Raw genomic sequence first — 45,703 nt, forward strand, 5'->3', positions numbered from 1 at the left:
TGGCCATCAGCGTGTTCGACCTGTTCAAGATCGGTATCGGCCCTTCCAGCTCGCACACCGTGGGCCCGATGCGGGCGGCGGCGCTGTTCGCCACGGCACTGCGCGAGCGCGGCCTGCTGGCCCAGGTGACGCGCGTCGAGGTGCGCCTGTACGGCTCGCTGTCGGCCACCGGTGTCGGCCACGGCACCGACCGCGCGACCCTGATCGGGCTGATGGGCGAGTGGCCGGACCGCGTCGACCCGAAGCAGATCGCCCCGCGCATCGAGGCGCTGCGGGAAAGCCGCGAACTGCGGCTCGATGGCAGTCACCCGGTGGCCTTCGACTGGAACCGCGACCTGCTGTTGCTGGACGAGAACCTGCCGTACCACCCCAACGCCATGACCCTGATCGTCGAAGGCGCGGCGGGTGAACTGCACCGCGACACCTACTACTCCATCGGCGGCGGCTTCGTCGTCGACGAGGCCCAGGCGAAGTCCGGCCAGCTGGACCAGGACGCCACCGCACTGCCCTACGACTTCTCCAGCGCCGAAGAGCTGCTGGAGCTTTGCCAGCGCCACAACCTGCGCATCTCCGAGCTGATGCTGGCCAACGAGAAGGCCTGGCGCAGCGAGGCGGAGATTCGTAGCGGGCTGCTGAAACTGTGGGACGCCATGCAGGAATGCGTGACCAACGGCCTCGGTCACGAAGGCATCCTCCCCGGCGGGCTCAATGTGCGCCGGCGCGCGGCGAAGCTGCACCGCAGCCTGCAGGAGCTGGGCAAGCCCAACGTGATCGGCAGCACCATGAGCGCCATGGAATGGGTCAACCTCTACGCCCTGGCGGTGAACGAGGAAAACGCCGCCGGCGGGCGCATGGTCACCGCACCCACCAACGGCGCGGCCGGAATCATCCCGGCGGTGCTGCACTACTACATGCGCTTCAACCCCGAGGCCACCGACGACGACGTGGTGCACTTCTTCCTCGGCGCAGCCGCCGTCGGCATCCTCTGCAAGAAAAACGCCTCGATCTCCGGCGCCGAAGTCGGCTGCCAGGGCGAAGTCGGCTCGGCCTGCGCGATGGCGGCCGCGGGGTTGGCGGAAGTGCTGGGGGCGACCCCGGCGCAGCTGGAGAACGCCGCCGAGATCGGCCTGGAACACAACCTCGGGCTGACCTGCGATCCGGTGGGCGGGCTGGTGCAGGTGCCCTGCATCGAGCGCAACGCGATTGCCGCGGTGAAGGCGATCAACGCGGCGCAGATGGCCCTGCGCGGCGACGGCGAGCACTTCATCTCGCTGGACCAGGTGATCCGCACCATGCGCGACACCGGCGCCGACATGCACGACAAGTACAAGGAAACCTCGCGCGGTGGCCTGGCGGTCAGCGCCATCGAGTGCTGACCTCGACCATGGGCGGCCGCCGCCGCCCAATGCTGGTGCATGATGCGGCGGGGGCGGTTATGACCGGTTGGTCTGGTTATGAATATTCCGTCTGTTACTGAAGGTGTTGCCCTACGGCACGGGGTGACATTCGCTGACTCCGCCAGTGCTACCTAAGTCCCCAGGGCCCGCCGGACGCGGGCTCTCCCGGTCGTAAACAGAATGATTCTGTCGCTGACGCCTAGGCCGGATGGCACGGGCCTTGGAGGAATCTGCTGTTTTTAATTGAACGATCAATAAATTTAGGCACGACCTTTGCCTAGATTTGGTATCACCTGGTTTAGCCGTACCAGGCCATAACAAAAAAGCCCCGAAAAGGGGCTCCCCCGTGCCTAGTCTGAGGGTTTCGCGAATGTCACAGTTCAACCAAGGGGCTCAACCCCAGAACCGTGTTCCCCAGTCCATCGGTTTCCTGCTGCTGGACAACTTCACCCTGATTTCCCTGGCCTCCGCGGTCGAACCGCTGCGTATGGCCAACCACCTCTCCGGTCGCGAGCTCTACCGTTGGTACACCCTCAGCCAGGGTGCCCGCCCGGTCAGCGCCAGCGACGGCCTGCAGATCACCCCCGACAGCGGCCTGGACAATGCGCCGGCGCTGGATGCAGTGATCGTCTGCGGCGGTGTCGATATCCAGCACAGCGTCAGCCGCGAACACGTGCAATGGCTTCAGTCCCAGGCTCGCCAGGGCCGCCAGCTGGGCGCCGTGTGCACCGGCAGTTGGGCGCTGGCCAAGGCCGGCCTGCTCGACGGCTTCGAGTGCAGCGTGCACTGGGAGTGTCTGGCGGCGATGCAGGAAGCCTTCCCGCGTGCCGGCATCACCACCCGCCTGTTCTCCATCGACCGCAATCGCAACACCTCGTCCGGCGGCACCGCGCCCATGGACATGATGCTGCACCTGATCGCCCGCGAGCATGGTCGCGAACTGGCGGCGGCGATCTCCGAGATGTTCATCTACGAGCGCATCCGTAACGAACAGGATCACCAGCGCGTGCCGCTCAAGCACATGCTCGGCACCAACCAGCCGAAGTTGCAGGAAATCGTCGCGCTGATGGAAGCCAACCTGGAAGAGCCCATCGACCTCGACGAACTGGCTACCTACGTCGACGTCTCGCGCCGCCAGCTTGAGCGCCTGTTCCAGAAGTACCTGCACTGCTCGCCATCGCGCTATTACCTGAAGTTGCGCCTGATCCGTGCGCGCCAACTGCTCAAGCAAACCGCCATGTCGATCATCGAAGTGGCTTCGGTGTGCGGCTTCGTTTCCACACCGCACTTCTCCAAGTGCTACCGCGAGTACTTCGGCATTCCTCCGCGCGACGAACGCGCCGGCCAGAACGCCAACGTCGTGGCCCTGATGCCGGTGCCGGACGAACTGGTACGCAACGCACCCTCCACCGCCGGCGTAGCGCTGAGCCGCGCCCAGGGCGAGTCCACTTTCGCCAGTGTGCGGGTGGTGTAGCAGGGAACTACTGGCCAGGCAGGATCTGCCCCCTCTCCCTCTGGGAGAGGGTTGGGGTGAGGGTAGGTGGGCCGTGCAGGGATTTGAAGGACGGGAATCGCGAATGAATTCGCTCCCACAAAGCTGCATCGATATCGTTGGGCTTCGCTTCGCTCAGCCTCAACCTACAGACATAGAAAAGGGCGCCCATGGCGCCCTTTTTCATTCATGGGTTTCAGCTGTCAGCGCGGTACCAGCGCCGGCAGCAGCGTGCGCGAAATGGCTTCACGCACGTTCGGCAGCAGGGTCGCGCTGCCACCCAGCAACTCTTCCACCAGGCGGCGCAGCGCCAGTGCGCGCTCCGGGCTGAGACCGCTAACAGCCTGCTCACACGCCTGTTCGGCGCTCACCCCTGGCGGGATGCTGATTCCCAGCGCCACCAGGCGCTCGCGGAAGTCTTCCTGGTCGATCAGATCGGCATGCATCATCGCGCTATTCCTCCGCGTCAGGTGCTGCGCGATCAGCGCAGCACGCCCTCTTCCAGCAACAGTTTGAAGATAGCTTCGGCGCCCGCTTGCGGCGAGACATCCTTGAGCACCTGGCCGCCACCGCCGGATGCCTTGGCGGTCGCCGCCTTCATCCGCTCGGCGCCGGTCTTGGCCTTGATCACCTTGAGCCGCTTGGGTCGCGGACGGGCCGGCTGCAGCTGGGCCTCGGCGAACATTACATCCTCCACGAGCTCGACGTCTTCCGCTTCGATGCGGCCGCGACGGGCCGGCCCGAAGGCGCTCTGGCGAGCAGTGGGCGCGGCGTTGTCGACGCTGGCGACGAAGGGCAGACGCACCTTCAGGCGGCGACGTTGGCCCCGGGGCAGGGCTTGCAGTACCTGGGCCACGCCGTTGTCGACTTTCTCCACCTCGGCCAGGCCCACCACCAGCGGCCAGCCCAGGCGTTCGGCCAGCAGGTAGGGCAACAGCCCCGAGCCTTCGCCGGTTTCCGCCTGACTGCCGGTGAGGACGAGTTGCGCACCGCTCTCGCGGAGGAAGTCCCCCAGCGGATGCAGCGCGTCGTCCTGCGGTCCCTGTTCCAGGACGATCAACTCATCCAGCCCCATGCCCAGATAGGCGCGCAGGGCTTCTTCCTGCGGATTGCCGGCATGCACCACGCGCAGGCGCGGGCCCGCCAGGCGCAGGCCGAGTTCGACGGCGCGGGCGTCCTGGTCGGCGCGGCGCGCGCGGCCCGAAGTGGGGTGTGCGCCGATGGAGACCAGGCTGACGATCTTGAGTGCGTCATGCGGCATCGCGTGCCCCTCCCTGACGGTATTCGGTGGCCAGCTGGATCAGCGCGGCGAGGATGGCGCCCGAGTCGCCGATCACCGAGAGGTCAGCGCGTTTGATCATGTCGCAGCCCGGGTCCATGTTCACCGCCACCACCTTGTCGCAGGCGCCGATGCCCTGCAGGTGCTGGATGGCACCGGAGATACCCACGGCCAGATAGACCCGTGCGGTGACCCAGGTACCGGTGGCACCCACCTGGCGATTACGCGGCATGAAGCCGTCGTCCACCGCCACGCGGGAAGCGCCTTCGGTGGCGCCGAGGGCGCCGGCCGCTTCGTGGAATTGTGCCCAGTTCTTCACCCCGTTACCGCCGGAGAGGATGAACTCTGCCTCGGCCATGGGGATCTGCGCCGGATCGACGGCCACCGGGCCGAGGTCCTCGATGCGGGGCAGGCTGTGGGCAATGTTCGCCGTCAGTTCCAGAGAGCGGGCTTCATGACGGGTTTCGCTGACCGGTTCCGCACATTCGGCAGCGGCGAGGATCAGGCGCGGCACGGCGCGCACCAAGTCCTCGCGACCAGCGCCAGCACGTCCGGTGGCTTGTTCATTGGCGACCTGCCAGACGCGCGTGGCCGGGCGCTCGCCCAGCTTCGCGGCCAGCCGGCGACCCAGTTCACCGCCACCGGTGCGGCTATCGGGCAGCAGCCAGTGGCGCGGCGCCAACTGGCTTTCCACGGCACTCAGGGCGAGCACGCGGGCTTCCGGCGAGTAACCGTCGAAATCGCCACCGGCGATACGCAGGATGCGGTCGACGCCGGCGGTGTCGAAGGCGGATTCCTTGTCCTCGCCGAAGAGCACGGCAACCACCGCTCCTTCGTTGCCGGCCAGCTTGTTGGCCAGGCCCAAGAGGTCCTTGTCATGGCTGGAAAGACGGCCGCCGACCATGTCCGGCACCACGCAGATGTGGAAGGTCGGTTGTTCGATCACGTGCAGCGGCAGCTGTACCACTTCGCTGGCCGCGCCGCGCTTGCCGGCGGTGCCCTGCTGGGCGCCGCTGCGGTCGATGCGCTTGATGCCGTTCGGGCCGATGAACCCGGCGGCAGCGGCGTGGGGATTCTTGCGAAGCAGGCCGTTAGGGCCCATCCAGCTCGTCTGCCCCTGGGTCTGCATGGCGGCATGCAGCGGGTGCAGGCGGTTGCGGGCGATCCACTCGGCACGCGGGTCGCGGCGGATGATGTCGCTCATGGGCGGGCCTCCAGCATGCTTTTGGTAGGAGCGAGCTTGCTCGCGAAGGAGATGACGTCGGCGCGGTGCCGGTTCGCGAGCAAGCTCGCTCCTACACCTGCTGGTTCTGTGCGTACCATCACGCCACCTCCACAGCAGCTTTAGCCGCCGACGGCTTTTTTGCTTCCACCGGCGCCTCGATCAGCACATCCGCCACCAGTTCGGCGATGTCCTTGATCTCCGGGCGCGGGGCGACCACGCCTTCGAGCATTGCGGTGCACTGCGGGCAGCCGACGGCCACGAGCTCGGCGCCGGTTTCCTTGATGTCCACCATGCGCATGTCCGGGATCCGCTGCTTGCCGGGAATGTCGGTAATCGGTGCGCCACCGCCACCGCCGCAGCAACGGGAACGGAAGCCGGAGCGTTCCATTTCCTTCACCTCGATGCCGATGGCCTTGAGCACGGCACGCGGCGCTTCGTACTCGCCGTTGTAACGGCCGAGGTAGCACGGGTCGTGGTAGGTCACGCTGCCGCCCTTGTGCTGCCCGAGGCTGAGGCTGCCGCCTTGCATCAGTTCGTTGATGTAGGTGCTGTGGTGCAGGACTTCGTAGCTGCCACCCAGGGCGCCGTACTCGTTCTTCAGCACATGGAAGCTGTGCGGATCGCAGGAAACGATCTTCTTGAAGCGGTACTGGTTGAGGGTGGCGATGTTGCGTTTGGCCAGGGTCTGGAAGGTGGCCTCGTCACCCAGGCGTCGGGCCACGTCACCGCTGTCGCGTTCTTCCAGGCCGAGCACGGCGAAGTCGACGTTGGCGGCTTTCAGGACCTTCACGAAGGCGCGCAGGGTGCGCTGGTTGCGCATGTCGAAGGCACCGTCGCCGACCCAGAACAGCACGTCGGCCTGTTTCTTCTCGCTCATCAGCGGCAGGTTCAGGTCCGCGGCCCAGTTCAGGCGGCCGCCGGGGGCGAAGCCGCCGGGGTTGTCGGTGGCGATCAGGTTTTCCAGTACCTCGGCACCCTTGTTCGGGGTGGCGCCCTTCTCCAGGGTGAGATGACGGCGCATGTCGACGATGGCATCGACGTGCTCGATCATCATCGGGCATTCCTCGACGCAGGCACGGCAGGTGGTGCAGGACCACAGGGTGTCCGCTTCCACCAGGCCCTTGCCGCCCTGGACCACGATCGGCTGATGCGGGCCGCCAGCGTGTTCGCCCAGCGGGATGCCCGGATAGGGACTGCCGGCGAACTTGGCGTCATTGCCGCCAGCCAGGCCGATGACCATGTCCTGGATCAGCTTCTTCGGGTTCAGCGGCTGGCCGGCAGCGAAGGCGGGGCACACGGCCTCGCACTTGCCGCACTGCACGCAGGCGTCGAAGCCGAGCAGCTGGTTCCAGGTGAAGTCGGTGGGCTTCTCGACGCCGAGCGGTGCCTCGGGATCGTTCAGGTTCAGCGCCTTGAGACCGGTGGAGCGGCCGCCGCCGAAGCGCTCGGCGCGACGGTGCCAGGCCAGGTGCAGGGCACCGGCGAAGGCGTGCTTCATCGGGCCGCCCCAGGTCATGCCGAGGAACAGTTCGGACACGCCCCAGGCCACGCCAATGGCGAGGATGCCGGCGAGGAACCAGCCGCCGAAGCCTTCCGGCAGGATGCCGGCGACTGGCAGCGTCGCGATGAAGAAGCTCGCCGCGAACATCAGCAGGCTCTTCGGCAGACGCATCCACGGACCCTTGGACAGGCGGGACGGCGGGTCCAGACGGCGTTTGGCGACGAAGAGGGCGCCAACGAACATCAGCACGGTGGCGGCCAGCAGGGCGAAGCCGAGGATCCGGCTGTGCAGGCCGAAGCCGTGCACCGCGATTGCCAGCACGGCCGACAGCACGAAACCACCGGCGGTGGCCACGTGGGTCTTGGACATGTACTTGTCGCGCTCGACCACATGGTGCAGATCCACCAGGTAGCGGCGCGGCATCTTCATCAGGCCACCGATCCAGTCGACCTTGGAGGGTCGGCCGCGGCGCCACATGAAGAAGCGCTTCGCGGCGCCCAGCACGGCAAGGCCGAGGGCGACGAAGAGCAGGATGGGAAGAAGGGTGTTCAGCATTGTTGGTCTCCTACCGGGACCTGAAAGCGGCACGGATGGCTCCCTCTCCCTCCGGGAGAGGGCTGGGGTGAGGGGAGCGTGGCGTCACTGGAAATCCGTGCCGGCCCGCGCCATCCCTCACCCCCGGCCCCTCTCCCAGAGGGAGAGGGGAGCGTCCATCAGAAGTCCTTGCACAGACGCAGAGCGTCGTAGATCGCCGCGTGGGTGTTGCGCTGGGCCACGCAGTCGCCGATACGGAACAGCAGGTAACCGTCGCCGGGCTGGCTCAGGCAGGGCTGCGGCTTGATGGCGAACAGTGCCTCGACGTCGATCTGCCCCTTGTTGCGCGAACCGTCCTTGAGCGCGTAGTACAGGCTCTCGTCCGGGCGCACGCCGTTCTCGATGACGATCTGATCCACCACACGCTCTTCGCGAGCGCCGGTGTACTCGTTCTCCAGCACCGCCACGACCTTGTCACCCTCGCGGTAGACCTTCTCCAGCATCAGGTCGCCGGTCATGATCACTTCTTTCGGATACATGCTGCGGTAGTAGGTCGGGAAGGTGGTGCCACCCATGGCGATGCCCGGCTTGATGTCGTCGGTGACGATTTCCACCTGGGCGCCTTTGTCGGCCAGGAAGTCCGCCGCCGACATGCCGCCGAACTCGCAGATGGTGTCGTAGACCAGCACGTTCTTGCCCGGTGCCACGGTGCCGTTGAGCACGTCCCAGCTGCTCACCACCAGGCCTTCTGCCGCGCCCCAGTGCTCGTTCTGCTCCAGGAACGGATGACCGCCGTTGGCCAGGACGACGATGTCCGGCTTGAGGTCGAGGATGGCTTCCGGGTTGGCCGCGGTGCCCAGGCGCAGGTCGACGCCGAGACGTGCGATCTCCAGTTGGTACCAGCGGGTGATGCCGGCGATCTGGTCACGCTGCGGCGCCTTGGAGGCGATGGTGATCTGGCCGCCGAGCTGATCCTTCTTCTCGAACAGGGTCACGTCGTGGCCGCGTTCGGCCGCTACGCGGGCCGCTTCCATGCCAGCCGGGCCGCCGCCGACGACGACTACCTTGCGTTTCACGCCGGTGGTCTTCTCGATGATGTGCGGTACGCCCAGGTATTCACGGGAAGTGGCAGCGTTCTGGATGCAGAGCACGTCCAGGCCCTGGTACTGGCGGTCGATGCAGTAGTTGGCGCCGACGCACTGCTTGATCTGGTCGATCTGGCCCATCTTGATCTTGGCGATCAGGTGCGGGTCGGCCATGTGGGCGCGGGTCATGCCGACCATGTCCACGTAGCCGCCTTCCAGGATGCGGGTGGCCTGGTTCGGGTCCTTGATGTTCTGCGCATGCAGGACCGGGACGTTGACCACTTCCTTGATGCCGGCTGCCAGGTGCAGGAAAGGCTCCGGCGGGAAGCTCATGTTCGGGATCACGTTGGCCAGGGTGTTGTGGGTGTCGCAGCCCGAGCCGACCACGCCGAGGAAGTCGAGCATGCCGGTGTCGCTGTAGTACTTGGCGATCTGCTTCATGTCCTCGTGGGACAGGCCGTCCGGGTGGAACTCGTCACCGCAGATACGCATGCCGACGCAGAAATCGTCGCCGACTTCGGCGCGCACGGCCTTGAGCACTTCCAGGCCGAACTTCATGCGGCCCTCGAAGGTGCCACCCCACTCGTCGGTACGCTTGTTGACGCGCGGGCTCCAGAACTGGTCGATCATGTGCTGGTGCACGGCGGACAGCTCGACGCCGTCCAGGCCGCCTTCCTTCGCCCGGCGCGCAGCCTGAGCGTAGTTGCCGATCACACGCCAGATCTCTTCCACCTCGATGGTCTTGCAGGTGGCGCGGTGCACGGGCTCGCGGATGCCGGACGGCGACATCAGGGTCGGCCAGTTGAAGCCGTCCCAACGGGAGCGACGGCCCATATGGGTAATCTGGATCATGATCTTGGCGCCGTGCTTGTGCATGGCGTCGGCCAGATTCTGGAAGTGCGGAATGATGCGGTCGGTGGACAGGTTCACCGAGCTCCACCATTCCTGCGGGCTGTCGATGGCGACCACGGAGGAACCACCGCAGATGGCCAGGCCGATACCGCCCTTGGCCTTCTCTTCGTAGTACTTCACGTAGCGCTCGGTGGTCATGCCGCCGTCGGTGGCGTAGACCTCTGCGTGGGCGGTGGACAGCACACGGTTGCGGATGGTGAGTTTGCCGATCTGGATCGGCTGGAACATTGCTTCGAATGCCATTGCCCTTGCCTCGCCTTACAGAGGTTTGACGATGAACAGGCCGTCGTCGTGGCCTTCTTCGGAGCCGCCGTACACCTGCTCGGCGACGGTGCGGACGCTGCTGCCACGGGCCTGGAGGATCTGGTCCATGGCGCCGGCGAACCAGCCGGTGAACATGTAGTCGACCTTGCGACCAACCTTGCCGTACACGTACACGAATGCGGAGTGCTTCAGGCGCACCTGGGCGGTGCCCTTGTCGAGGTCGATGGACTCGATCTGGAACAGGCCCCAACCGCGCTGTGACAAACGCTTCATGTAGTGCTCGAACACCGCCACGCCTTCCAGGCCATGGCATTCGGCTTCCTTCTCGCACCAGTGCCAGGCGGATTTGTAGCCAGCCTTGTAGAGGATTTCGGCGTAGCGCTCCGGGCCCAGTTCGGCTTCGATGCCCATGTGGTTGTTCACGAAGAAGTGACGGGGCACGTACAGCATAGGCAGGGCGTCGGTGGTCCAGACACCGGTTTCGCTGTCGACTTCGATGGGCAGTTCGGGGGCGTGTTTGGCCATGTTGTTTTAGCTCCGGAATTCGATTTGGGCCCGGCTGCGGGCTGACTTAACCCCCTCTCCCTCTGGGAGAGGGTTGGGGTGAGGGTTTGGCCCCTCTCCGGAGGGGAGAGGGGAAAAGGGCGGTTACTCGCCCCAGACGTCCTTCAGTACGCGAACCCAGTTCTCGCCCATGACCTTGCGCACCACGCGCTCGGGCATGCCGCGCTTGAGCAGGGTTTCGGTGAGGTTGGGGAATTCGCCCACGGTGCGAATGCCCAGCGGGTTGACGATCTTCCCGAAGTTGGTCAGGCGGCGGGCGTAACCCTTGTCGTGGGTCAGCCACTCGAAGAATTCCTTGCCATGGCCCTGGGTGAAGTCGGTACCGATGCCGATGGCGTCTTCGCCCACGATGTTCATCACGTACTCGATGGCTTCGGCGTAGTCGTCGATGGTCGAGTCGATGCCCTTGGCGAGGAAGGGCGCGAACATGGTCACGCCGACGAAACCGCCGTGATCGGCGATGAACTTCAGCTCTTCGTCGGACTTGTTGCGCGGATGTTCTTTCAGGCCGGACGGCAGGCAGTGGGAGTAGCAGACCGGCTTCTTGGATTCGAGGATGACTTCTTCGGAAGTCTTGGAGCCCACGTGGGACAGGTCGCACATGACGCCGACGCGGTTCATCTCGGCGACGATCTCGCGACCGAAGCCGGACAGGCCGCCGTCGCGCTCGTAGCAGCCGGTGCCGACCAGGTTCTGGGTGTTGTAGCACATCTGCACGATGCCCACGCCCAGCTGCTTGAACACCTCGACGTAGCCGATCTGGTCTTCGAACGCATGGGCGTTCTGGAAACCGTAGAGGATGCCGGTCTTGCCCAGTTCCTTGGCCTTGCGGATGTCGGCGGTGGTGCGCACCGGGATCACCAGGTCGCTGTTTTCGCGGATCAGCTTGTTGCTCGCGGTGATGTTGTTCACCGTCGCCTGGAAGCCCTCCCAGACCGACACGGTGCAGTTGGCTGCGGTCAGGCCGCCCTTGCGCATGTCTTCGAAGAGTTCACGGTTCCACTTGGCGATGATCAGACCGTCGATGACGATGCTGTCGGCGTGCAGTTCGGCTGGGCTCATCAGGCTGTCCCCTGTTATCCATGCGCCGAATCTTCTGCCGGCGCTTTGAGGGGAGCATATCCCCGGGGAATTCGACGCTATCGCGCAAAAGCGACCGGGGTATTGCCGAAAGCGTCAAGCCGGTCGCTAATGGGCAAGCGGGGTTCGGAACTACCCATCTGGCGATGCCGATCGTTGCTCTTGTGGGGGCGAATTCATTCGCGATGGGCAGCGCAGCTGCCCCATTTCGCACCAGGCGGGCAGGCCTGCGGCCTGCATAGCGATTGAAATCGCCCCCACAGCGGTTTCATTGCGACAAACCACAGGTCCGCCCGTCGCCAAGTGCCTCCGCCCACCGCCTATAAAGGAAGGTACGGAGCGCTCCGTCGGCCTGCGTCGGTTTCAGAATGCGCAGGGTCGCTGGGGTGAAATTTCCGAATGACGGGGATGGCAAGCTCCCCGAATGTCCCGACGAGCGCGCGTAGATGCGCTTCGGGACGCTAGGACGGCCACCACAGGCCACGCTCCGTGACGTGGTGAGTGAGCCGCAGCCGAGACCTCCGGACGATGAACGGCACTGCCCTGTCGTCCGCGAAGCAGAGGAACGCTGTATGCCTGATGAGACGCTTCACCTGCCTCTGATCCATAGCGTGCTGGAGCGCGAGAAGGACACCCCCGGTGCCCTGCTGCCGATCCTTCACGCCATCCAGGAAGGCGCGGGTTACATCCCTGACGTCGCCATTCCCGAAATCGCCCACGCCCTGAACCTCAGCCTGGCTGAGGTGCGTGGGGTGATCAGCTTCTACCACGATTTCCGTACCACACCGCCGGCGCGCCATACCCTGCGCCTGTGCCGTGCCGAGTCCTGCCAGAGCATGGGCGCCGAGCGCCTCGCCGCGCAGTTGCGCGAACAGCTGGAGCTGGATGACCACGGCACCAGTGCCGACGGCCAGATCAGCCTGCGGCCGGTCTACTGCCTGGGCGCCTGCGCTTGTTCGCCCGCTCTGGAGCTGGACGGCCGCCTGCACGCGCGCCTCACCCCCGAGCGCCTGCGTTCCCTGGTGAACGGTTGCCTGGAGGACGGCTCATGCTGACGCTGTACGTCTCCTGTGATTCCGTCGCCCGTGCCGTCGGCGCGGACGATGTGGCAACGGCGCTCGCCCGTGAAGCCGAACAGCGCAAGCTGTTACTGGACATCCGGCGCACCAGTTCCCGTGGCCTCTACTGGCTGGAGCCACTGGTGGAGCTGGACACCGCCGAAGGGCGCCTGGGTTTCGGTCCGGTTGCAGCCGAGGATGTGCCCTCGCTGCTGGAAGCCCTGCAGGGCGAGGCCAGCGGCCATCCGCTAGCCCTTGGGCCGGTGGAGGAGCTGCCCTACCTGAAGAGCCAGCAGCGCCTGCTCTTCGCCCGCGCCGGCATCACCCGGCCGCTGTCCCTGGACGACTACCGCGCTAACGGCGGTTTCGAAGGGCTGACCCGCGCCATAGGCCTGAGCGGCGATGACGTCGTTACCGCCGTGCTGGATTCCGGCCTGCGTGGTCGGGGCGGTGCGGCCTTCCCGGCAGGCATCAAGTGGCGCACTGTGCGTGGCGCCGCCGCCGCGCAGAAGTACGTGGTCTGCAACGCCGACGAAGGCGACTCCGGCACCTTCGCTGACCGCATGCTGATGGAGGGCGACCCCTTCCTGCTGATCGAGGGCATGGCCATCGCCGGCCTCGCCGTCGGTGCCACCATGGGCTACATCTACGTGCGCTCCGAGTACCCGCAGTCGGTGGATAACCTGCGCGCGGCCATCGAGATCGCCCGCGAGGCCGGCTACCTCGGCGCCAACGTCGGTGGCAGCGGCCGGGCCTTCGACCTCGACGTGCGCGTAGGCGCTGGTGCCTATATCTGCGGTGAGGAAACCGCCCTGCTGGATTCGCTGGAAGGCAAGCGCGGCGTGGTCCGTGCCAAGCCACCGCTGCCCGCGCTGCAGGGCCTGTTCGGCCTGCCGACGCTGGTCCACAACGTGCTCACCTTGGCCTCGGTGCCGGTGATTCTCGCCCGTGGCGCGCAGTTCTACCGGGACTTCGGCATGGGTCGCTCGCTGGGCACCATGCCCTTCCAGCTGGCTGGCAACATCCGCCACGGCGGTCTGGTGGAACGTGCCTTCGGCCTGACCCTGCGTGAGCTGGTGGAAGGCTATGGCGCCGGCACTGCCAGTGGCCGCCCGCTGAAGGCCGCGCAGGTGGGCGGCCCGCTGGGTGCCTGGGTGCCGCCGTCGCAATTCGATACGCCGCTGGACTACGAGGCCTTCGCCGCCATGGGCGCGATGCTCGGTCACGGTGGCGTAGTGGTCGCCGACGACACGCTGGACATGGCCCATATGGCCCGTTTCGCCCTGGAGTTCTGCGCCGAGGAGTCCTGCGGCAAGTGCACGCCATGCCGCATCGGTTCGACGCGCGGCGTGGAAGTGGTGGACCGACTGATCGCCGCCACCGATGTCACCGCCCGCGAAGAGCAGGCCCTGCTCCTCAGGGACCTCTGCGACACCATGACGTACGGCTCGCTCTGCGCCCTGGGTGGCATGACCGCCTTCCCGGTGACCAGCGCGCTCAAGCACTTCCCTGCCGACTTCGGTCTTGAGCCCGTGGAGGCCGACCAATGATCAACATCTTCGATCCCTCCAGCGATGTCGACCTGGGCACCCCGGCCCGCGAAAGCGAGGTGCAGGTCAGCCTGAGCATCGACGGTCGTGAGATCAGTGTGCCGGCCGGCACCTCGGTCATGCGTGCCGCCGCACTGCTCGGCACCACCATTCCCAAGCTGTGCGCCACCGACAGCCTGGAAGCCTTCGGTTCCTGCCGCATGTGCCTGGTCGAGATCGATGGCATGCGTGGCTATCCGGCCTCCTGCACCACTCCGGTGACCGAAGGCATGGTGGTCCACACCCAGACTCCCAAGCTCGCCACCCTGCGTCGCAATGTGATGGAGCTGTACATCTCGGACCACCCGTTGGATTGCCTGACCTGCTCGGCCAACGGCAACTGCGAGCTGCAGACCGTCGCCGGCCAGGTGGGCCTGCGCGAGGTGCGTTACGGCTACGACGGCGCCAATCACCTGGATGAGCAGAAGGACGTCTCCAACCCCTATTTCGACTACGACCCGAGCAAGTGCATCGTCTGCAACCGCTGCGTGCGCGCCTGCGAGGAGACCCAGGGCACCTTCGCCCTGACCATCAGCGGGCGTGGCTTCGAGTCCCGCGTGGCGGCGGCCGGTGGCGAGAACTTCCTCGACTCCGAATGCGTGTCCTGTGGCGCCTGTGTACAGGCCTGCCCGACCGCCACCCTGATGGAAAAGAGCGTGGTCGAACTCGGCCAGCCCGAACGCAGCGTCATCACCACCTGTGCCTACTGCGGCGTGGGTTGCTCGTTCAAAGCCGAAATGAAGGGCGACCAGCTGGTGCGCATGGTTCCGGACAAGAACGGCCAGGCCAACCACGGCCATTCCTGCGTCAAGGGCCGCTTCGCCTGGGGTTATGCGACCCACCCGGACCGCATCACCAAACCGATGATCCGCAAGCACATCGAAGACCCCTGGCAGGAAGTCAGCTGGGAAGAGGCGGTAAACTACGCGGCCAGTGAATTCCGCCGCATCCAGCTCAAGTACGGGCGCGACTCCATCGGTGGCATTACCTCCAGCCGCTGCACCAACGAAGAAACCTACCTGGTGCAGAAGCTGGTGCGCGCCGGCTTCGGCAATAACAACGTCGACACTTGCGCCCGTGTCTGCCACTCGCCCACCGGCTACGGTCTCAAGCAGACCCTCGGGGAGTCCGCTGGCACCCAGAGCTTCGACTCGGTGATGCAGGCCGACGTGGTGCTGGTGATCGGCGCCAATCCCACCGACGCCCACCCGGTGTTCGGCTCCCAGCTCAAACGCCGCCTGCGCGAGGGTGCGCGGCTGATCGTCATCGACCCGCGCCGCATCGATCTGGTGGATTCGCCCCACGCCCGCGCTGAGCTGCACCTGGCGCTGCGTCCGGGGACCAACGTGGCCATGCTCAATGCCCTGGCCCACGTGATCGTCACCGAAGGCCTGGTCAAACAGGACTTCGTCGACGCTCGCTGCGAAGCGACTGACTTCGCCCGCTGGCGCGATTTCGTCAGCCTGCCGGAAAACTCCCCCGAGGCCATGGGGCCGATTTGCGGGGTGTCGCCTGACGACATCCGCGCCGCTGCGCGGCTCTACGCCACCGGCGGCAACGCGGCCATCTACTACGGCCTGGGCGTGACCGAACACAGCCAGGGCAGCACCTCGGTCATGGGTATCGCCAACCTCGCCATGGCCACCGGCAACATCGGCCGCGAGGGCGTCGGCGTGAACCCGTTGCGTGGACAGAACAACGTGCAGGGCTCCTGCGACATGGGTTCCTTCCCCCATGAATTGCCCGGCTATCGCCACGTTTCCAACGACACCGTGCGTGCCCAGTTCGAGCAGGCCTGGGGTGTGACCCTGCAGCCCGATCCGGGCCTGCGCATTCCCAACATGTTCGAGGCGGCGCTTGGCGGCACCTTCAAGGCGCTGTACTGCCAGGGCGAGGACATCGCCCAGAGCGACCCCAATACCCAGCACGTCACTGCCGCCCTGTCGGCAATGGAATGCGTGGTGGTGCAGGACATCTTCCTCAACGAAACCGCGAAGTTCGCCCATGTCTTCCTGCCGGGCAGTTCCTTCCTGGAGAAGGACGGCACTTTCACCAACGCCGAACGGCGCATCTCCCGCGTACGCAAGGTGATGGACCCGCTGGGCGGCAAGGCCGACTGGGAGGCGACGCAGCTGCTGGCCAACGCCCTCGGCTACAAGATGGACTACAAGCACCCGTCTCAGATCATGGACGAGATCGCCAGCCTTACCCCGACCTTCACCCGCGTCAGCTACGCCGAGCTGGATCGTCACGGCAGCCTGCAATGGCCCTGCAACGACGCCGCGCCGGATGGCACGCCGACCATGCACATCGAGGAATTCGTGCGGGGCAAGGGACGCTTCATGCTCACCGGCTACGTGCCTACGGAAGAGAGGGTCAACAATCGCTATCCGCTGCTGTTGACCACCGGCCGCATCCTCAGCCAGTACAACGTCGGCGCCCAGACCCGGCGCACCGACAACGTCGCCTGGCATGAAGAGGACCGACTGGAGATCCACCCGACCGACGCCGAGAGCCGCGGCATCAACGAGGGCGACTGGGTGGGCGTGGGCAGCCGCGCCGGACAGACGGTGCTGCGCGCCAAGGTCAGCGAGCGGGTGGCGCCGGGGGTGGTGTACACCACCTTCCACTTCCCAGAATCGGGGGCCAACGTGATCACCACCGACAACTCCGACTGGGCCACCAACTGCCCGGAGTACAAGGTGACGGCGGTGGAGGTGACGCGGGTCTACCACCCCTCCGAATGGCAAAAACGCTATCAAGAGTTCAGTGACGAACAGCGGCGCCTGCTCAAGGACCGCCGCAGGACCGAAAAAGTCGAGGTACGCCGATGAGCACCGACAACCTGATCAAGATGGCCAACCAGATCGCTCAGTTCTTCGCTTCCGAGCCGGACAAGGAGCAGGCAGTCAAGGGGGTGCGGACGCACCTGCAGAGTTTCTGGACGCCGGCCATGCGCATCGAGCTGATGGCCTGGCAAGTGGAGCACCACGGCGAATGTCTGCACCCCCTGGTGCAGCAGGCGCTGGCGGAGCAGGGAAGGGCTGTGTAGTCGCGGGTTCGCAATTCCTTGTGGGGGCGAATTCATTCGCTTAGGGCAGCGTAGCTGCCCGTCTGCAAGGTCATTGGCAGGACTGCGTCCTGCATAGCGAATGAATTCGCCCCCACAACAAGCTTTGTGGGAGCGATTTCAATCGCGATTGCAGGCCGAAGGCCTGCGTCAGGCGCGTACCCTTGGGCCGCTACGCGGCTTTTCGCGAATGAATTCGCTTTCACAGGTTCTTGGTTCACCCTATCTGGCGAGCAGGTGCCTGATCCGGATGCTCATGCCGGTCCTGGCTCGGGCAGGTGTTGAAGCGCGCACGGTAGGCGCGGGAAAAGTAGGACGAGGACTCGAATCCGCAGGCCAGCGCCACTTCCAGCACGCTCATGTCGGTCTGGCGCAATAGCTGCCGTGCCTTTTCCAGGCGCAGGCCGAGGTAGAAGTTCGACGGCGTTTCCTTCAGGTGCAGGCGGAACAGTCGCTCCAGCTGGCGCGGCGTGACGCTCACCCGTTCGGCCAGCTCCCGTGAACTCAATGGCGCCTCGCTGTGCCGTTGCATCTCGCCGATGACCTGCACCAGCTTCTTGTTGTGCACATTGAAGCGGCTGGCGACCTGCATGCGCTGGTGGTCCTGCTGGGTGCGGATGCGGCCCAGCACGAACTGCTCGGAAACCTGCAGCGCCAGGGCCTCGCCGTGGCTGCGGGCGATGAGGGTGAGCATCAGGTCGAGGCTCGCGGTGCCGCCGGCACTGGTGATGCGTCGTCCGTCGATTTCGAAGAGCTCCTGGGTGACGCTGAGCGCCGGGTAGCGCTCCTGGAAGGCTTCGATGGCTTCCCAGTGCAGGGTGAGGCGTTGCCGACTGAACAGCTCGGCTTCGGCGAGCACAAAGCTGCCGGTGTCGATCCCACCCAACAGCAATCCGTCGTGCTCCGCACGGTTAAGCCAGTGGGCGAGGCGCGGACCGAAGCTGGCGAGCGGATCGAAGCCAGCGACCACGAACAGGCAGTCCCCTTCCGGCGGCGTCTCCAGTCCAGCGTCGACGTTCAGCGACATGCCATTGCTGCCCGCCACCGGGCCCCCGTCCAGGCTGAGTAGCCGCCAGCGGTACAGCTCACCACGAAAGCGGTTGGCCACGCGCAAGGGTTCCACCGCCGACATCAGTCCCATCATCGAGAAGCCAGGCAGCAGGAGGAAGCTGAAAGTCTGGGACATGGTCGGTTTCCGCGCATGGGATAACCCACTAAAAGGGAACGGCCTCAAGAGCGCAAGAAAGGTGGTCGCTCCTGTTCAACAGGTAGTCGTTTTAGTTCGAATCGCAGGTTCGGACGCTGAGTAATTTGTCTCCATCGGGTTGTAGTGGCGCCCGAAAACGGAAGGAGTCGCCCCCGGCTCCTGCACAACAAATACAAACCGTATGGCCGCAAGGGGAGCATCAATGAAACGTCTTACCGCATTCGCTGGTTGCTGTTTGTTCGCCCTCTCCAGTTCCGCCGCATTCGCCGCCGAAGACGCCAGTTGCCAGAAGATCCGCGTGGGCGTGGTCGGCTGGACCGACGTCGTCGCCACCACCGCCGTTGCCAACGAACTGCTCGGCAGCCTGGGGTACCAGACCACCCAGACCCAGGCATCGCAGCAGATCATCTTCGCCGGCATCCAGAAGAAACAGGTCGATGTCTTCCTTGGCTACTGGAAGCCGATCATGGATGACAACATCAAGCCCTTCCTCGAAGCCAAGTCGGTGAAAGTCGCCGCAGAGCCTTCGCTGAACGACGCCATCGCCGTACTCGCCGTTCCCACCTACGCCGCCGATCTGGGCCTGCGCACCTTCGCCGATATCGCGAAGTTCAAGGACCAGCTGGACGGCAAGATCTACGGCATCGAGTCGGGTTCCGGCGCCAATACCGCGATCCAGAAAATGATCGACGCCAATCAGTTCGGCCTGGGCGGCTTCAAGCTGGTGGAGTCCAGCGAGGCGGCCATGCTCACGGCGGTCAAGCGGGCGGTGAAGAACAACAAACCGGTGGTGTTCTTCGGCTGGAAACCGCACCCGATGAACATCCAGATGCCCATCACCTATCTCACCGGTAGCGAGGATGTGTTCGGCCCCAACGATGGCGCCGCCACGGTCTCCACCGTTACCGCTCCGGACTTCGCCCAGCGTTGCCCCAACGCTGATCGCCTGCTGGCCAACCTGCGCTTCACCAGTGCGCAGGAAGCTGAACTGATGCAGCCGATCATGGAGCGTCAGGACCCGGCCAAGGTCGCCCGTGAGTGGCTGAAAGCCAACCCGGAAGTGGTCAAGGGCTGGCTCGCCGGTATCACCACCTTCGACGGCAAGAGCGGCATCGACAGCGCCCTCGCTTCGCTGAAGTAACTCAACGCAACGCCCAGTGCGCGGGCCTGCCCGCGCACGGTTTCCGATCGCCTCGCAGAAGGATGAAACAACCGTGAACTACGAAGTCATCGTCACCTGTGCCGTCACCGGCGCCGGCGATACCGTCGGCAAGCACCCGGCCATTCCCGTCACTCCGAAGGAAATCGCCGCCGCCGCCATCGAAGCCGCCAAGGCCGGCGCCACCGTCGCCCATTGCCATGTGCGCGATCCGAAGACTGGCAAGCCGAGCCGCGATGTGGCGCTGTACCGGGAGCTGGTGGAACGTATCCGCGAGAGCGACACCGACATCATCATCAACCTCACCGCCGGCATGGGCGGTGACCTGGAAATCGGCAAGGGCGAGCAGCCGCTGGAGTTCGGCACCGGCACCGACCTGGTCGGGCCGCTGGAGCGGCTGGCCCATGTGGAAGAGCTGCTGCCGGAAATCTGCACCCTGGACTGCGGCACCCTGAACTTTGGCGACGGCGACTTCATCTACGTCTCCACCCCGGCGCAGCTGCGTGCCGGCGCCAAGCGCATCACTGAGCTGGGCGTGAAAGCTGAACTGGAAATCTTCGACACCGGCCATCTCTGGTTCGCCAAGCAGATGCTCAAGGAAGGCCTGCTGGAAGACCCGCTGTTCCAGATCTGCCTGGGGATTCCGTGGGGCGCGCCGGCCGACACCACCACCATGAAGGCCATGGCCGACAACCTCCCCGCTGGCTGCACCTGGGCCGGCTTCGGCATTGGCCGCTCGCAGATGCCCATGGTCGCCCAGGCCATGCTGTTGGGTGGCAACGTGCGGGTGGGGCTGGAAGACAACATCTGGCTCGACCGCGGCGTGCACGCCAGCAATGGCCAATTGGTCGAGCGGGCCATCGAGATCATCGAACGCCTCGGCGGCCGCGCCCTGACCCCGGCCGAGGGTCGAGAGAAGATGAAGCTCAAGCGCCGCTGACCGTACGAATGTGTAGGAGCGCGCTTGCTCGCGAATGATGCTTCCAGGAGCTTCGCGAGCAAGCTCGCTCCTACAGACTGTTTCCACCCAATTCGATTTGCCTGTCCAGGAGCCACCATGTCCTTCGTCACCCAGATCAAGACCTTCGCCGCCCTCGGCAGCGGCGTCATCGGCAGCGGCTGGATCGCCCGCGCGCTGGCCCACGGACTCTACGTCATCGCCTGGGACCCGGCGCCCGGCGCCGAGGCCGCGTTGCGTGCACGCATCGCCAACGCCTGGCCGTCCCTGCAAAAACAGGGCCTGGCGCCTGGTGCTTCGCAGGAGCGTCTGCGCTTCGTCGCGACCATCGAGGAGTGCGTGCGAAATGCCGACTTCATCCAGGAAAGCGCGCCGGAACGACTGGACCTCAAGCTTGATCTGCACGCGAAGATCAGTGCTGCCGCACGACCGGATGTGATCATCGGTTCCAGCACCTCGGGCTTGCTGCCCAGCGAGTTCTACGCAGACGCCGTGCACCCGGAACGCTGCGTGGTCGGCCACCCGTTCAACCCGGTCTATCTGCTGCCTCTGGTGGAAGTGGTGGGCGGCGAGAAGACCGCGCCGGAGGCCGTCCAGGCGGCCATCGAAATCTACACCGGGCTGGGCATGCGCCCGCTGCACGTGCGCAAGGAAGTGCCGGGCTTCATCGCCGACCGGCTGCTCGAGGCCCTCTGGCGCGAAGCGCTGCACCTGGTGAACGATGGCGTCGCCAGCACCGGCGAAATCGACGATGCCATCCGCTTCGGCGCTGGCTTGCGCTGGTCATTCATGGGCACGTTCCTGACCTACACCCTGGCGGGCGGCAATGCCGGCATGCGGCACTTCATGGCCCAATTCGGCCCGGCGCTGCAATTGCCCTGGACCTACCTGCCGGCGCCGGAATTGACCGACGAACTGATCGACCGGGTAGTGGAAGGCACCTCCGAGCAGCAGGGTTCACGTAGCATTGCCGAGCTGGAACGCTACCGTGACGATTGCCTGTTGGCGGTGCTCGGCGCCATCAAGGAAACCAAGGCCAATCACGGCTTCGCCTTCGCCGACTAACCTCAAACCTTCCCGCCACTCCGTGCTGAACCCCTCTCCCTTCAGGGAGAGGGTTGGGGAGAGGGCGCCTCGCTGGGAGTTTTTGCATGAGTCACGCCCTCACCACCTACCGCACTGCCGTCCTGCCCGACTGGGTGGACTACAACGGCCATCTGCGGGATGCCTTCTACCTGCTGATCTTCAGCTATGCCACCGATGCCCTGATGGACGAGATCGGCCTCGACGAACAGGGTCGCGCCTCCACGGGCCACACGCTGTTCACCTTGGAGTGCCACCTCAACTACCTGGCCGAAGTGAAGCTGGGAGCCGAGGTGGAGGTGCGCACCCAACTGCTCGCCCATGACGCCAAGCGGCTGCATATCCACCACGGGTTGTATCTGGAGGGGGGAGAGGAGTTGCTGGCGGCCAGCGAGCAGATGCTGATGAACGTGGCTGCCGATACATCGCGCTCGGCGGTCTTCGCTGCGCCGGTGGCGGCGAGGGTAGAGGCCGTGTCGGCGGATCATCGCGAACTGCCGCGACCCCTGCATGTGGGGTGTGTGATCGGGCTGCCGCCGCCCCGCTGAGGCGGCTGCATTCTCTTTTGGTGCTCGTCCCTCAGGGGGTGGGCACCACATAGCGGCGGGCGAAGTCGATCAGGTCGACCTGGTTGCGGGTCTTCAGCTTGTCCATCAAACGGAATTTGTAAGTACTGACCGTCTTGTGGCTGATGAACAGCTGCTTGGCGATTTCCTGATTGTTCTTGCCGTTGGCCAGATTCTGCAGGACCGCCAGTTCGCGGTCGGACAGCGTGTCCAGCAGATGGCTGTCGCTGCACTCGCCCCGCTGCGAGGTATCCGGCAGGTGCACCGTGCTGGGAAACAGACTGTACCCGGACAGTACCGAGCGCACAGCCGAGACCAGGCTGACCGCCTGTTCCTGCTTGGACATGTAGCCGGTGGCGCCCGCCTGCAGGCAGCGGTTGGCGTACAGCGAGGCTGGCAGCGAGGTCAGCACCAGCAGTTTGAGGTTGGCGTCCATGCTGCTGAGTCGGCCCAGGACTTCCAGGCCGTCGAGCTTGGGGATGGCGATATCCAGTATCACCAGATCGGGTCGCAGCGAACGCGCCATGCTCAGGCCTTCCACGCCGCTTTCGGTCTCACCGATCACTTCATAGTCCTCTCGCTCCAGCAGTACGCGAGTTGCAAATCGGATCATGGACTGATTGTCGATCAGCAGTACCTTGTTCATCTGTTGGTTCTCCATGTCAGGTTTCCAATGAGTACGGAGCGCTCACAGGCCTTCGGGAATTGCCGTTGAGAATGGGGGCTATCGAAGATGTGGATGGCCACGCCGGCCCATTGAGATGGGGGTTCGTTTCGATCGGCGTGAGAATGCCAAGTTGGCTTTAACGGAAATCCTATTCAGAATCTCGGCAACTTATCCTTCAGACCGATCTGATAACTTCGTACTAACTTTCATCTGTTTCTGAGATTTGCCCGTACTGTTTCGGGTGTCCCAAGTAGCAGGTGAATGTTCAGGAGCGGAAGTATATTGGCGGTTTGTCTTTTGATTGGACGTTTAGGAAGTTTCCTACAGAGTCTGTAGGCAGACTTCTTGGCGTGTAGGTCGCCCCGAAAAAATTGCCCTCTTTCAACTAATGTTCTGTTCATTCAATTCTGCGAGGCGGACCGGCCAGGTGACCCGTAATTTCCTTTCCAGAGCAGTCCTGCACTTCTTCTGGCTTCTCATGGTGGGGACTGCCTACGCTGGCGAGGACGCTCGCCCACTGACCCTTTCCAGCCAACTGGTGGTCGATCAGCAGGAACTGTTGATCAGCGAGGAAGACTGGCACTGGCTACGGCAGAAGCGCGAACTGGTGCTGGGCGTCACGGGTGGAGAGTTCGCGCCCCTGGAAATCATCGGGCGTGATGGCGGCTACGAAGGCATCGCGGCCGACGCCGTGGCACTGGTCCAGCAATTGCTCGGCATGCAGATCAAGCTGCGTCGGTACCCCGACCGGCCGGCCCTGCTGCAGGCCCTGGTCGCCGGCGAGATCGACCTGCTGATTGGGGATGGCCAGGACGGTGCCGGCCAGAGCGTCGTTCGCAGCGTGCCCATAGCGACTGATCGGCTGGCGCTGTTCCGCCGCTATGACGACCAGCGCGACTTCCCGCAGGACCTCGCTGGCGTCACCGTCGCCCTGGTGCCGGGGCATGACCAGGCACTCGGCCAGCGCTATCCCGGTGCGCGGCAGGTGGTTGCCCGGTCGGTGGAGGATGGCTTGGCGGCGGTTGCGTTCGGGGAAGCCGATCTGCTGCTGGGCGACTTGCTACCGGTCTACTACCAGCTCAATCGCAACTTCTATGGCATGGCCAGGTTCGATCGCTTCGTCGACCAGCCGGATGTCGGCGTCGCGTTCATCGTTCGGGAGCAAGACCAGCGCCTGTTGCGCGGCCTCGACGCGTCCCTGAGGGCGGTGGGCCGGGCGCGCCTTGACGAGATATCCCGGCGCTGGATGGGCATTGGTGTGATTCCCGTGCGCGACCTGCAGCCGCTCACACCCGAGGAAGCGCGCTGGACGCAATCCCATCCGGTTGTGCGCCTGGTGATCGATGACGACAAGGCACCGCTGGCTTACTTCGACGACAGCGGGCAGCTACGTGGCGTTGTGGCGGACCTGCTGGAAATGGTCTCGGTGCGCACGGGGCTGCGTTTCGAAGCAGTCAGCCATACCGGTGGCCCCGCCCGCCAACTCGAAGATCTGGAAGACGGTGACGCGGACCTGACTATCCTGACGCCGAGCAAGGAACGGGAAAGCCAGTTGCGCTTCACCCGGCCGATCTCTGCCAGCCCCTTCGTACTGGTGGCGCATATGGGCGAAGGGGGTCAAGTCGCGCCGATCGGGGAGAGGGGCCAGCGCCTCGCCCTGAGCCGCGGCAACGTGGCCCGCGAGCAAGTCCGGCAGATCTATCCCGAGATGCAGTTTATCGAAGCCGCCTCCTCTCTGGACGCCATGAATATGGTGCGTTCCGGCGAAGCGGACTTCGCGTTGGTGGCGATGCCGGTGGCGCAGTACTACACCGTGCCCCTGTTCGAAAACAGCCTGAAGATCGCGGCACTGCCGCCCATCGACCCGGCGCATGCCAACTTCGCCGTGCGCCGCGCCGATACCGAGTTGTACTCGATCATCGAAAAGGCCCTGGCCAGCATTTCTCCGGACGAACTGGACGCAGCATCGAATCGTTGGCGCGGTAGCCGGGCCATGAGCCCACAGATCTGGCGCGACTACAGCGCGCTGATTCAGCGCATCCTCATCGGTGCGTCCCTGCTGCTGCTGCTGGTGCTCGCCTGGGTCCTGCACCTGCGTCGCGAAGTGCGGCGGCGGCAGACGGCCGAGCGCCAGCTCAGCGACGAGCTGCGCTTCATCGAAACCCTGACCGACAGCATGCCGCCGCCGCTTTATGTGCGAGATACCGAAGGGCGGCTATTGTCGTGCAACCGCAGCTATTCGACGAGCCTGGGGCTGGAAGCGGAACAGGTGCGCGGCCTCACTCCGATGGAACTGCCTGGAGACGTTTTCGAGGCTGCGCCGGAGTTCCATCGGCTCTACCTCCAGGCGATGGCGGAAGGGCGGATGATCAAGGGCGTCCACCACGTTCTTCTCGGTGGCAAGAGCCTGTGGATCGATCACTGGATCCAACCCTTCCAGGACTCCACCGGCAAGGTCAAAGGCGTGATCTGCGGCTGGCTCGACATCACCGAGCACCGTCATCTGGTGCAGGAGCTGGAATCGGCGAAGAACCTGGCGGACGAGGCCAGCCGGGCCAAGACCACCTTCCTCGCGACCATGAGCCACGAAATCCGCACGCCGATGAACGCGGTGATCGGCATCCTCGAGCTGGCGCTGAAGCGTGCCGCCGACCAGCCCATCGACCGCACCAGCATTGAAGTGGCCTACGGCTCGGCCCGCAGCCTGCTGGCGCTGCTCGGTGACATCCTCGACATCGCCCGTATCGAATCGGGCCGGCTCAGCCTGGCACCGCAGCGGGCCAACCTGCGCGAACTGGTGGAATCGGTGGCACGGGTGTTCGATGGGCTGGCACGGCAGAAGCGTCTGAGCCTGCTGCTGGATATCGATTCCAGTATCCAGGGCGACGTCCTGGTGGACTCCCTGCGCTTCAAGCAGATCCTTTCCAACCTGGTCAGCAACGCGATCAAGTTCACCCGCGAGGGCAGTGTTCGCGTGCACATCCGCGGTGAGGCGCTGGAAGGTGAGATGCTGCGCGTCCACCTGGGGGTCGAGGACACGGGCATCGGTATCTCGCTGGAGGAGCAAGGCCGGCTGTTCCGCCCCTTCGCCCAGGTGGAGCGCGGCAAGCAGCAGACCGAGGGCGCGGGCCTGGGACTGGTGATCAGCCGCTCTCTCTGCGAAATGATGGGTGGCCGGCTGAACCTGACCAGTACGCCTGGCCAGGGCACGCGAATCGACCTGGAGCTGCGCCTGCACCGCCTCGAACCGGTCGAGGAGCCGGCGTTGCCCTCGCCCGATCGCGTACAGCAGCGCCGCAGGTTGCGGGTGCTGGTGGTGGATGATCATCCGGTGAACCGGCAAATCCTCGCCCAGCAACTGGCCTACCTGGGACACGAAGTGGTCGCGGTGGAGAATGGCGTGGAGGCCCTTGCCGCCTGGCGCGCCTATCCATTCGATGTGATCGCCACCGATTGCCACATGCCGCTCATGAATGGCGCCAGCCTCGCTCAAGCGATCCGCGCCGAAGAACGCCAGGGGCCGCGTGCGCCGGTCCTGATTCTCGGCCTGACGGCCGATGCCCAGCCGGATGAAATCGAGCGGGGCCTGCAAGCTGGCATGGACGACTGCCTGATCAAACCCATCGGTCTCGACCTGTTGGAAGAGAAACTCTGGGGGGCGTCGGGAGGCGAAGTCGTGGGCGACACGGCTCCAGCGGAGGAAACCAAAGGTGAAGCGTTGTTCGACCTGTCTCCCCTGGCACCGCTTACTGGCGGTGATACGGTTCTGATTCGCAATCTGGTGAACGAATTGCTGGAGACCAATCGGCGGGATCTGGAGCCCTTGGCTGAACTGGCCGGGAGGAATGATGCGCCTGCCCTGGCTGAACTCGCCCACCGCCTCAAGGGCGCCGCACGTGTGATCCGCGCGGAACCGCTGATCGACGCCTGCAATGAACTCGAACAGGCATGCAAGCTACCGGCGCCGCAACCCTCGGACCTGCGCGCGGGTGCGGAGGGGCTGCGGCGGGCGATGCTGGAGCTGGAGAGTGCGTTGCTGGCGGAGCTGGCCCGGAATCAGTGACGTCCGGGGTGCAAATGATCGGCCAGCAGCGCCCGGAAGCTGCTGCGATCCAGCGGCCGTGCGAAGAGGAAACCCTGTGCCACCTTGCAGCCGAGCGAAAGCAGGCGCTCGCGTTGCTCGGTGGTTTCCACGCCTTCCACCACCAGCGTCAGGTCCATGGCCTCGGCCATGGCGACCGCGCCGCGGATGACCGCCCCGCTGCGCGGCTGGTTATTCAGCTTGCGGACGAATGTCGCGTCCAGCTTGACCTCGCTGAAGGGCAGTTCACACAAGCGATCCAGCGACGAGTAGCCGGCGCCGAAGTCATCCATCGCCAGTCCACAGCCCATCAGGCGCAGACGGACCAGGCTTTCCAGGCTGGCGGCTGGCGCTTCCAGCAGGCCGGTTTCGGTGAGTTCGAACGTCAGTCCGGAGCCTGGCAGCCCAGCCAACTCCAAGGCCTGGCCAACGCGCTCGGCGATATCGAGATTGCCCAGCTGTCGTGGGTGGAGATTGAAGGCGAGGTTCACCTGCTGTCCGCTGCGGCCGAGTTCCTGTTGCAGTTCCAGGCCTTGCTCGACGAGCTGCCAGAATAGTCGATCGATCAGGCCGTGATCCTCAATGGCTGGCAGGAAATGGCCAGGCGACAACACGCCTCGGTCTGGATGGCGCCAGCGGGCGAGGACTTCAGCACCCTGGAGCTCACCGGTCCTCATGCACACCTTCGGCTGGAAATACGGTTCGAACTCACCCTGTTCCAGGCCTCTGAGGATTTCCTCCAGAGAAGGCGGCGCATTCGTCGTCGCGAGGGCTTCGGGCAGCGTTGGAAGGGCCGTATGGCGCTTGATCAGGTCGGCAGCACGCTGCATGTCGAAGGGCTTGCCGAGGTCGCCGAGGAAATCCAGGCCAAGGCAACGGATCATCGCGGTGATCGCCTGGCGCAGCTCTGGCTCCACCTCGCTGCTGAGAATCACCGAACGGATGACGCCGGCCTGGCTGGCGTGACGGAGAAAGGCGGCACCATCCATGCCAGACATACGCAGGTCGCAGAGGGCGATGTCGACTCCGCCGGAGGCTTCGAGCAAGGACAGGGCGCTGGCGCCGTCCGCCGCTTCGTGGATCTTCTCGAGCCCCAGTTGCCGAAGGGCGGTTACCGCGATCAGGCGCTGGAATGGTTCGTCTTCCAGCACCAGAATGCTCAAGTTCTTCATGGTGGGCTCGACAGCGGTTGGGATAACGGCCAAGTTACCTAGGGACACGCGCCCCCAGCTAGGCGACGCGTCCTAGGTGGTTGTAGGAAATTTCATCGGTGGTCGGCTTCGGCCAAGTTCGGGTGCAGCGTCATGGATGCCTGGCCCCTTTTTTGAGGTTGCAATGAGAAGTGCCCTGATCGTCGACGATCATCCAGTGATCCGTATGGCTGTCCGCATGTTGCTGGAGCACAACGGGATGGAGGTCGTTGGCGAGGCTGACAATGGCGTCGATGCCTTGCAGCTGATTCGTCAGCACGAGCCGGATATCGTCATTCTGGACATTGGCATCCCGCGCCTTGATGGTCTCAATGTCATCTCGCGAATCCAGGCGCTGGGGCTCGACAGTCATGTCCTGGTGCTAACTTCGCAGTCGGCAGAGGGCTTTTCCCAGCGTTGTCTCCAGGCGGGGGCAAAGGGCTTCGTCAGCAAGGAAGAGGACCTGCAGAACCTGCTGACGGCCATCAACGCCATCAACGCCGGATTCACCGTGTTCCCGTCCATTGCGATGAACGGCAGCCAGGCACCGGCGTTGAGCGAAAGCGAGCTGATGGGGCGGCTGTCCAACCAGGAACTGATGGTCTTGCAGTACCTGGCGACCGGGCTTTCCAACAAGGAAATTGGCGAGCGTATGCTGCTCAGCAACAAGACCATCAGTACCTACAAGACCCGCATCCAGCAGAAGCTCAACCTCGGGTCCTTGCTGGAGCTGATAGAGTTCGCCCGGCGCAATGACCTTGCCGAGCGACCCGAGGGCTGACCTTTCGCCCCTCAGTTCTGGCAGCTGAGGCGATAGCGTTGGTAGTTGCTGGACTTGTCCTGCGGCGGTAACGCATAGGCGGCGGAACACTGCTTGCCGCTCCACTTGATGGTTAGCGTGGCCTGTTCTTCTTCGACCAGGGCCAGTGCCCTGCCGCTCGGATCGGAGATGGCAAGCTGCTTGCCGTTGGCATCTTCCAGCGAAGCGCCGAATGGGATGGGTTGGCCCAGGCTGTCGAACAGCTCGAACTGGACACGTTGCCCCTTCTTCCCTTCGTAACGGGCCAACACTATGGCCCCGCGGCGCGGCACGATCTGCTGCGTGGCATTGTCGATCTCGATATCGCCGCCGAGGTTGCGTGTATCCAGGGTGATCCAGTTGGTCCGGTAGGGCTGGGCGTTCGGCACCACGGCGTAGCCGTTGTATCCGGTGCTGACCCCGGTGAAGTTGCTGACGCCGACACCCGAGATTTCGGGCACTTCCACCAGTGCGAAGGTTTCACCCACCGGTTGGCCCAGGTTGATGCCGCCCGCGTGGGCGACGACGGAGCCGGACAGGGTGAGGTTCTCCGAACTGTAGTTGCGTCCCTTGCCGTAGCCCAGGCTGATCTCCGCAAGCGAGGTGCGGCTGTTCAGGTTGACCGAGCCCGAGCTACCCCCGCTGCTGCTCTTGCTGCCTTGCACTGAGTAGGAGGTGTCGCCGTCTTCGGACAGGTAGCCGTGTACGCCGACCTGCGTGTTGTCGCCGCTGTCCTGGTGGGTGTTCGAGAGGTAGGCGCGTGGCGCCCGTGGCTGCGAGCCCAGAGGGAAGGACACGGACAGGTGTAGCTGGGTGTCGTCGTTCGACGGGCCGGTGGTACCGATGTTGCGGGTCTGGCTCACGCTGAAGTTGTAGCTGACGTCGCGCCAGCCATTGGAGTAGCCGGCGGAGAGGCTGCGCGAGCCGCCGCGATTCCAGTAACGCTCGTCGCTGGCATTGATGTAGACGTTGCCGTACTTGCGCTGGCCAAGGGTTTGGTTGACGGTCAGGTCGGTACGGGTCTTCGAGCGACCACTCGTGCTCGGCACGCCCAGGGAGAGTTCTTGAACATGGTCGGAGAGCGTCCGGTACCCTTCGGTGGAGTAGCGATAGGCCGCCAGGGTGAAGCTGGTGTCGGTACCGGTGAAGGTCTTCGCGTACAGCGCACGCAGGCTGTTGCCTCGGGCGGAGAGCCCGCGAACCCGGCTGGCCGAGTGGGTAACGTCGACCGACATTGCACCGATCGAGGTATTTCGCCCGGCACCGAGCGATACGGCATTGAAGTCCTGGGTGGCCTGGGTGCCAGCAATGGCAGTGAGGTTGCTGTTGAGGCCATAGGCAGCAGTCGCACTCACGAGTGCCGGTTTTTTGAGATCGTCACTGTTGCTGTTGAACTCGCCTGCAGAAACGCTGTAGTTCAGCTGGCCTTCGCGGACCATGGTCGGCAGGCTTGAAAAGGCCTGCAGGCTCACGCGCCGACGCCCGTCGGCCTCGATGATAGTGATCTCCAGGTCGCCGTTGGAGCCGGTGGGGAAGATGTCGTTGATCTCGAACGGACCCGGCGCCACGGTCGTGGAGTAGAGGATGTAGTCGTTCTGGCGAATCTCCACGGTTGCGTTGGTTTCCGCAACGCCGCGGATGACCGGCGCGTAGCCACGCTCGCTATCCGCCCGCATGGCTTCATCGGAGGCCAGCTTGATGCCGCGGTAGCGCACGCTGTCGAAAAGTTGGGCGTCGGAATAGATCTCGCCCAGGGTGAGCTGCCCCTTGAGACTGGTGACGTCGCGCTGCAGATAAGTGCGGTTGCTGGTGAAGGTGCTTGGCCGATCTGTGCCTGTGCGGAAGTTCGACTCGTTGCGCAGGCGCCAGGCACCCAGGTTGATCCCGTTGCGCAGGCCCAGGTTGTTGAACATCCGCCGGCCGTAATCGTCCCGGTTCCGGTTGGTGTTGAACTGGTAGTTGACGAAGGCGGCGGAGACGCCGTTGTCCCACAGCGCCGGGTCAACGTAGCCGCGCCGGCCCTGGAGCATCGCGATCTGCGGAATGCTGGCGTACAGGCGCAGGCGAGTCGAATCGTAGCGTAGCGTGGCCTGGTCGATCAGTGTCGGCAGGTCGTAACAGGTGGCGGCCGTGTCGGGATCGACCACGCCTTGTTCCACCAGCTTTGCCAGGTCGATGCCCAGCAGATGGAGGAGCTCGATATTCAGGCAGGGTTCGACGATGCCCGTCTGCTGATTGCGCAGAAAGTCGATGTCCTTGCGCCCGACCAGTACCTCGTTGCTGTAAAGGTCCACCCGATAGTTGCCAGGCACGACGCTGTTCGCGCGCAGCAGAGACTGCAGGTCAACGGCGGACGGTGCACCTTTGAGGAAGGTCGTGTTGAACGAGGCGACCTGGAGAGCTGCCACCGGTAACGGTTCGGGGGACTTGGCATGCAGCGCCATCGAAGGGAGAGCCAGGGAAATGGCTAGCGCGAGTTTGCTGGGGTGAACCAGAGGGAGCGAAGTTCGGTTGTCCGCGGGCAACCGAGTGCACCGTCCCTCGATGTAACTGGGCCAATTGCTCATTTCTCAATGCCTGCGAGCTGCCCGGCTCACCTCCCCTTAGGAACGAGCGGTGCCATGCGGGAGCGTTCAGCACCCGCCGGAGGTGAGCCAGAGGTTGGGGATAAAGCTCGTTACAGAGCTCAGCTGGACCGCTTTGCCGTGGCTCCAGCGGGACTCCCGACGGAAAGGCTTGCGGAGTAGAGCACCTGGGCTCCGTAGTCGTTGATGCTGGAGAAGGTCAGATCAACGGTTTTCGCAGACGGCAGATTCGGTACGCTGAATACCCGCTCTTCGCCGGGGGCGATCATGGTGGAATCAATTGCCACCGTGTTGCCCAGCTTCACGTCGCCCATGGAGACGTGGTACTTGCTCGGGTTTCGAAGCTTGAGTTCTGTCATGCCGCCATGGCGCGCGAGCTGCCATTGCAGTTCTTCCGGTGCGCGGTGGGCCTCGGTCGTCAGCCCCTCCGGACGGAAGAACAACTTGATTCGCTGGCGTACGGCCAGCTGCAAGATGTTCCGGCCTTCGCTGGTCTGGGGAATCTCCTGGACGTTGAGCCATACCACCGACTCCCGGTCGGTGGGCATGCCCCTGCCTTCGTAGAGAATGCGCAGTAACTGTTGTTCGTTCGCCGGTACGCGCGCCAGCGGAGGCGTCACGGCAAAAGGTGGTGACGTGTCCGAATCCTTGTCGCTGTCGATCCATGACTGAACAAGGACGTCCTTTCCAGTGTTGCGAACGGTGACGCTGGCCTCTTTGCTGGGGCTGTTGAAAACGATACGAGTGGAGCTGAGAGAGATTCCCGCAGATGCGTGGGAAGCCAGCACCAGGCTGAAGGCGCCCAGGCAAGTGGAGATCGTGCGACGGAGCATAGGAATTACCATCATGTACCAGGGAAGTGGCGAGGCCGGATGGCCCCGCCAGGCTTCAAGGATGCCGTTCCTGCTTATTCGTACTGCAGGACGAACGGCAGAGTTGCGTTACCGTCACCGGCAGTGGCGGTTTTCGGGTCGGCAGTGGTGACGTAGGCGGCGGCGAAGCTCAGGGTCGCGTCGCCGCCGATCAGTGCGCTTTCGATCTTGGCGGTAGCAGGCGCGCTCAAGTCGATGACCTGGCCATTGCTGTCCAGGATGGCGATTCCGACGTTCTTGGCGGAGTCGATGCCCGGGTTCAGTTTCAGGACCTTCTTGCCGTCGACCACCCCGGAACCGGACTGGGCTTTGAACAGCATGGCGACCTTGGTGCCTTGGTTGCAGTTGACGTTCAGGTTGAAGTTGCTGGCTCCGATTCGGCCGGCGTTCGGGGCGGTATCGGTGCCGATGTCCTTGATGGCAAGGTTGCCCATGTCGACGAGGATGGCTTTTTCCTTACCGACGGCGCCGTCTACCGTGCAGGCATCGTTGTTGATGAAGCCGGTGAAGTTGATCTGACCGCTGCCCGCGTCGGTACCGGCAAAGGCGGAACCGTTGGCGGCAATGACGGACATCGCGAGGAAAGCCAGGGAGAGCTTTTTCATGTGTTACTCCAGACAAATTGATCACGAAAAGTGGTGCATCGAAATGCCCGGTCAAGATAATCCCTAGTGATAATCGGGAATATCAGATTGGGTTTTTGATTCTGTAAGGAATTACCGATATTGGGGGTAGCCCCTTTCTTGCCGGTGTTTTCAGCGACGATCGTGGTCGTTTCAATGCAGGATGAAAGCCGTGATAAACGGTTGTTTCAGCGCAATGGCATCTTGCGTTCGCAGCTTTCGGAGAGCGGGTTCGAGGTAGCGGCAACGACTTTCCGCTTGAGCGTGAGGGGAGAAGGAAGCAGGCACTTGCTTGGCCGGGGCGATTCGGAGCGGGATCCGCGTGGGGGCATTCGGTCTATGCCAACACTTCGTGATTGAAGGCTGTCTGCTTCCGACGGCAGTTGCCGGTAGCCGTTGCCCCCAGCGGAGGTAGCAGGCGAGGCCCGTGGGGCGTCGTCCTTTCAGTTAAAGGTGACGATCACCACCTTGCCGCGAATCGTGGAACGGGAGCTGCTGGCGACTACATAAGTGCTGATGGAGGACGTATCAGCTATGCCAGCACAGACTCCGTTTGCAGCGGGAACCGCCCCTGCGCTGGCCGGGCTGACGCCACTTATTCGACCTGCATGCCGATTCCAAGTGGCCGTGGAATATTCACACGGCCCCCTCTGAATGCTCCCTACGAAGTGAATGACGCCATGAGTCGTCTTGCCGTCGCTTGCATGAGAAACCGCTGAAAATGCAATCAGCAGCATCGCTATGGGGATAAGAATTTTCTTCATGGCTGAGCCCTCTGTATGACTTAGGGTCAGTAAAGATCAGACGGCTCTGACCTACTAGATCTTGGGGTTTCCGATTTTTTTGTAGGAATTCAGGGTCCGTCTGAAGTCGCTTCGCAGTCTTCGGAGAATTCCGAAGCGGAATGTGTGCTTATCGTCAATTCGTCTGGAACGGGAAATTTCACACAGCCAATTTCCCGTTGGAACTGGAGATCATTGAGGGTTTTGCCGGGCTGGCTGAGTTTCGGAAAGGGTGCTCGCGCGGAGCAAACGGGAATATGGCGGGCAAAAAAAGCCCCCGTCAGGGCCGACATCCCGACGAGGGCGAGGGTGGTCCTTGAGGGGACCTCAGTGTGAGCGTTCGGACCAGGCCTTGAGCAGGCTCGAGGCCAGTCCATAAAGCGTCAGGAGGATGGCGAAGCCGAGGCATACGGACATGGCTGTTCCTCCGCCCGGCGAGGCTGCCGCAGCGGCCTCGCCGAACTCCCTGGAAGTGTTACTCGTTGACCTGGCGCAGCTGGGTGGCCGGGGTATCGCCGAGGTTGTTCAGCATGCGTTCGCTGTACCAGTCGAGGAAATTGATCACGCCGAACTCGTAGGTCTTGGAGTACGGGCCCGGCTGGTAGGCCGAGGAGTTGATGCCGCGCTGGTTCTCTTCGGCCAGGCGACGGTCCTGGTCGTTGGTGGCATCCCAGACTTCACGCAGGCGCTGCACGTCGTAGTCCACGCCTTCTACCGCGTCCTTGTGCACCAGCCATTTGGTGGTGACCACGGTTTCCTGGGCGCTGATGGGCCACACGGTGAACACGATCAGGTGATCGCCCATGCAGTGGTTCCACGAGTGCGGCAGATGGAGGATGCGCATCGAGCCCAGGTCCGGGTTCTTGATGCGGCCCATGAGTTTCTTGCTGCCCTGCTTGCCGTCCATGGTCATGGAGACGGTACCGTCGAGCAGGGGCATGCGCACGATGCGGTTGCGCAGGCCGAAGCTGGCGTGGGCGTAGGGGATCTTCTCCTCGTCCCAGGCCTTGGTGCAGGCGGCGACCTGGTCCTTGAAGGCCTGACTGGCGCGCGGGTCGGTGACGTCATCCCATTCCAGCAGGGTTTTCAGCAGTTCCGGGTGCGAACCGTTGCAGTGGTAGCACTCGCGGTTGTTTTCCAGCACCAGCTTCCAGTTGGCGGCTTCCCTCAAGGTGGTCTGCACGGCCACCTTGGTGTTCTCCATGTCGTACGGCTCCATGTAATGGGCCAGGGTGGAGAGGAAGTCGTCGATGGCTGGCGGGTTCTCGGCCAGGGAAATGAAGATGTAGCCGCCTGCGGTCTTCACGTTGACCGGCTTGAGGCCGTATTCCTTCATGTCGAAGTCGGCGCCCATCTCGGTACCGGCGAACAGCAGGCGGCCGTCCAGTTCGTAGGTCCACTGGTGGTACGGGCAGACCAGCTTGGCGACCTTGCCTTTCTCGCTGACGCACAGGCGCGAGCCACGGTGGCGACAGACGTTGTGGAAGGCGTGGATCTGGCCCTCGCCGCCACGGATGACAATGATCGGGTTGTCGCCGATCTGCAGGGTCAGGTAGTTGCCCTTGGCGGGGATTTCGCAGGTCATGCCGGCGATCAGCCACTCCTTGTGGAAGATCTCCTGCATGTCGATCTGGAACAGGCGTTCGTCGCTGTAGAACGGCTGCGGCAGGGAGAAGCTGTGGTCGCGTTCGCGGAGCATTTCGGCCGTGGCCTTGCGTGCGGGTTCAAGCGGATCGCCCAGGCTCAGGGTGGAAGTGACGTCCATCGGTAACTCCTCAATGGCTGGTCGCGCCGGCGACCGCCGCAAATAAGTGGCTGATTCGGTTGTCACGCAAGGCGGCGTGACCTGCCCTCGTTTCTTGCCTGCCGATTGGCTGCCCTGCTGCGGGTGCGAGGGTGGTTCGCTCGGAAGCCTTATGGTTCGGCTGGGAATGAGTGTGCTGGCGCTGGGAGGTACGACCTTATCCATGGGCGACATGGGGGCATCCGTTTCCGACGGGCGAGCCCCGGTGGTTGCTGGCAGGTCGCGATGAGCATGTGAATGTCGCGGACAGGTAAATGGGCCGTTTTTGCGTTATTCACAATCCGCCACATTAGGCCGATATCCGGCCACGCGCGGAGCAGCGTCCATGACCAATAACTTCCTCAATCCGATCACGACCCAGACCTGGACCAACGGCCGGCACATGGTTCGCTGCGTCAAGGCGATCCAGGAAACCTGGGATGTGCGTACGTTCTGCTTCATGGCCGACCAGCCGATGGTGTTCTTCTTCAAGCCGGGGCAATTCGTGACCCTGGAGCTGGAGATCGACGGCCAGCCGATCATGCGCTCCTACACCATCTCCAGCTCGCCGTCGGTGCCCTACAGCTTCTCGCTGACCATCAAGCGCGTGCCGGGCGGCAAGGTTTCCAACTGGCTGCACGACAACCTGAAAGAAGGCGACGTGATTCCGGTGCACGGCCCGGTCGGCCTGTTCAACGCCATCGACTTCCCGGCGGAGAAGGTGCTGTTCCTTTCCGGTGGCGTCGGCATCACCCCGGTGATGTCCATGGCGCGCTGGTTCTTCGACACCAACGGCGCGGTGGACATGATCTTCGTCCACAGTGCGCGGACGCCGAAAGACATCATCTACCACCGCGAGCTGCGCCACATGGCCTCGCGCATCGAGAACTTCAAGCTGCACCTGATCTGCGAGAAGTACGAGATCGGCGAAACCTGGTCCGGCTATCGCGGCTACCTGAGCCGCGCGATGCTCGACCTGATGGCTGGCGACTTCATGGAGCGCGAGATCTTCTGCTGCGGCCCGACGCCCTACATGTCTGCCGTCCGGCGCCTGCTGGAGGCCGCCGGCTTCGACATGAAGCGCTATCACGAGGAAGCCTTCGGCCCGACGCCGCCGGAAATCCGCGAAGAAGTGAAGGAGCATGCCGCCGAGGCTGCCGAAGCCGCTGCCGAAGTACCGGCTGGCGCCATGAACCTGGTGGAGTTCACCGGAACCGGCAAGAGCATCCGCGTGGCGCCCGGCGAGACCGTGCACTCGGCTGCCGCCAAGGTCGGCCTGCATATTCCCAAAGCCTGTGGCATGGGCATCTGCGGAACCTGCAAGGTGATGAAGACCGCCGGCGAGGTGGAGATGGAACACAACGGCGGCATCACCGACGAAGATGTCGCCGAGGGCTACATCCTTTCCTGCTGCAGCATTCCCAAGGGCGACGTGGCCATCGACTACTGATGGTTTTCTGAGCAACTCCCTCCAGCCCACGGCAATCGTGGGCTGGCGCCATCTATCCACAGCTTGTGGGCGCAGCGGTGCACAGTTGTTGTGCGCAACTCGCTGAAATCGCTGAAAAAACCACCAATCCTCTGCAGGCTACGCAGCACGCGGGCACGAATCAGGCACGAACAGCTTGTCCACAGGCTGGTCCACCGTTGGTGGGGGTAACCCCCGCTATGCTTGATCGAACCTTCGTTCCGCCGGCGCACCTGCCTGCGCCGGTCCCTTGCGACCTGCCTGAGGTGCCATGCGATGAAACTCTACTATTCCCCCGGAGCCTGCTCCCTCGCCGTGCATATCGTCCTGTGTGAAATCGGCAAGCCCTTCACCCTGGAGAAGGTCGACCTGGCCACGCACAAGACAGCCGACAACTGGGATTACTACCGCAGCAATCCCAAGGGTTATGTGCCGCTGCTGGAAATGGACGATGGCCAGAAACTGACCGAAGGCCCGGTGATCTGCCAGTACCTGTGCGATGAGGCAGGGCGCACCGACCTGATGCCGCCAGCTGGCGACATGCGGCGCTATCGCGTCATGGAGTGGCAGGCATTCATCGGCAGCGAAGTGCACAAGACACTCGGAGCCCAGTTCAATTCGGCGCTGGATGACAAGGCCAAGGCAACCTACGCCGGCATGGCTCATCGGCGTCTGCTCTGGATTTCCCAACAACTGCATGACCAGCAGTTCCTCACTGGCGACGACTTCACCGCAGCGGATGCGTACCTCTTCACGGTCACCAACTGGACGGGTCACCTGAACATGGACATCTCCGATTGCCCCGATCTCCAGGCCTTCCAGGCCCGCGTGGCGGCCCGCCCGGCCGTGCAGGCAGCGCTGAAGGCGGAAGGGTTGGTCTGATAGTGGAGCTCGTCGGGGCGGATGCCTGTGGGGGCGAATGAATGGGTCGTGTCTGCACTGCATTGCCGTAGGAGCTGGCTTGCCAGCGAATGGCCCTTTTCGCTAGCAAGCTAGCTCCTACAAGGCTCCGTTCGCTGGCAATAGCTAAGCGATTGAAATCGCCCCCACAAGGACTCTCAATCCTCCTCCTGCACCGCCTTGTAGTTGCCGGAGAGCTTCTGCTGAACATCCTGGGGTGCGGCGTTGTAGTGGCTGAGGACCATGCTGAAGGCGCCGTGGCCCTGGGTGATCGCCTTGAGCCGTCCGGCGTAGCCGTCCAGTTCCGCCAGGGGCACCTGGCCGTAGACCAGCGCCAAACCCTGGGACAGTGACTCGGTACCCGTGACCTGGCCGCGACGGCCAATCAGGTCGGTGGTGATATCACCCAGGTTGGCTTCCGGCGCAGTCACTTCCACTGCTACCACAGGCTCCAGTACTACCTCTCCGGCAGCGCGCAGCGCATCGAGCATGGCCTTGCGTCCGGCGGCCTGGAAGGCAATGTCCTTGGAGTCCACAGGGTGGTGCTTGCCGTCGTAGACGGTGACCTTCACATCCTCCACCGGCAAGCCTGCCAGCGGTCCGCAGGTAAGCACCGAGCGCACGCCCTTTTCCACCGAGAGAATGAACTGCGACGGAATCACACCGCCCTTCACCTCGTCGGTGAAGGCGAAACCGGTGCCCCGTGGCAGCGGTTCGATACGCAGGAACACCTCGCCGAACTGGCCGGCGCCGCCCGTCTGCTTCTTGTGCCGACTGTGGCCCTCGGCGGGGCGGGTGATGGCTTCGCGGTAAGGGACCTTGGGTGGGCGGGTCTCCACCTCCAGCTTGTAGGTGCCGGTGATGCGATCCAGCAGGTAGCGCAGGTGCAGCTCGCCCATGCCACGCAGCACGGTTTCCTGGGTAGAGGCCTGGTAGTCCAGCTTCACGCAAGGGTCTTCCGCCTGCAGACGACTCAGTACTTCAGCGATGCGCTGCTCGTCGCCACGGCGCTTGGCCTCGATGGCGAGCCCTTGCATCGGCTCGGGGAAATCCAGGGCCTTGAGATGGATCTGATCCTCGTCGTGGGAGTCGTGCAGGACCGAGTCGAACTCCACTTCGTCTACCTTGGTCAGGGCGCCGAAATCGCCGGGGATCAGCCGTGTCACTTCCTCATGGCGCTTGCCTTGCAGGCGCAGCAGGTGTCCGAGTTTGAAGGGTTTGCGCCCATCACCGACGAACAGTTGCATGTCCCGCATCAGGGTGCCCTGGTGCACGCGGAAGATGCCGAGCTTTCCCACGAACGGGTCGATCACCACCTTGAATACGTGGGCCAGCACGTGTTGCTGAGGGTCGGGCCGGGAGCGGAAGGCCTTGGCGTCCGCTCCCTCGCCCTTGAGAAAGAGTGGGGGATTGCCCTCGGTGGGGTTGGGTGCCAGGCGCGCGAGGATGTCCAGCAATTCGGCCACCCCGGCACCCGTGCGTGCGGAAGTGAAACACAGGGGAATGAGATGCCCTTCGCGTAGGGCTCGCTCGAAGGGTTCATGCAGTTCAGCCGGGGCGATTTCACCTTGCTCCAGGTAGCGCGCCATCAGCTCCTCATCCACCTCCACCACCTGGTCGACCAGGGCCTGGTGGGCTTCGGCCACCGAAGAAAAGTCGGCCTCGCCAGCAGGCTCGAAGAAGCAATCCACTACGCGACTTGCATTGTCTGCCGGCAGGTTCAGCGGCAGTACCTCCTTGCCGAAGACTTCCCGAAGGTTGGCCAGCAGGGCAGGGAGGTCGACCCGCTCGGCATCGATCTTGTTCACCACCAGCATCCGGCACAAGCCGCGCTCGGCAGCCATGGTCATCATCCGGCGTGTGGTCAGCTCGATGCCGTTCTGTGCATTGACCACCACCAGCGCGGTTTCCACGGCCGCCAGGGCGGCGATGGACTGGCCGATGAAGTCGGGATAGCCGGGGGTGTCGATCAGATTGAGTTCGGCGCCCTCGTGGCTGCAGTGGGCCAGGGCGGAGGCGAGGGAATGGCGATACTCGCGCTCCAGTGGATCGAAGTCGCACACCGTGTCGCCGCGCTCCAGGCTGCCGGCGCTGGCAATCGCGCCGCTGCTTTGCAGCAGGGCTTCGGTCAGGCTGGTCTTGCCGCTATCACCATGGCCGACCAGGGCGACCGTTCGAATGGATTCCACCGAGTAGTTCGCCATGAGTACCTCCGCACACTGGGTGTTTCCAGTATAGGCAGGCGGTCCATGCGTGCCCGGATGCCTCGTGCTTTCTACAACTCATTGATATTGCGCGAAAAATGTACGAATCGCGGCAGGTCCCGCCATTCCTGGTGTCGGCCAGTGTCTGTACAGCTTGTCCACAGAAGACTCCACTGGCTTTGTGAGTAAACGCCGGGTTTTCCACTGGCTAAGCGGGTTTTTAGCCCACGGATGGACCTGAACGGCCAACAGATCGGCAAGTGATCACTTCTCTGTACAGTGCGTAAATACTGGCGTTGATCGACTTGCAAACGGTTTTTCCACAGGGTTCTTCAGGGATTTTGTGCGCAATATCCCGGCGGCTGACCGCTCCGCTCCGCGAATCTGTTTGAAAGCCTTGAGTTGCGGGGGGTTGGCTATACATAGCCACCAACAGGTTTTCAACAGGGTTATTCACAGGCTGTGGGGATAAAACCGCGGAAATACCAGTCTGTCTACTTTTTAATCAATTCTGCGCAAGGCAGGCAGGACTAAGCGCGCATTCCTTTTTCCACAGCTTGTGTACCTTTCGCTGCACAGAATCTGTGTGGAAGAAGTGCCAAGTCTTTGAAATAGATCAGGAAATATACAAGTGGCGGAAGGCCGCGAATGGCGTGGGCTGCAGCAGTGGCTCTACAGATTGTCCACAGGTTGGTCCACGGAAAACGGGGGTAAGGCGGGAAACTGTATGGGCGAGAGAAGCCTGTGGGGGAAACTTGTGGGGGCGATTTCAATCGCTATACAGGCCGCAGGCCTGCCCGCCGGAGCGGCAAGGGGGCAGCTGCGCTGCCCTTAGCGAATGAATTCGCCCCCACAGGAGACGGAAGCCGGAGACGTGAATCAGGCCCTCATCGCCGCACGGATATCCGCGGCCAGTTCACGCACGCGATCCATCTCGGTGTCCCAGGAGCACATGAAGCGCGCACCGCCGGCACCGATGAAGGTGTAGAAGCGCCAGCCCTTGGCGCGCAGGTATTCCAGCGCCGGTTCGGACATCTGCAGGAACACGCCATTGGCTTCCACCGGGAACATCAGGCTGACGCCCGGTACGTCGGCGACCAGTTCGGCCAGCAGTTGCGCACAGGCGTTGGCATGGTTGCCGTAATGCAGCCAGGCGTCGTCCTGCAGCAGGCCAACCCAGGGAGCAGCGAGGAAGCGCATCTTCGACGCCAGCTGGCCGGCCTGTTTGCAGCGGTAGTCGAAGTCTTCGGCCAGATCACGGTTGAAGAAGAGGATGGCCTCGCCTACCGCCATGCCGTTCTTGGTGCCGCCGAAGCAGAGCACGTCCACCCCGGCTTTCCAGGTCAGGTCGGCCGGCGAGCAGCCGAGGAAGGCGCAGGCATTGGAGAAACGCGCGCCGTCCATATGCAGGTTAAGGCCCAGTTCCTTGCACACCTGGCTGATGGCGCGGACTTCCTCGGGACGGTAGACAGTGCCGACTTCGGTGGCCTGGGTGAGGGTAACCACGCGGGGTTTCGGGTAGTGGATGTCCTGGCGCTTGAGGGCGATTTCGCGGATCGCCTCGGGCGTCAGCTTGCCGTCGGCAGTCTTGGCCAGCAGCAGCTTGGAGCCGTTGGAGAAGAACTCCGGCGCGCCGCATTCGTCGGTCTCGACGTGGGCGGTCTCGGAGCAGATCACGCTGTGGTAGCTCTGGCACAGCGACGCCAGGGCGAGGGAGTTCGCCGCGGTCCCGTTGAAGGCAAAGAAGACTTCGCAGTCGGTTTCGAACAAGTCCCGGAAATAGTCGGAGGCCCGCGCCGTCCACTGGTCATCGCCATAGGCGCGTTCATGGCCGTGATTGGCCTCGGCCATCGCGGCCCACGCTTCCGGGCAGATACCGGAGTAGTTGTCACTGGCGAATTGCTGGGTCTGGTCGGTCATGTACTGGTCCTTCTGTCCGATCGCCTGCAGGCACAGGCGTATGGGGCCTAACTTTACGCCAGGTTGGAGGCTTGGGATTCGTTCGAGGCGACATCCTTTTCCATGGCTGGCGCCTGATCAGACCAGGGGAACTCCAGCGGCCATCCGCCCCTCAGAATCCAAGAGCCCGCCTCACGGCGACGCCCTGCCCAGGAAGGAGGAACCGACATGCGTTACCCGACCCTGATCGCTCTGTTCATCCCCGTGTTGATCGGCCTGCCGGCCGTAGCCGCCGAATGGCCCAGCGGCGAGCGCGACCACTTCATCCAGGAGTGCAAGACCAGCGCGCAGGCCAATGTGTCAGGCGACAAGCTGCAGCGTTATTGCAGTTGCGCCGCTGACCAGGTCAGCACTGAGTTCAGCACTGCCGAGCTTGAAGAACTCAAGACCCAGAAAACCCCCTTGCCCGATCAGACCCAGCAGCGCCTGATCAAGGTGTCCCAGTCCTGCCTGAGTCAGCTGAACGGCTGATCATAATTTGATCGATCGGCTGCAGCCCAGGCATTACGCGGGCTGCGTGGCCGCTCCCACAGTTTGTCCACAGGAACGTCCACGTTTTGTGGGGATAGTGGTCAGTCGACCGGCTCCCAGGCCGCCGCCCGCGCGCGGACATCTTCCGGGAACGCGCGGGCCTTGCGCGCCTGGGTATCCAGGTGCACGCCCACCAGGGTCGTGACGGCGGCAATTTCACCGGTCTCGTCATTGCGCATTTCGTGGCAGAAGCGGATCGACTTGTCCTTCATCTCCAGCACCCGCGAATGAATGGAAACCACGTCTCCGGCATGCAACTCGCGCCGGTACTCGATCCGCTGTTCCACTGCCGCCATCCCCGCGTTCTCGCCGCGCAGCCGCGATGGCGCAAGACCGAGCAAGGTGAAGAGCTGCCAGGTCGCTTCATCGAACTTGCCGACGTACCACATCACGTTCATGTGGCCCATGTGATCGCAGTGCCAGGGGTAGACGGCGCCGCGGTAGGTGAGCGTATCGGTCATGTCAGGCTGCCTCGTTCTGTCGGGAATGTTCGAAGTCCACCAGCACCTGCGGGAACTGGTTGATCACGATGGAAAGGTGTCCTTCCTGTGGATAAAGACGCAGATTGGCGCAGGGCAGATGCGCCTGCAGGTGGCGGCCCATGGCTTCGGGCACGTGGCGGTCGAGGCCGCTTTGGTAGAGGTGCACCGGTGTCCGGATGTCTTCCAGCCCGAAAGGGCGCGGCGATGCGATCAGCGCGGCTTCCAGGCAGGCACCCTGAACGCCCTGGCGATAGGCCTCGGTCAGAAAGTCCGCGAAGTCTTCCGCCGTCTGTGGATCGGCGGCCAGCAACTGGCGATCCGGTTCGGCCAGGAGTCCGGCGAGGGCTTTCAAAGCGCGCGCCGGATTGCGCAGGAACATCAGCCGGTCCAGTGCCAGCAGCGGACCGGCCAGCCGGGGATGGACGCGCGCGAGGCCGAACATCACCTTGAGTGCGGGCAGTTGCGCCGTGCGCAGTGCGGGGATGTCCATCGGCCCCATGCCGGCCAGCAACCCAACATAATCCAGGCGCTCGCCCAACCGATGGGCACAGGCCAGTGCGTAGGGACCGCCGCACGACACGCCGAGCACCCCGAAGCGCTGATGTCCGAGGGTGTCGGCCATGAAGGCAACGTCATTGGCCCAGTCGAGGATGTTGCGCCCGGGCTGGTAGTCGGACCAACCAAAGCCCGGTCGCTCCGCCGCTACCACGCAGACATTGGCGGCCAGCGCCTGTTCATGGTGCAGCGCGGCCTGCAGGCGGCTGCCAGGAAAACCGTGGAAGTAATAGAGCGGGCGGCCATCGCTGGCGCCATAGAGCTGGTAGGCGAGGATACGGCCATCGGGCAGCCGCAACCGCCGAGGCCGGGCATCGGGTCGAGTCATGGTGGTCTCGATATGAATCAGGAGTGTGACTGGAACAGGGTGTCGGGTTCTGAGGTGGTCATTATTTGAACGCAATCAGTTATACCAGCCGCTTTGGATGGGGTCCGTAGGGGTTACAAAATTTAATCGCGCGTTTAATTTGGTTGTTTTTTGATCATTTCTTCGCAGGTCCCGCAGCGCCGCCGTTCGGCATCGACACACACACCTTATCCACAGCCCGCTGCACAGATTCTGGGGGCAGCTGTTTCGGCAAGCGCCTGAAATAGCTCAAGAAATGACCATTTCGCTGCAAGCAGCGTGGCGCAAGGGGTCGGGCGGTGGCTCTACAGCTTATCCACAGCATGATCCCCGGTTTCTGTGGGCGAGGCGGTGCGCCGGTACATTTTCGAGTCGGATACAGACAGATTTCGCTGAGGCGGGATCGGGAGAATCCTGCAGGGCAGGCCCGCGGCCTGATTCGCGAATGAATTCGCCCCCACACATCGCTCCTAAATTGCCTCCAAGCGGGGAACCTGCATGGCCATCAGCGTGTTCGACCTGTTCAAGATCGGTATCGGCCCTTCCAGCTCGCACACCGTGGGCCCGATGCGGGCGGCGGCGCTGTTCGCCACGGCACTGCGCGAGCGCGGCCTGCTGGCCCAGGTGACGCGCGTCGAGGTGCGCCTGTACGGCTCGCTGTCGGCCACCGGTGTCGGCCACGGCACCGACCGCGCGACCCTGATCGGGCTGATGGGCGAGTGGCCGGACCGCGTCGACCCGAAGCAGATCGCCCCGCGCATCGAGGCGCTGCGGGAAAGCCGCGAACTGCGGCTCGATGGCAGTCACCCGGTGGCCTTCGACTGGAACCGCGACCTGCTGTTGCTGGACGAGAACCTGCCGTACCACCCCAACGCCATGACCCTGATCGTCGAAGGCGCGGCGGGTGAACTGCACCGCGACACCTACTACTCCATCGGCGGCGGCTTCGTCGTCGACGAGGCCCAGGCGAAGTCCGGCCAGCTGGACCAGGACGCCACCGCACTGCCCTACGACTTCTCCAGCGCCGAAGAGCTGCTGGAGCTTTGCCAGCGCCACAACCTGCGCATCTCCGAGCTGATGCTGGCCAACGAGAAGGCCTGGCGCAGCGAGGCGGAGATTCGTAGCGGGCTGCTGAAACTGTGGGACGCCATGCAGGAATGCGTGACCAACGGCCTCGGTCACGAAGGCATCCTCCCCGGCGGGCTCAATGTGCGCCGGCGCGCGGCGAAGCTGCACCGCAGCCTGCAGGAGCTGGGCAAGCCCAACGTGATCGGCAGCACCATGAGCGCCATGGAATGGGTCAACCTCTACGCCCTGGCGGTGAACGAGGAAAACGCCGCCGGCGGGCGCATGGTCACCGCACCCACCAACGGCGCGGCCGGAATCATCCCGGCGGTGCTGCACTACTACATGCGCTTCAACCCCGAGGCCACCGACGACGACGTGGTGCACTTCTTCCTCGGCGCAGCCGCCGTCGGCATCCTCTGCAAGAAAAACGCCTCGATCTCCGGCGCCGAAGTCGGCTGCCAGGGCGAAGTCGGCTCGGCCTGCGCGATGGCGGCCGCGGGGTTGGCGGAAGTGCTGGGGGCGACCCCGGCGCAGCTGGAGAACGCCGCCGAGATCGGCCTGGAACACAACCTCGGGCTGACCTGCGATCCGGTGGGCGGGCTGGTGCAGGTGCCCTGCATCGAGCGCAACGCGATTGCCGCGGTGAAGGCGATCAACGCGGCGCAGATGGCCCTGCGCGGCGACGGCGAGCACTTCATCTCGCTGGACCAGGTGATCCGCACCATGCGCGACACCGGCGCCGACATGCACGACAAGTACAAGGAAACCTCGCGCGGTGGCCTGGC

The 45,703-nt window shown here is 63.9% G+C and carries 35 protein-coding genes; 16 read left to right on the top strand and 19 right to left on the bottom strand.

Annotated features, from left to right (window positions below):
- Together E8E95_RS11725 and E8E95_RS11730 are read left to right on the top strand one after the other, a co-directional pair.
- Positions 1–1,376, top strand: a 1,376-nt coding sequence (locus tag E8E95_RS11725; protein ID WP_280350220.1) for an L-serine ammonia-lyase, incomplete at its 5' end; no start/stop codon positions are given.
- A gap of 391 nt (positions 1,377–1,767) precedes the next feature.
- Positions 1,768–2,871 (top strand): GlxA family transcriptional regulator, encoded by a 1,104-nt coding sequence (locus E8E95_RS11730; protein WP_077520418.1) that lies wholly within the window; start codon positions 1,768–1,770, stop codon positions 2,869–2,871.
- Positions 2,872–3,092: 221 nt separating this feature from the next.
- On the opposite strand, the gene E8E95_RS11735 is transcribed toward E8E95_RS11730, so the two are convergent.
- The 7 genes from E8E95_RS11735 to E8E95_RS11765 all read right to left on the bottom strand — a co-directional run bounded on the left by E8E95_RS11735 (position 3,093) and on the right by E8E95_RS11765 (position 11,315).
- Complete coding sequence (locus E8E95_RS11735) at positions 3,093–3,338, bottom strand: hypothetical protein (protein WP_077520421.1); 246 nt, start codon at positions 3,336–3,338, stop codon at positions 3,093–3,095.
- A gap of 32 nt (positions 3,339–3,370) precedes the next feature.
- On the bottom strand, positions 3,371–4,150 hold the full coding sequence (locus tag E8E95_RS11740) for an electron transfer flavoprotein subunit beta (protein WP_280350224.1): 780 nt from the start codon (positions 4,148–4,150) through the stop codon (positions 3,371–3,373).
- Positions 4,140–5,372 carry an electron transfer flavoprotein subunit alpha/FixB family protein gene (locus tag E8E95_RS11745; protein WP_280350226.1) on the bottom strand — a complete coding sequence of 411 codons (1,233 nt, stop codon included), beginning with the start codon at positions 5,370–5,372 and terminating at the stop codon, positions 4,140–4,142. The genes E8E95_RS11740 and E8E95_RS11745 overlap by 11 nt, the downstream gene beginning before the upstream one ends.
- Before the next feature lie 118 nt (positions 5,373–5,490).
- The gene (dgcB, locus tag E8E95_RS11750) at positions 5,491–7,449 is read right to left on the bottom strand and encodes a dimethylglycine demethylation protein DgcB (RefSeq protein ID WP_280350228.1); all 1,959 of its coding nucleotides are present in this window, start codon (positions 7,447–7,449) and stop codon (positions 5,491–5,493) included.
- Positions 7,450–7,607: 158 nt separating this feature from the next.
- Positions 7,608–9,668, bottom strand: coding sequence for a dimethylglycine demethylation protein DgcA (gene dgcA / locus E8E95_RS11755; protein WP_280350230.1), 2,061 nt, complete (start codon positions 9,666–9,668; stop codon positions 7,608–7,610).
- Between the two features lie 15 nt (positions 9,669–9,683).
- Positions 9,684–10,214, bottom strand: coding sequence for a DUF5943 domain-containing protein (locus E8E95_RS11760; RefSeq protein ID WP_077520436.1), 531 nt, complete (start codon positions 10,212–10,214; stop codon positions 9,684–9,686).
- 123 nt (positions 10,215–10,337) lie between these two features.
- A complete protein-coding gene (locus E8E95_RS11765; RefSeq protein WP_044871141.1) occupies positions 10,338–11,315 on the bottom strand; it encodes a dipeptidase in 978 nt (325 codons plus the stop codon).
- A 590-nt stretch (positions 11,316–11,905) separates the two neighbouring features.
- Between E8E95_RS11765 and E8E95_RS11770 the strand changes: the two genes are divergently transcribed.
- From E8E95_RS11770 to E8E95_RS11785, 4 genes are read left to right on the top strand one after another with little or no spacing between them, the layout of a single operon-like run.
- Positions 11,906–12,388, top strand: coding sequence for a formate dehydrogenase subunit gamma (locus E8E95_RS11770; protein WP_280350233.1), 483 nt, complete (start codon positions 11,906–11,908; stop codon positions 12,386–12,388).
- Entirely contained in the window at positions 12,382–13,941 is a 1,560-nt protein-coding gene (locus E8E95_RS11775; protein ID WP_280350235.1) for a formate dehydrogenase beta subunit, read from the top strand. The genes E8E95_RS11770 and E8E95_RS11775 overlap by 7 nt, the downstream gene beginning before the upstream one ends.
- Positions 13,938–16,814, top strand: a complete 2,877-nt coding sequence (fdhF, locus tag E8E95_RS11780) for a formate dehydrogenase subunit alpha (RefSeq protein WP_280350237.1) — start codon at positions 13,938–13,940, stop codon at positions 16,812–16,814. The genes E8E95_RS11775 and fdhF overlap by 4 nt, the downstream gene beginning before the upstream one ends.
- The gene (locus tag E8E95_RS11785; protein ID WP_077520446.1) at positions 16,811–17,032 is read left to right on the top strand and encodes a formate dehydrogenase subunit delta; all 222 of its coding nucleotides are present in this window, start codon (positions 16,811–16,813) and stop codon (positions 17,030–17,032) included. The genes fdhF and E8E95_RS11785 overlap by 4 nt, the downstream gene beginning before the upstream one ends.
- A 235-nt stretch (positions 17,033–17,267) precedes the next feature.
- On the opposite strand, the gene E8E95_RS11790 is transcribed toward E8E95_RS11785, so the two are convergent.
- On the bottom strand, positions 17,268–18,236 hold the full coding sequence (locus E8E95_RS11790; RefSeq protein ID WP_280350240.1) for a GlxA family transcriptional regulator: 969 nt from the start codon (positions 18,234–18,236) through the stop codon (positions 17,268–17,270).
- A 223-nt stretch (positions 18,237–18,459) separates the two neighbouring features.
- Between E8E95_RS11790 and choX the strand changes: the two genes are divergently transcribed.
- From choX to E8E95_RS11810, 4 genes are all read left to right on the top strand, one after another.
- A complete protein-coding gene (gene choX, locus E8E95_RS11795) occupies positions 18,460–19,398 on the top strand; it encodes a choline ABC transporter substrate-binding protein (protein ID WP_280350241.1) in 939 nt (312 codons plus the stop codon).
- A 73-nt stretch (positions 19,399–19,471) separates the two neighbouring features.
- Positions 19,472–20,356, top strand: a complete 885-nt coding sequence (locus E8E95_RS11800) for a 3-keto-5-aminohexanoate cleavage protein (protein ID WP_280350243.1) — start codon at positions 19,472–19,474, stop codon at positions 20,354–20,356.
- A 117-nt stretch (positions 20,357–20,473) separates the two neighbouring features.
- Complete coding sequence (locus tag E8E95_RS11805) at positions 20,474–21,439, top strand: L-carnitine dehydrogenase (protein WP_280350245.1); 966 nt, start codon at positions 20,474–20,476, stop codon at positions 21,437–21,439.
- An 86-nt stretch (positions 21,440–21,525) separates the two neighbouring features.
- Positions 21,526–22,005 (top strand): thioesterase family protein, encoded by a 480-nt coding sequence (locus E8E95_RS11810; RefSeq protein WP_280350247.1) that lies wholly within the window; start codon positions 21,526–21,528, stop codon positions 22,003–22,005.
- A gap of 31 nt (positions 22,006–22,036) precedes the next feature.
- On the opposite strand, the gene E8E95_RS11815 is transcribed toward E8E95_RS11810, so the two are convergent.
- A complete protein-coding gene (locus E8E95_RS11815; protein ID WP_280350249.1) occupies positions 22,037–22,669 on the bottom strand; it encodes a response regulator transcription factor in 633 nt (210 codons plus the stop codon).
- 448 nt (positions 22,670–23,117) lie between these two features.
- Here E8E95_RS11815 and E8E95_RS11820 point away from each other — a divergent pair, with 448 nt between their 5' ends.
- On the top strand, positions 23,118–26,753 hold the full coding sequence (locus E8E95_RS11820; protein WP_280350251.1) for a transporter substrate-binding domain-containing protein: 3,636 nt from the start codon (positions 23,118–23,120) through the stop codon (positions 26,751–26,753).
- Here the strand turns inward: E8E95_RS11820 and E8E95_RS11825 are convergent.
- A complete protein-coding gene (locus E8E95_RS11825) occupies positions 26,747–27,943 on the bottom strand; it encodes an EAL domain-containing response regulator (protein WP_280350253.1) in 1,197 nt (398 codons plus the stop codon). The genes E8E95_RS11820 and E8E95_RS11825 overlap by 7 nt on opposite strands.
- Positions 27,944–28,106: 163 nt before the next feature.
- Between E8E95_RS11825 and E8E95_RS11830 the strand changes: the two genes are divergently transcribed.
- Positions 28,107–28,742, top strand: a complete 636-nt coding sequence (locus E8E95_RS11830) for a response regulator transcription factor (protein WP_280350255.1) — start codon at positions 28,107–28,109, stop codon at positions 28,740–28,742.
- An 11-nt stretch (positions 28,743–28,753) separates the two neighbouring features.
- Here the strand turns inward: E8E95_RS11830 and E8E95_RS11835 are convergent, their stop codons facing one another.
- From E8E95_RS11835 to gbcA, 5 genes are all read right to left on the bottom strand, one after another.
- Positions 28,754–31,204, bottom strand: coding sequence for a fimbria/pilus outer membrane usher protein (locus tag E8E95_RS11835; RefSeq protein ID WP_280350257.1), 2,451 nt, complete (start codon positions 31,202–31,204; stop codon positions 28,754–28,756).
- Between the two features lie 242 nt (positions 31,205–31,446).
- The gene (locus tag E8E95_RS11840; protein ID WP_280350259.1) at positions 31,447–32,178 is read right to left on the bottom strand and encodes a molecular chaperone; all 732 of its coding nucleotides are present in this window, start codon (positions 32,176–32,178) and stop codon (positions 31,447–31,449) included.
- Positions 32,179–32,252: 74 nt separating this feature from the next.
- A complete protein-coding gene (locus tag E8E95_RS11845) occupies positions 32,253–32,822 on the bottom strand; it encodes a fimbrial protein (protein WP_280350260.1) in 570 nt (189 codons plus the stop codon).
- Between the two features lie 461 nt (positions 32,823–33,283).
- Entirely contained in the window at positions 33,284–33,604 is a 321-nt protein-coding gene (locus E8E95_RS11850) for a hypothetical protein (protein ID WP_280350262.1), read from the bottom strand.
- Positions 33,605–34,097: 493 nt separating this feature from the next.
- Entirely contained in the window at positions 34,098–35,387 is a 1,290-nt protein-coding gene (gene gbcA / locus E8E95_RS11855; RefSeq protein ID WP_280350265.1) for a glycine-betaine demethylase subunit GbcA, read from the bottom strand.
- A gap of 364 nt (positions 35,388–35,751) precedes the next feature.
- On the opposite strand from gbcA, the gene gbcB reads away from it, so the two are divergent.
- Positions 35,752–36,855 (top strand): glycine-betaine demethylase subunit GbcB, encoded by a 1,104-nt coding sequence (gene gbcB, locus E8E95_RS11860; protein ID WP_280350267.1) that lies wholly within the window; start codon positions 35,752–35,754, stop codon positions 36,853–36,855.
- 294 nt (positions 36,856–37,149) lie between these two features.
- Positions 37,150–37,755 carry a glutathione transferase GstA gene (gstA, locus tag E8E95_RS11865; RefSeq protein ID WP_280350269.1) on the top strand — a complete coding sequence of 202 codons (606 nt, stop codon included), beginning with the start codon at positions 37,150–37,152 and terminating at the stop codon, positions 37,753–37,755.
- Positions 37,756–37,931: 176 nt separating this feature from the next.
- Here gstA and fusA read toward each other — a convergent pair whose 3' ends face one another.
- Together fusA and E8E95_RS11875 are read right to left on the bottom strand one after the other, a co-directional pair.
- Positions 37,932–39,977 (bottom strand): elongation factor G, encoded by a 2,046-nt coding sequence (gene fusA, locus E8E95_RS11870; RefSeq protein WP_280350271.1) that lies wholly within the window; start codon positions 39,975–39,977, stop codon positions 37,932–37,934.
- Between the two features lie 879 nt (positions 39,978–40,856).
- Positions 40,857–41,897, bottom strand: a complete 1,041-nt coding sequence (locus E8E95_RS11875) for a low specificity L-threonine aldolase (RefSeq protein ID WP_280350273.1) — start codon at positions 41,895–41,897, stop codon at positions 40,857–40,859.
- Between the two features lie 207 nt (positions 41,898–42,104).
- Between E8E95_RS11875 and E8E95_RS11880 the strand changes: the two genes are divergently transcribed.
- Positions 42,105–42,407 (top strand): hypothetical protein, encoded by a 303-nt coding sequence (locus tag E8E95_RS11880; RefSeq protein ID WP_280350275.1) that lies wholly within the window; start codon positions 42,105–42,107, stop codon positions 42,405–42,407.
- Positions 42,408–42,508: 101 nt separating this feature from the next.
- On the opposite strand, the gene E8E95_RS11885 is transcribed toward E8E95_RS11880, so the two are convergent.
- Both E8E95_RS11885 and E8E95_RS11890 read right to left on the bottom strand, forming a co-directional pair.
- Positions 42,509–42,928 (bottom strand): thioesterase family protein, encoded by a 420-nt coding sequence (locus E8E95_RS11885; RefSeq protein ID WP_280350277.1) that lies wholly within the window; start codon positions 42,926–42,928, stop codon positions 42,509–42,511.
- A gap of 1 nt (position 42,929) precedes the next feature.
- Entirely contained in the window at positions 42,930–43,832 is a 903-nt protein-coding gene (locus E8E95_RS11890; RefSeq protein WP_280350279.1) for an alpha/beta hydrolase, read from the bottom strand.
- Positions 43,833–44,348: 516 nt separating this feature from the next.
- Between E8E95_RS11890 and E8E95_RS11895 the strand changes: the two genes are divergently transcribed.
- Positions 44,349–45,703, top strand: a 1,355-nt coding sequence (locus tag E8E95_RS11895; RefSeq protein ID WP_280348310.1) for an L-serine ammonia-lyase, incomplete at its 3' end; no start/stop codon positions are given.

Source organism: Pseudomonas sp. BN414, from assembly GCF_029871275.1.
Classification (GTDB): Bacteria; Pseudomonadota; Gammaproteobacteria; order Pseudomonadales; family Pseudomonadaceae; genus Metapseudomonas; species Metapseudomonas resinovorans_C.

What these genes read in the sequence shown, in the direction of transcription:
- E8E95_RS11880 (WP_280350275.1), top strand. Translation starts at nt 42,105, where the DNA reads ATGCGTTACCCGACCCTGATCGCTCTGTTCATCCCCGTGTTGATCGGC.
- E8E95_RS11760 (WP_077520436.1), bottom strand. Translation starts at nt 10,214, where the DNA reads ATGGCCAAACACGCCCCCGAACTGCCCATCGAAGTCGACAGCGAAACC.
- gstA (WP_280350269.1), top strand. Translation starts at nt 37,150, where the DNA reads ATGAAACTCTACTATTCCCCCGGAGCCTGCTCCCTCGCCGTGCATATC.
- E8E95_RS11850 (WP_280350262.1), bottom strand. Translation starts at nt 33,604, where the DNA reads ATGAAGAAAATTCTTATCCCCATAGCGATGCTGCTGATTGCATTTTCA.
- E8E95_RS11825 (WP_280350253.1), bottom strand. Translation starts at nt 27,943, where the DNA reads ATGAAGAACTTGAGCATTCTGGTGCTGGAAGACGAACCATTCCAGCGC.
- E8E95_RS11775 (WP_280350235.1), top strand. Translation starts at nt 12,382, where the DNA reads ATGCTGACGCTGTACGTCTCCTGTGATTCCGTCGCCCGTGCCGTCGGC.
- E8E95_RS11770 (WP_280350233.1), top strand. Translation starts at nt 11,906, where the DNA reads ATGCCTGATGAGACGCTTCACCTGCCTCTGATCCATAGCGTGCTGGAG.
- E8E95_RS11790 (WP_280350240.1), bottom strand. Translation starts at nt 18,236, where the DNA reads ATGTCCCAGACTTTCAGCTTCCTCCTGCTGCCTGGCTTCTCGATGATG.
- E8E95_RS11730 (WP_077520418.1), top strand. Translation starts at nt 1,768, where the DNA reads ATGTCACAGTTCAACCAAGGGGCTCAACCCCAGAACCGTGTTCCCCAG.
- E8E95_RS11805 (WP_280350245.1), top strand. Translation starts at nt 20,474, where the DNA reads ATGTCCTTCGTCACCCAGATCAAGACCTTCGCCGCCCTCGGCAGCGGC.
- E8E95_RS11810 (WP_280350247.1), top strand. Translation starts at nt 21,526, where the DNA reads ATGAGTCACGCCCTCACCACCTACCGCACTGCCGTCCTGCCCGACTGG.
- E8E95_RS11785 (WP_077520446.1), top strand. Translation starts at nt 16,811, where the DNA reads ATGAGCACCGACAACCTGATCAAGATGGCCAACCAGATCGCTCAGTTC.
- E8E95_RS11845 (WP_280350260.1), bottom strand. Translation starts at nt 32,822, where the DNA reads ATGAAAAAGCTCTCCCTGGCTTTCCTCGCGATGTCCGTCATTGCCGCC.
- fusA (WP_280350271.1), bottom strand. Translation starts at nt 39,977, where the DNA reads ATGGCGAACTACTCGGTGGAATCCATTCGAACGGTCGCCCTGGTCGGC.
- choX (WP_280350241.1), top strand. Translation starts at nt 18,460, where the DNA reads ATGAAACGTCTTACCGCATTCGCTGGTTGCTGTTTGTTCGCCCTCTCC.
- dgcA (WP_280350230.1), bottom strand. Translation starts at nt 9,668, where the DNA reads ATGGCATTCGAAGCAATGTTCCAGCCGATCCAGATCGGCAAACTCACC.
- E8E95_RS11815 (WP_280350249.1), bottom strand. Translation starts at nt 22,669, where the DNA reads ATGAACAAGGTACTGCTGATCGACAATCAGTCCATGATCCGATTTGCA.
- E8E95_RS11885 (WP_280350277.1), bottom strand. Translation starts at nt 42,928, where the DNA reads ATGACCGATACGCTCACCTACCGCGGCGCCGTCTACCCCTGGCACTGC.
- E8E95_RS11740 (WP_280350224.1), bottom strand. Translation starts at nt 4,150, where the DNA reads ATGCCGCATGACGCACTCAAGATCGTCAGCCTGGTCTCCATCGGCGCA.
- gbcA (WP_280350265.1), bottom strand. Translation starts at nt 35,387, where the DNA reads ATGGACGTCACTTCCACCCTGAGCCTGGGCGATCCGCTTGAACCCGCA.
- E8E95_RS11830 (WP_280350255.1), top strand. Translation starts at nt 28,107, where the DNA reads ATGAGAAGTGCCCTGATCGTCGACGATCATCCAGTGATCCGTATGGCT.
- E8E95_RS11890 (WP_280350279.1), bottom strand. Translation starts at nt 43,832, where the DNA reads ATGACTCGACCCGATGCCCGGCCTCGGCGGTTGCGGCTGCCCGATGGC.
- dgcB (WP_280350228.1), bottom strand. Translation starts at nt 7,449, where the DNA reads ATGCTGAACACCCTTCTTCCCATCCTGCTCTTCGTCGCCCTCGGCCTT.
- E8E95_RS11835 (WP_280350257.1), bottom strand. Translation starts at nt 31,204, where the DNA reads ATGGCGCTGCATGCCAAGTCCCCCGAACCGTTACCGGTGGCAGCTCTC.
- E8E95_RS11840 (WP_280350259.1), bottom strand. Translation starts at nt 32,178, where the DNA reads ATGCTCCGTCGCACGATCTCCACTTGCCTGGGCGCCTTCAGCCTGGTG.
- E8E95_RS11765 (WP_044871141.1), bottom strand. Translation starts at nt 11,315, where the DNA reads ATGAGCCCAGCCGAACTGCACGCCGACAGCATCGTCATCGACGGTCTG.
- E8E95_RS11745 (WP_280350226.1), bottom strand. Translation starts at nt 5,372, where the DNA reads ATGAGCGACATCATCCGCCGCGACCCGCGTGCCGAGTGGATCGCCCGC.
- fdhF (WP_280350237.1), top strand. Translation starts at nt 13,938, where the DNA reads ATGATCAACATCTTCGATCCCTCCAGCGATGTCGACCTGGGCACCCCG.
- E8E95_RS11875 (WP_280350273.1), bottom strand. Translation starts at nt 41,897, where the DNA reads ATGACCGACCAGACCCAGCAATTCGCCAGTGACAACTACTCCGGTATC.
- gbcB (WP_280350267.1), top strand. Translation starts at nt 35,752, where the DNA reads ATGACCAATAACTTCCTCAATCCGATCACGACCCAGACCTGGACCAAC.
- E8E95_RS11735 (WP_077520421.1), bottom strand. Translation starts at nt 3,338, where the DNA reads ATGATGCATGCCGATCTGATCGACCAGGAAGACTTCCGCGAGCGCCTG.